This is a genomic window from Paenibacillus sp. 481 (assembly GCF_021223605.1).
In the GTDB taxonomy this organism is placed as follows: Bacteria; Bacillota; Bacilli; order Paenibacillales; family Paenibacillaceae; genus Paenibacillus_B.
The window spans coordinates 2,290,001-2,347,671 of sequence record NZ_CP075175.1 but is presented as its reverse complement, the minus strand read 5'-3'; the positions used below and the strand labels follow the sequence as shown (position 1 = coordinate 2,347,671).

Annotated in this window: 58 protein-coding genes, 1 pseudogene and 2 riboswitches (2 of these 61 running past the window's edge); of the genes and pseudogenes, 57 read left to right on the top strand and 2 right to left on the bottom strand. The window is 46.7% G+C overall.

From position 1 onward, the window contains the following. The 44 genes and pseudogenes from KIK04_RS10195 to KIK04_RS09980 form a co-directional block, all read left to right on the top strand. Nucleotides 1-553 carry the 3' portion of a TatD family hydrolase gene (locus tag KIK04_RS10195; RefSeq protein WP_232278129.1) on the top strand. 215 nt of this gene lie to the left of the window's left edge, so the window shows 553 of its 768 coding nt (coding positions 216-768); its start codon lies beyond the left edge, outside the window; it ends in the stop codon at nucleotides 551-553. Nucleotides 554-745: 192 nt separating this feature from the next. Beyond that, a riboswitch (cyclic di-AMP (ydaO/yuaA leader) is annotated at nucleotides 746-960 on the top strand. A 305-nt stretch (nucleotides 961-1,265) separates the two neighbouring features. After that, nucleotides 1,266-2,387, top strand: a complete 1,122-nt coding sequence (locus KIK04_RS10190; protein ID WP_232278128.1) for a resuscitation-promoting factor — start codon at nucleotides 1,266-1,268, stop codon at nucleotides 2,385-2,387. 142 nt (nucleotides 2,388-2,529) lie between these two features. After that, on the top strand, nucleotides 2,530-3,069 hold the full coding sequence (rnmV, locus tag KIK04_RS10185; RefSeq protein WP_232278127.1) for a ribonuclease M5: 540 nt from the start codon (nucleotides 2,530-2,532) through the stop codon (nucleotides 3,067-3,069). A gap of 123 nt (nucleotides 3,070-3,192) precedes the next feature. Beyond that, nucleotides 3,193-4,083 (top strand): 16S rRNA (adenine(1518)-N(6)/adenine(1519)-N(6))-dimethyltransferase RsmA, encoded by an 891-nt coding sequence (gene rsmA / locus KIK04_RS10180; RefSeq protein ID WP_232278126.1) that lies wholly within the window; start codon nucleotides 3,193-3,195, stop codon nucleotides 4,081-4,083. Nucleotides 4,084-4,142: 59 nt separating this feature from the next. Beyond that, a complete protein-coding gene (yabG, locus tag KIK04_RS10175; RefSeq protein ID WP_232278125.1) occupies nucleotides 4,143-5,039 on the top strand; it encodes a sporulation peptidase YabG in 897 nt (298 codons plus the stop codon). Nucleotides 5,040-5,187: 148 nt separating this feature from the next. Further along, nucleotides 5,188-5,463, top strand: a complete 276-nt coding sequence (veg, locus tag KIK04_RS10170) for a biofilm formation stimulator Veg (RefSeq protein ID WP_232278124.1) — start codon at nucleotides 5,188-5,190, stop codon at nucleotides 5,461-5,463. 147 nt (nucleotides 5,464-5,610) lie between these two features. Continuing rightward, nucleotides 5,611-5,790 carry a small, acid-soluble spore protein, alpha/beta type gene (locus tag KIK04_RS10165; RefSeq protein WP_232278123.1) on the top strand — a complete coding sequence of 60 codons (180 nt, stop codon included), beginning with the start codon at nucleotides 5,611-5,613 and terminating at the stop codon, nucleotides 5,788-5,790. A gap of 209 nt (nucleotides 5,791-5,999) precedes the next feature. Then, nucleotides 6,000-6,854: a 4-(cytidine 5'-diphospho)-2-C-methyl-D-erythritol kinase gene (gene ispE, locus KIK04_RS10160; RefSeq protein ID WP_232278122.1), complete on the top strand. Its 855-nt coding sequence runs from the start codon at nucleotides 6,000-6,002 to the stop codon at nucleotides 6,852-6,854. An 85-nt stretch (nucleotides 6,855-6,939) separates the two neighbouring features. Next, entirely contained in the window at nucleotides 6,940-7,782 is an 843-nt protein-coding gene (purR, locus tag KIK04_RS10155) for a pur operon repressor (protein ID WP_232278121.1), read from the top strand. A gap of 54 nt (nucleotides 7,783-7,836) precedes the next feature. Next, entirely contained in the window at nucleotides 7,837-8,220 is a 384-nt protein-coding gene (locus KIK04_RS10150; RefSeq protein WP_232278120.1) for a RidA family protein, read from the top strand. A 137-nt stretch (nucleotides 8,221-8,357) separates the two neighbouring features. Then, nucleotides 8,358-8,642 (top strand): septation regulator SpoVG, encoded by a 285-nt coding sequence (gene spoVG / locus KIK04_RS10145; protein ID WP_005545528.1) that lies wholly within the window; start codon nucleotides 8,358-8,360, stop codon nucleotides 8,640-8,642. A 118-nt stretch (nucleotides 8,643-8,760) separates the two neighbouring features. Then, a complete protein-coding gene (glmU, locus tag KIK04_RS10140) occupies nucleotides 8,761-10,155 on the top strand; it encodes a bifunctional UDP-N-acetylglucosamine diphosphorylase/glucosamine-1-phosphate N-acetyltransferase GlmU (RefSeq protein WP_269671016.1) in 1,395 nt (464 codons plus the stop codon). A 148-nt stretch (nucleotides 10,156-10,303) separates the two neighbouring features. After that, nucleotides 10,304-11,257, top strand: a complete 954-nt coding sequence (locus KIK04_RS10135; RefSeq protein ID WP_232278118.1) for a ribose-phosphate diphosphokinase — start codon at nucleotides 10,304-10,306, stop codon at nucleotides 11,255-11,257. A 172-nt stretch (nucleotides 11,258-11,429) separates the two neighbouring features. Beyond that, on the top strand, nucleotides 11,430-11,990 hold the full coding sequence (gene pth, locus KIK04_RS10130; RefSeq protein ID WP_232278117.1) for an aminoacyl-tRNA hydrolase: 561 nt from the start codon (nucleotides 11,430-11,432) through the stop codon (nucleotides 11,988-11,990). A 94-nt stretch (nucleotides 11,991-12,084) separates the two neighbouring features. Then, nucleotides 12,085-12,315: an anti-sigma-F factor Fin family protein gene (locus KIK04_RS10125; protein ID WP_232278116.1), complete on the top strand. Its 231-nt coding sequence runs from the start codon at nucleotides 12,085-12,087 to the stop codon at nucleotides 12,313-12,315. Between the two features lie 32 nt (nucleotides 12,316-12,347). Continuing rightward, a complete protein-coding gene (locus tag KIK04_RS10120; RefSeq protein WP_232278115.1) occupies nucleotides 12,348-12,530 on the top strand; it encodes a hypothetical protein in 183 nt (60 codons plus the stop codon). Beyond that, the gene (gene mfd, locus KIK04_RS10115; protein WP_232278114.1) at nucleotides 12,524-16,051 is read left to right on the top strand and encodes a transcription-repair coupling factor; all 3,528 of its coding nucleotides are present in this window, start codon (nucleotides 12,524-12,526) and stop codon (nucleotides 16,049-16,051) included. Before KIK04_RS10120 ends, mfd begins: the two co-directional genes overlap by 7 nt. After that, the gene (locus KIK04_RS10110; protein WP_232278113.1) at nucleotides 16,038-17,153 is read left to right on the top strand and encodes a peptidylprolyl isomerase; all 1,116 of its coding nucleotides are present in this window, start codon (nucleotides 16,038-16,040) and stop codon (nucleotides 17,151-17,153) included. The genes mfd and KIK04_RS10110 overlap by 14 nt, the downstream gene beginning before the upstream one ends. 506 nt (nucleotides 17,154-17,659) lie before the next feature. Then, nucleotides 17,660-18,202: a stage V sporulation protein T gene (gene spoVT, locus KIK04_RS10105; RefSeq protein WP_232278112.1), complete on the top strand. Its 543-nt coding sequence runs from the start codon at nucleotides 17,660-17,662 to the stop codon at nucleotides 18,200-18,202. A 237-nt stretch (nucleotides 18,203-18,439) separates the two neighbouring features. Further along, the gene (locus tag KIK04_RS10100; RefSeq protein ID WP_232278111.1) at nucleotides 18,440-20,227 is read left to right on the top strand and encodes a putative polysaccharide biosynthesis protein; all 1,788 of its coding nucleotides are present in this window, start codon (nucleotides 18,440-18,442) and stop codon (nucleotides 20,225-20,227) included. Between the two features lie 81 nt (nucleotides 20,228-20,308). Continuing rightward, a complete protein-coding gene (gene mazG / locus KIK04_RS10095) occupies nucleotides 20,309-21,817 on the top strand; it encodes a bifunctional methyltransferase/pyrophosphohydrolase YabN (protein WP_232278110.1) in 1,509 nt (502 codons plus the stop codon). Nucleotides 21,818-22,014: 197 nt separating this feature from the next. Further along, entirely contained in the window at nucleotides 22,015-22,287 is a 273-nt protein-coding gene (locus KIK04_RS10090; RefSeq protein ID WP_232278109.1) for an HU family DNA-binding protein, read from the top strand. Further along, on the top strand, nucleotides 22,287-22,565 hold the full coding sequence (locus KIK04_RS10085; protein WP_232278108.1) for an RNA-binding S4 domain-containing protein: 279 nt from the start codon (nucleotides 22,287-22,289) through the stop codon (nucleotides 22,563-22,565). Before KIK04_RS10090 ends, KIK04_RS10085 begins: the two co-directional genes overlap by 1 nt. A gap of 250 nt (nucleotides 22,566-22,815) precedes the next feature. After that, a complete protein-coding gene (locus KIK04_RS10080) occupies nucleotides 22,816-23,532 on the top strand; it encodes a hypothetical protein (protein ID WP_232278107.1) in 717 nt (238 codons plus the stop codon). 14 nt (nucleotides 23,533-23,546) lie between these two features. Further along, a riboswitch (PreQ1 riboswitch) is annotated at nucleotides 23,547-23,590 on the top strand. 98 nt (nucleotides 23,591-23,688) lie between these two features. Further along, a pseudogene (queC, locus tag KIK04_RS10075) lies at nucleotides 23,689-24,387 on the top strand (7-cyano-7-deazaguanine synthase QueC); the annotation flags it as partial. A gap of 122 nt (nucleotides 24,388-24,509) precedes the next feature. Beyond that, nucleotides 24,510-24,998, top strand: a complete 489-nt coding sequence (queD, locus tag KIK04_RS10070; protein ID WP_232278106.1) for a 6-carboxytetrahydropterin synthase QueD — start codon at nucleotides 24,510-24,512, stop codon at nucleotides 24,996-24,998. Between the two features lie 131 nt (nucleotides 24,999-25,129). Continuing rightward, nucleotides 25,130-25,858, top strand: a complete 729-nt coding sequence (gene queE / locus KIK04_RS10065) for a 7-carboxy-7-deazaguanine synthase QueE (protein ID WP_232278675.1) — start codon at nucleotides 25,130-25,132, stop codon at nucleotides 25,856-25,858. A gap of 41 nt (nucleotides 25,859-25,899) precedes the next feature. Further along, entirely contained in the window at nucleotides 25,900-26,403 is a 504-nt protein-coding gene (gene queF / locus KIK04_RS10060) for a preQ(1) synthase (RefSeq protein WP_232278105.1), read from the top strand. 72 nt (nucleotides 26,404-26,475) lie between these two features. After that, nucleotides 26,476-26,763, top strand: a complete 288-nt coding sequence (gene yabP / locus KIK04_RS10055; protein ID WP_232278104.1) for a sporulation protein YabP — start codon at nucleotides 26,476-26,478, stop codon at nucleotides 26,761-26,763. Next, nucleotides 26,760-27,422, top strand: coding sequence for a spore cortex biosynthesis protein YabQ (yabQ, locus tag KIK04_RS10050; RefSeq protein WP_232278103.1), 663 nt, complete (start codon nucleotides 26,760-26,762; stop codon nucleotides 27,420-27,422). The genes yabP and yabQ overlap by 4 nt, the downstream gene beginning before the upstream one ends. Nucleotides 27,423-27,475: 53 nt before the next feature. After that, nucleotides 27,476-27,805, top strand: coding sequence for an FtsB family cell division protein (locus KIK04_RS10045; protein ID WP_232278102.1), 330 nt, complete (start codon nucleotides 27,476-27,478; stop codon nucleotides 27,803-27,805). 124 nt (nucleotides 27,806-27,929) lie between these two features. After that, nucleotides 27,930-28,409 (top strand): S1 domain-containing RNA-binding protein, encoded by a 480-nt coding sequence (locus KIK04_RS10040; RefSeq protein WP_232278101.1) that lies wholly within the window; start codon nucleotides 27,930-27,932, stop codon nucleotides 28,407-28,409. Nucleotides 28,410-28,950: 541 nt separating this feature from the next. Further along, nucleotides 28,951-31,578, top strand: coding sequence for a SpoIIE family protein phosphatase (locus tag KIK04_RS10035; RefSeq protein ID WP_232278100.1), 2,628 nt, complete (start codon nucleotides 28,951-28,953; stop codon nucleotides 31,576-31,578). 185 nt (nucleotides 31,579-31,763) lie between these two features. Continuing rightward, nucleotides 31,764-32,597 (top strand): vWA domain-containing protein, encoded by an 834-nt coding sequence (locus KIK04_RS10030; protein WP_232278099.1) that lies wholly within the window; start codon nucleotides 31,764-31,766, stop codon nucleotides 32,595-32,597. A 52-nt stretch (nucleotides 32,598-32,649) separates the two neighbouring features. Beyond that, nucleotides 32,650-33,759 carry a protein kinase domain-containing protein gene (locus KIK04_RS10025; RefSeq protein ID WP_232278098.1) on the top strand — a complete coding sequence of 370 codons (1,110 nt, stop codon included), beginning with the start codon at nucleotides 32,650-32,652 and terminating at the stop codon, nucleotides 33,757-33,759. Nucleotides 33,760-33,943: 184 nt separating this feature from the next. Further along, entirely contained in the window at nucleotides 33,944-35,740 is a 1,797-nt protein-coding gene (gene tilS, locus KIK04_RS10020; RefSeq protein ID WP_232278097.1) for a tRNA lysidine(34) synthetase TilS, read from the top strand. Nucleotides 35,741-35,835: 95 nt separating this feature from the next. Beyond that, the gene (hpt, locus tag KIK04_RS10015; RefSeq protein WP_232278096.1) at nucleotides 35,836-36,384 is read left to right on the top strand and encodes a hypoxanthine phosphoribosyltransferase; all 549 of its coding nucleotides are present in this window, start codon (nucleotides 35,836-35,838) and stop codon (nucleotides 36,382-36,384) included. Nucleotides 36,385-36,474: 90 nt separating this feature from the next. Continuing rightward, nucleotides 36,475-38,622 carry an ATP-dependent zinc metalloprotease FtsH gene (gene ftsH / locus KIK04_RS10010; RefSeq protein ID WP_232278095.1) on the top strand — a complete coding sequence of 716 codons (2,148 nt, stop codon included), beginning with the start codon at nucleotides 36,475-36,477 and terminating at the stop codon, nucleotides 38,620-38,622. 268 nt (nucleotides 38,623-38,890) lie between these two features. Next, complete coding sequence (gene nadA, locus KIK04_RS10005) at nucleotides 38,891-39,835, top strand: quinolinate synthase NadA (RefSeq protein ID WP_269671015.1); 945 nt, start codon at nucleotides 38,891-38,893, stop codon at nucleotides 39,833-39,835. Nucleotides 39,836-39,916: 81 nt separating this feature from the next. Further along, complete coding sequence (nadB, locus tag KIK04_RS10000) at nucleotides 39,917-41,554, top strand: L-aspartate oxidase (RefSeq protein ID WP_232278094.1); 1,638 nt, start codon at nucleotides 39,917-39,919, stop codon at nucleotides 41,552-41,554. Beyond that, nucleotides 41,547-42,410: a carboxylating nicotinate-nucleotide diphosphorylase gene (gene nadC / locus KIK04_RS09995; RefSeq protein ID WP_232278093.1), complete on the top strand. Its 864-nt coding sequence runs from the start codon at nucleotides 41,547-41,549 to the stop codon at nucleotides 42,408-42,410. Before nadB ends, nadC begins: the two co-directional genes overlap by 8 nt. A 4-nt stretch (nucleotides 42,411-42,414) precedes the next feature. Further along, nucleotides 42,415-43,188 carry a type III pantothenate kinase gene (locus KIK04_RS09990; RefSeq protein ID WP_232278092.1) on the top strand — a complete coding sequence of 258 codons (774 nt, stop codon included), beginning with the start codon at nucleotides 42,415-42,417 and terminating at the stop codon, nucleotides 43,186-43,188. Nucleotides 43,189-43,241: 53 nt separating this feature from the next. Continuing rightward, nucleotides 43,242-44,165 carry an Hsp33 family molecular chaperone HslO gene (hslO, locus tag KIK04_RS09985; RefSeq protein WP_232278091.1) on the top strand — a complete coding sequence of 308 codons (924 nt, stop codon included), beginning with the start codon at nucleotides 43,242-43,244 and terminating at the stop codon, nucleotides 44,163-44,165. 60 nt (nucleotides 44,166-44,225) lie between these two features. Further along, nucleotides 44,226-45,176 (top strand): peptidylprolyl isomerase, encoded by a 951-nt coding sequence (locus KIK04_RS09980; RefSeq protein WP_232278090.1) that lies wholly within the window; start codon nucleotides 44,226-44,228, stop codon nucleotides 45,174-45,176. A 114-nt stretch (nucleotides 45,177-45,290) separates the two neighbouring features. Here the strand turns inward: KIK04_RS09980 and KIK04_RS09975 are convergent, their stop codons facing one another. Further along, entirely contained in the window at nucleotides 45,291-46,535 is a 1,245-nt protein-coding gene (locus KIK04_RS09975) for an MFS transporter (RefSeq protein WP_232278089.1), read from the bottom strand. Nucleotides 46,536-46,537: 2 nt separating this feature from the next. Then, complete coding sequence (locus tag KIK04_RS09970) at nucleotides 46,538-47,092, bottom strand: PadR family transcriptional regulator (RefSeq protein WP_232278088.1); 555 nt, start codon at nucleotides 47,090-47,092, stop codon at nucleotides 46,538-46,540. A 247-nt stretch (nucleotides 47,093-47,339) separates the two neighbouring features. On the opposite strand from KIK04_RS09970, the gene KIK04_RS09965 reads away from it, so the two are divergent. From KIK04_RS09965 to lysS, 13 genes are all read left to right on the top strand, one after another. Then, nucleotides 47,340-48,428: an ABC transporter substrate-binding protein gene (locus tag KIK04_RS09965; RefSeq protein WP_232278087.1), complete on the top strand. Its 1,089-nt coding sequence runs from the start codon at nucleotides 47,340-47,342 to the stop codon at nucleotides 48,426-48,428. Further along, nucleotides 48,425-49,429 (top strand): FecCD family ABC transporter permease, encoded by a 1,005-nt coding sequence (locus KIK04_RS09960; RefSeq protein ID WP_232278086.1) that lies wholly within the window; start codon nucleotides 48,425-48,427, stop codon nucleotides 49,427-49,429. Before KIK04_RS09965 ends, KIK04_RS09960 begins: the two co-directional genes overlap by 4 nt. Beyond that, the gene (locus tag KIK04_RS09955) at nucleotides 49,422-50,279 is read left to right on the top strand and encodes an ABC transporter ATP-binding protein (protein ID WP_232278085.1); all 858 of its coding nucleotides are present in this window, start codon (nucleotides 49,422-49,424) and stop codon (nucleotides 50,277-50,279) included. The genes KIK04_RS09960 and KIK04_RS09955 overlap by 8 nt, the downstream gene beginning before the upstream one ends. A gap of 120 nt (nucleotides 50,280-50,399) precedes the next feature. Beyond that, complete coding sequence (cysK, locus tag KIK04_RS09950) at nucleotides 50,400-51,338, top strand: cysteine synthase A (protein WP_232278084.1); 939 nt, start codon at nucleotides 50,400-50,402, stop codon at nucleotides 51,336-51,338. A gap of 329 nt (nucleotides 51,339-51,667) precedes the next feature. Beyond that, on the top strand, nucleotides 51,668-52,243 hold the full coding sequence (pabA, locus tag KIK04_RS09945; RefSeq protein WP_232278083.1) for an aminodeoxychorismate/anthranilate synthase component II: 576 nt from the start codon (nucleotides 51,668-51,670) through the stop codon (nucleotides 52,241-52,243). Nucleotide 52,244: 1 nt separating this feature from the next. After that, entirely contained in the window at nucleotides 52,245-53,135 is an 891-nt protein-coding gene (locus tag KIK04_RS09940; RefSeq protein WP_232278082.1) for an aminotransferase class IV, read from the top strand. A 69-nt stretch (nucleotides 53,136-53,204) separates the two neighbouring features. Next, entirely contained in the window at nucleotides 53,205-54,059 is an 855-nt protein-coding gene (folP, locus tag KIK04_RS09935; RefSeq protein ID WP_232278081.1) for a dihydropteroate synthase, read from the top strand. Between the two features lie 12 nt (nucleotides 54,060-54,071). Continuing rightward, a complete protein-coding gene (gene folB / locus KIK04_RS09930; RefSeq protein ID WP_232278080.1) occupies nucleotides 54,072-54,482 on the top strand; it encodes a dihydroneopterin aldolase in 411 nt (136 codons plus the stop codon). Nucleotides 54,483-54,485: 3 nt separating this feature from the next. After that, nucleotides 54,486-55,049 carry a 2-amino-4-hydroxy-6-hydroxymethyldihydropteridine diphosphokinase gene (folK, locus tag KIK04_RS09925; protein WP_232278079.1) on the top strand — a complete coding sequence of 188 codons (564 nt, stop codon included), beginning with the start codon at nucleotides 54,486-54,488 and terminating at the stop codon, nucleotides 55,047-55,049. After that, nucleotides 55,016-55,216 carry a helix-turn-helix domain-containing protein gene (locus KIK04_RS09920; RefSeq protein ID WP_232278078.1) on the top strand — a complete coding sequence of 67 codons (201 nt, stop codon included), beginning with the start codon at nucleotides 55,016-55,018 and terminating at the stop codon, nucleotides 55,214-55,216. Before folK ends, KIK04_RS09920 begins: the two co-directional genes overlap by 34 nt. A 51-nt stretch (nucleotides 55,217-55,267) precedes the next feature. After that, the gene (gene dusB, locus KIK04_RS09915) at nucleotides 55,268-56,266 is read left to right on the top strand and encodes a tRNA dihydrouridine synthase DusB (RefSeq protein WP_232278077.1); all 999 of its coding nucleotides are present in this window, start codon (nucleotides 55,268-55,270) and stop codon (nucleotides 56,264-56,266) included. Between the two features lie 373 nt (nucleotides 56,267-56,639). After that, nucleotides 56,640-57,116: a transcription elongation factor GreA gene (greA, locus tag KIK04_RS09910; RefSeq protein ID WP_232278076.1), complete on the top strand. Its 477-nt coding sequence runs from the start codon at nucleotides 56,640-56,642 to the stop codon at nucleotides 57,114-57,116. Nucleotides 57,117-57,354: 238 nt separating this feature from the next. Further along, nucleotides 57,355-57,671 carry the start of a lysine--tRNA ligase gene (lysS, locus tag KIK04_RS09905; protein WP_232278075.1) on the top strand. It continues 1,201 nt past the right edge of the window, so the window shows 317 of its 1,518 coding nt (coding positions 1-317); its start codon is at nucleotides 57,355-57,357; its stop codon lies beyond the right edge, outside the window.

Genomic DNA, 57,671 nt, shown 5'->3' with positions numbered 1-57,671 from the left:
AGCCGATTTGGATTGGATTGCAGATTTAACAAAGCATGAGAAAGTCGTTGCCATCGGTGAGATTGGACTTGATTATTACTGGGATACGTCGCCTAAAGATGTACAGCAGCAAGTATTCCGTCAGCAAATTGGGATGGCACGTGAATTAGGGATGCCGATCATCATTCATAACCGTGATGCACATGAAGATGTGGTGCGTATTTTACGCGAAGAGAAGGCAAATGAAGTGGGCGGCATTATGCATTCGTTCTCTGGAAGTTGGGAAACCGCCAAAATGTGTCTTGATATGGGATTTTATATTTCTTTTGGCGGACCTGTTACTTTTAAAAATGCAAAACAACCGAAAGAAGTGCTCGTTCAAATTCCGAATGATCGGTTACTTATCGAGACAGATGCTCCGTATTTGACGCCGCATCCATATCGAGGTAAACGAAATGAGAGTGCTTATGTACGTCTGGTTGCAGAAACAGCAGCGGAATTAAAAGGGATGGATTTTGAAGAATTTTGCAGAATGACGACCGCAAATGCTCTTACATGTTTTGACATTCGTTGAAAATGAATGAAAAACCAATGAAAAAAAGTTCTACACCACGAAATAAGTGGATTTTATCAAGAAATCCGCGATTTATTACATTATTTTAACCCTTTTTAACGAAAAACGTGATTGATACCGTCTTTACAATGATGTTGTAAACACGATATGATTTCTCACAGATGTTCAAAAACATTTGAATATTGTTCCAATTAACCAGTATCGCTGAATCTCCAATTTTGGAGGGCGGGGGAACCAAGACATCGGTAGGCGAAAGGATCGATTACTTTCTCATTAACCTACGATGCGGATTATTAATCCTTGGGGTGAATTTTGGGCAGCCGAGCCATGAGCCGGTGTGTGCAAATAGGGTGACTCTCAGACCCGAACCCGACAGCTAACCTCGTAAGCGTGCGGAGAGAGGTCGTCGTGCGTCCTAAAGCTGTTGACGTTTGGGTATTCATACCTGAAGCCACGAAAGAGTCTCCTCTTACGCCAGGCTTCTTTTCTTTTTTCTCTTAAAATTTAGAATAAAGAAGAAAAAAGCGTCATAGGTTGTAAGAAACGGAGGCAATACAAGGCCTTTGCTGGAATTGGTGCGAAGAGTATGAATGATTGCTAGTTTATTCATACATGCGAGATATTCAATCTCTTCGTAAAAAATTTGCAAATAGTCACGTCAGATGTATCATGCATTACACTCGACGGCGGGACTATGAAGGAGGACCGAGAAATGGGACAGTTCGTTAAACGAGATTCCCATGATCCCCGATCATCCAGCATGTCGCTCGCATTGCGTTGGAAGCATGAAAATGTACGTGTTGTTTCTGTCATTGCTGTTGTTGCGGTAGCGGTTACGTTAGTTAGTGTGTTAATTATGTTTGGCCTCTCGAAAAAAGAGCTATCTGTCTACGTTGATGGACGAGAGCGTTTAATCGAGACTCGCCAAGAAACGCTTCGCGCTGTTTTGGATGAGCACGCGATAGCGGTAAGTAAACACGACGACGTGTCGATACCCGTAAATGCCGAGATTAAAGACGGTCAGCAAGTACACATTCAACGTGCAGTTCCTGTAAAAGTTACATTCGAAGGTCAGACGAGGACACAATATACAACGAAAAAGAATGTGGCGGAAGCATTAAGCTCCTTTAATATCCCTTTGAGTAAGAGCGACAAAGTATTCCCGGGGAAAAACACTAAAGTTTCGAGCGATATGAATATTCGAATTGTTAGGGTTAAGAAAGATGTGGTTGAGCGGAAAGTGAAAGTTCCGTACCAGACGGTAAAGAAAGAAGACCCTACATTGCTTAAAGGGAAGACGAAAACGGTTCAACAAGGAAAAGCGGGCGAAGTTGTTCACAAAGTTGAGAGAACGTTTGAAGATGGCAAACTTGTATATGCCCAACTCGTGAACAAGGAAGTTAAAGCGAAGCAAGTCAATCAGGTTGTAGCGTATGGTACGAAAAAGGAACCGGAAGTAATGACGTTGTCGGCGAGTTCGCCGGACATTTCAAACGCCGAAAAAGGCGATATTGATTTCAAATACAAGAAGATGCTTACGAATGTGCAGCTTACGGCTTATACGGAGAAAAAAGGCTCCCCAGGAGCGAAAACAGCTTCCGGCACAAAAGTAACTGAAGGGCGAACAATTGCGGTTGACCCGAAAGTTATTCCACTCGGCTGGTGGGTATATATTGAAGGTATCGGCTTCCGTCGCGCAGAAGATACAGGTGGCGCAGTAAAAGGGAAGATCGTCGATGTATACTTTGACAGCTCTAAGACAGTTAAACGCTTCGGCCGTAAGAGAGGGTTCACGATTTACGTGATTGGACCTGTGAAGCCAGAGGCAAACTAGGATAGACAATACCGTTAATGCGGCAGGCATGCTTTGTTGAGCACCACCGTGTATTTATGATATAGTAATTGGTAACTATTTATGTCACGCTAAGAAGAGGGAAACCCCTCTTCTTTTGTGTTTTTAGGAAAGGAGCAGGGCGTTGATACGAGAAATTATTGTCGTCGAAGGTCGAGACGACACGGTAGCCATTCAACGGGCTGTAGAGGCCGATACAATAGAAACTGGCGGCTCCGCCATTAATGATATGACCATCCGCCGAATTGCGCTCGCTCAAGAGCGGCGGGGGGTCATTATTTTTACTGATCCCGATCATGCGGGGGAACGTATTCGTAAAATTATTGCGCAGCATGTACCTGGCTGCAAGCATGCTTTTTTGCCACGTCATGAGGCCATCAAAAAAGGTGACTTAGGCGTAGAAAATGCATCGCCCGAAGCGATTCGCAAAGCGCTTCAGCAAGTGCGTACAGAGATGCCTTCTACAGAGGGGGAACTCACGTGGACGCATTTGGTGGAAGCGGGATTGACGACGCACGCAGGATCTGCGGAGCGCCGGATGAAGCTTGGTGAAATATTAGGCATCGGATATTGCAACGGAAAGCAATTTTTAAAGCGCTGCATGGCGTTTCAAATTGGGTACGAGGAATTTTCCGCTGCGCTAAAGCAGTTGGATGAACAATAATAAACCACTAGTAATGGGATATTAGCAATGCCTTTGCAGGATACACTACAAATAGATGAGTTTAACGGCAACTAATTTATAACTAACTAATACGGAATGAATGAAGGAAGGGAACATATACAAATGACCCATTCAGCTATAGATATTGCAACACCCTCGCGCACAAAGGACATTATCCGCAAACATGGATTCGCTTTTAAAAAGAGCCTAGGACAAAACTTTCTTATTGATATGAATGTAATGCGCAACATTGTTGATGCAGCCGAGTTGGATACCGAAACAGGAGCTTTAGAAATTGGACCTGGTATCGGTGCATTGACGGAGCAATTGGCGCGTCAGGCTGGTCGTGTTACAGCAGTAGAAATTGATCGGAGACTCATTCCGATACTAGGTGAAGTGCTGGAACCGTACCCTAACGTGCAAGTTGTACATGGTGACGTACTGAAAGTCGACCTGCAAGCTTTATTCCAAGAGCAATTCACAGGCGTAGAACGCGTGAGTGTTGTTGCCAATTTGCCGTACTACGTAACGACTCCAATTATGATGAAATTGTTGGAGGAGAAATTGCCGCTTAAGAACATCGTCGTCATGATTCAGAAAGAAGTTGCTGAACGAATGGCTGCACGTCCAGGCGGAAAAGAGTATGGCAGCTTAAGTGTAGCTGTACAATATTACGGCGAACCAGAACTCGTATGTACGGTTCCGAACACTGTATTTATTCCACAACCGAACGTAGAGTCAGCTGTTATTCGACTTAGAGTACGCGAGACGCCACCGGTGCAAGTTGAAGATGAGCAGCGCTTCTTTGAAGTGGTACAAGCCTCCTTTGCGCAGCGTCGCAAAACGCTCTGGAACAACTTAAAGGCACGCTATGCCTCTTTATGTGGCACAGAAGCGTTAGAGCAAGCCATAAGCGAGGCTGATATTGAGCCGTCGCGTCGTGGCGAGACGCTTTCGTTAGAAGAGTTTGCTCGTTTAAGCGATGCAATTGGAAGAGCCCTTAACAAATCATAATTGGAACGGCACCAATCCATGCATTTGCCCATAGGATAGTCAAAGAGGTGATTGATCCTATGGAGCAAGGAGAATTGGTCGTTCGAAAGTCCTATGGCGGCGATATTACATTTCGCGTCGAGCAAGTGCATAAGGATTTCGCGGTCATCAAGGGAACGGATTTTCGGCTGGTCGCTGATTCCCCTATTGAGGACTTAACGAATGTAACAGAGACGACATTAAAGCGTCGCTCCCAGCAAGCGCAAATAAAGATGCTCAAATCGGTAGAAGCAGTTGAAGAGCTTCGACGTCGACAAAAAGAGCGTCATTGGTCGGAATTTGAACATGCAACCATTTCATCACACCAAACTTCGTATTTTGAAGTTCCCGGTAAAGTACTTCATTTAGACGGTGATCCTAACTATTTGCAAAAAAGTATGGCATTGTACCAGCAGCTTCGAGTGCCAGCGGAAGGTCATTTTGTACTAGAAGGCAATATGGCTGATTTCCTGCATCGGGTGCTTCCGGTATCCCGTCCTGATGTTGTGGTTATTACAGGGCATGATGGCGTATTAAAGGGCCTGAGACGTCGGGATCTATACAATTTGCAAACGTATAAGAACTCGCAGAACTTTGTGAACGCGATTCTTGTCGCTCGTCAGTACGAAAGAAACCGCGATCTGCTCACTATTGTGGCAGGAGCGTGTCAGTCTCACTTCGAGGCGTTGCTTCAAGCGGGTGCGAACTTCGCTAGTTCGCCAGGGCGCGTCATGATCCATGCTCTCGATCCCGTTAATGTGGCTGCCAAATCGGCATATACATCTATTCGTGACACGGTGAAAATTGGTGATATTTCACCGCATACGGTAACGGGGATTGATGGGATCGGCGGCATTGAAACACGAGGCAGTTACCGTATAGGTATGCCTAATTGGAAGGACTTATCTAAAATTCACGTTACGCCGTCCGTTATTTGAATAAAATAAGTACCCATTTGGCATCCTAAAAATTTGGAAATAAAAATTCGTTGACATAATCGAATACATGTTGATATAATTATTTGTTTAATTTGACACCACCTCCATAATTGTTTATAATGGACAAGGAAAGAGGTGGTAGTTGGATATGGCGAAAAACGCGCTACTCGAAATTCGACGCTGTCTAGAGGCTCATGTTGGCCAGAAGATTCTGCTGCGCGCCAATGGTGGTCGCCGTAAGATGATCGAACGCACAGGCGTATTAGAAGAGACCTACCCTTCTGTGTTTATTGTTAAGTTGGATCAGGAGCAGCACGCTTTTAAGCGTGTGTCCTACAGCTATGCAGATATATTAACTGATTCGGTTCAAGTCACAGTATGTGCAGAGAACGGCGAATTAAAGATTGAATATGTTCGCGGATAAGCGAAATAAGGCAGCCTGTGTTGGGGCTGCTTTTTTGTGTGTTTGTTTTGTAATGGCTTGCATAAGCTTGGACGCAGTATGGCACATTAAAGGTAAGCGCATCGTGTTGCTTAAATCGTAATTTACGTTGCTTGAGGAGGTAAAGCGATGAGCCGAAGAAGGCGCAGTGTCATGTCTGAGGATTTAAAGTATGAGTTAGCCAAAGACCTTGGCTTCTACGAAACAGTAGAGCGTGAAGGCTGGGGGGCCATTCGAGCTAAAGATGCTGGTAACATGGTAAAACGAGCTATCGAATTAGCGGAACAAGCAGCTGCAAGGAAATCATAAGATCGTATCTTGGCGAACCACTGGGCGTTAACAAACGTTGATGTCAGTGGTTCGCTTTCCTATATATCGAATATGGCCGAGACAAGGGGACTTAACACACAGATAAGGAGGGGAGTACGAAAGAAGCTGTTATATCGGGAAATGACTTGTATGGTAGAGTCTGTTATAATAGCGTAAGCGATTCGTAGGGTAAAGAAGGGTGAACGCGTGTGAAAGTATACGAGAAGGCACCGGCCAAAATTAATTTGCTGCTTGACGTGTTACGCAAGCGGGAAGACGGATTCCATGAGGTAGAGATGGTCATGACGATGGTTGACTTGGCTGACCGTCTAGAGATGGAGGAATTATCCCGCGACACGATCATTATATCGAGCCAAGCCGGTTACATACCGCTAGATGAGAAGAATTTGGCGTTTCAGGCTGCTAAGTTGATTAAGGAAAGATATGAAGTAAAGCAAGGCGTATATATTCATCTAGATAAAAAGATACCGGTAGCGGCTGGTCTTGCTGGTGGCAGCAGTGATGCAGCGGCAACGCTACGCGGTTTAAATCGACTGTGGCAGCTTAATATTGCAGAAGAGGAATTGCAGCTGCTTGGAGCCGAACTTGGCTCTGACGTGCCTTTCTGTATTACTGGAGGCACAGCTATCGCTCGAGGTCGAGGTGAGAAGCTGGAGCATATAAGCAACCCACCTCAGTGCTGGGTAGTGTTGGCTAAGCCGCCGATCAATGTGTCAACGGCGGACGTGTATGGACGTTTGCGTGCAAATGCCATTCGTCAGCATCCTTCCTTGGATGCGATGTTGCGTTCCATTCAAACACAGCAATTTCCGGACATGTGCCAAGCACTTGGCAATGTGCTGGAGGAGGTTACGTTACCTATGCATCCTGAAGTACAGCAGCTTAAAGAAGCGATGCTTAAGTTAGGGGCAGAAGGTGTTCTGATGTCGGGCAGCGGCCCTACTGTGTTTGGGCTTGTATCTAAAGAGTCGAAAGTGGCGCGTATGTATAACGGTTTGCGTGGTTTCTGTAAAGAAGTGTACGCTGTTCGATTGCTGACTTAATTGTTGCTGGCGATTATTGATAACAAACGACCATTCATGTAATATCACAATATAATATTCGGATCTAATGAGTGAGGAATTTTAAATGAAAAAATTCAAGCGCAGTGCTCGTCTCGTCGAGATGACGCAGTACTTAATGTCCAAGCCTCATACACTCATTCCGCTCACAACATTCGCAGATCGTTATGGTGCAGCCAAATCTTCTATTAGTGAGGATTTGGCTATTATTAAAGAAGTGTGCGAGAGTGAAGGGACAGGAGAGCTGCTCACCTTAGCAGGTGCAGCAGGTGGCGTTAAATATATACCTAAATATGCCCTAGAACAGGCTAAGCCTGTAATCGAGGCGCTCTGTGCACAAATGGGGCATCCTGATCGTATGCTTCCAGGGGGCTATTTTTACATTACAGATATGCTGGGACAACCTTCTTTGATGAATGACATCGGAAGGATGTTTGCGTCTGTATTTTCTAATCATGATATTGATGTTGTCATGACCGTCGAAACAAAAGGAATTCCGATTGCTTACGCAACCGCGGCTTATTTGAATTTGCCGGTCGTACTTGTACGTCGTGACCATGTCGTCACCGAGGGGTCAGCTGTAAGCATTAACTACGTTTCAGGCTCGCAGAAGAGCCTGCATACGATGACGTTGGCGCGACGTGCCTTAAAAGAACGCTCACGTGTACTCATCGTGGATGACTTTATGCGTGCTGGTGGCACGATTAACGGAATGATTGAGTTGTTGCGTGAATTTGACGCGACCGTTGCTGGAGTGGGCGTGCTTGTCGAATCCGAGGACGTATCGCAGGATGAAAGATTGCTACACGAGTACGTATCCTTAATGCGTGTGAAGACAGAAGCTGTAGATCCACGTACGAAGCAGTTAAACGTTGCTTTGGGTAATTTTTTCGACAAGTCTGGGAAATAACTTGAGCAAACAAGATTGAAGTAGGCAGAACACGATATCAAGGAGGCTACTACAATGTCACAACCGATTGAAAGCATTGCGACTAATGAGGCACCAGCGGCAATAGGTCCATATTCCCAAGCCGTTAAGCTTGGAAACCTCGTATTTACTTCGGGGCAAATTCCACTAACTGCTGAAGGAGAACTTGTACAAGGTGGAATTGAAGAACAAACACATCAAGTGTTTCGCAATTTGCAGGCGGTATTAAAGGCAGCAGGAGTATCCTTACAACATGTCGTTAAAGCTACTGTTTTTATAAAAGATATGAATCAGTTTGCGCAAGTAAACGCGATTTATGAATCATATTTCGGTTCGCACAAGCCAGCAAGATCGACTGTTGAGGTCGCTCGTTTGCCTAAAGATGTACTTGTCGAAATCGAATTAATTGCTGCGATCTGAATCGAACACTGTCGAAAAAGATAAAAACGGTTTAATTTTTCAAAAAAAAGTCGTTTCAACAGGAAAACAAAGAAGGATTTTAGTTGCACGTGTGGAATTATACACCAAGTCCTGATGGAAAAAGGTGGTGAACACACGTGCAAATTACTGATGTAAGACTCCGCCGCGTCAACACAGAGGGGAGAATGAAGGCAATCGCATCTATTACGATCGATAACGAATTTGTTGTCCATGACATTCGCGTCATTGACGGCAATAACGGTATGTTCGTTGCGATGCCTAGCAAACGGACGCCAGATGGCGAATTCCGTGACATCGCTCATCCAATTTCCTCCGCGACACGCGAAAAAATTCAAGCTGCTGTATTGGCTGAATACGAGCGCGCAGCGACTGAAGAGGAAGTTATTGAAGAGGGCGCTTAAGAACTAATAATCTACGGGGTTGCAAAGAAAGAGAGCCAAACATGGGGGCTCTCTTTTCTTTTTGTCCATAATGAGATATATTCAACTATGGAGAAAAGGGATCAGGAGGTCGAACACGTTGAGAAGAATGGCCATTGTGCTAGCCGCAGGACAAGGCAAACGCATGAAGTCAAAACTGTACAAAGTGCTCCATCCAGTTTGTGGAACACCGATGGTTGGTCATGTGCTTAATGCTGTAGAACGCGTTCAATGTGAGCGCAACGTTGTCGTCGTTGGGCACGGAGCTGAAATCGTAAAGGGTCACCTTGGAGATCGCGCCGAGTTCGTCCTTCAAGCGGAACAGCTTGGCACTGGTCATGCGGTGAAACAGGCAAAGGCACTTTTAGACGGTGAGCAAGGTACAACTATCGTGATTTGTGGCGATACACCTCTGGTGACGCCTGAGACGTTGGCACAGTTGATGGAGCTTCATGAGCGTGCACAGGCGTCAGCGACGATTTTGACGGCTGAACTGGACAATCCGCAAGGCTATGGACGGATTATCCGCGCAGAAGATGGTTCGGTCATGAAAATTGTTGAACAAAAAGACTGTACGACGCAGGAGCAGCTCGTTAAAGAAATCAATACAGGCACGTACTGTTTTGACAATGTGAAGCTGTTTGCGGCGCTGGAGCAAGTTACAAATAACAATGCCCAGCAAGAATACTATTTAACTGACGTTATTGGCATTTTAAAAGCGCAAGGCGAATTGGTTCAGGCGTTTTGTTCGCCAGACCCAGCAGAGTCGATCGGTATTAACGATCGTGTGGCACTGTCTGAAGCTGAACGCTTAATGCGGGAGCGCATCAACAAACGCCATATGTTAAACGGCGTAACAATTATCGATCCTGCACAAACGTATATCGAAGCGGATGTGGAGATCGGCCCTGACACCGTTATCCTTCCAGGAACTAGCCTTAAAGGACGTACCGTTATCGGTGCAGATTGTGTAATCGGACCGAACAGCGAGTTGACAGATACGTTTGTCGCTGAACGCGTACATATTATGCAGTCCGTTCTTCAAGAAGCATCTGTAGGCAATGACAGCAGTGTTGGTCCGTTCGCGTACTTGCGTCCTGGTGCTCGCCTTGGTGAGCATGTAAAGGTCGGCGATTTCGTCGAAATTAAAAATGCATCACTCGACAACCATTCCAAGGTGTCACATTTAAGCTACATTGGCGATGCGAAGGTCGGTAAAAACGTAAATATTGGATGTGGCGCTATAACTGTCAACTACGACGGTTATAATAAGTCTATTACGGAGATTGAAGACGATGCGTTCATTGGCAGCAATGTGAATATGATCGCACCGATTCGTGTCGGTAAAGGGGCTTATGTAGTTGCTGGTTCAACCATTACGCAGTCTGTGGGAGATAACGATCTTGCTATTGCACGCGAGCGCCAAGTGAACAAACCTGGCTACGCGGATCGAATACGCGCTCAGGCTAAAGCAAAAAAAGATCGAAATTCCTAGTACAATTAGCAATTAGATACTAGGAACTAGGTATTATGGTTTATATAGTAGCTGTACATGCACCATGATCAACGTTACAATTAAGATGTACCATTAATGGATATATTACAACGATGAACAAGAACCGGCACGGAGGGTTTTCAATACCATGACTTATTGTGATTCGAAGCTGAAAATATTTACTTGCAACTCTAATCCAAAGTTAGCTAACCAGATTGCTGAATATATTGGCATTCCGGTTGGAGACGCTGTAACGAAAAGCTTTAGTGACGGCGAGATTTCAATCAACTTATCGGAGAGTGTTCGCGGTTGCGACGTTTACGTTGTCCAATCTACTTGTGCTCCTGTCAATGACAACTTGATGGAGCTGCTCGTAATGGTAGACGCGTTGAAGCGTGCTTCTGCGAAGAGCATTAACGTCGTAATTCCTTATTACGGCTATGCGCGTCAAGATCGTAAGGCGCGTTCCCGTGATCCAATTACGGCGAAGCTTGTTGCGAATTTGATCGAAACAGCAGGTGCTCACCGTGTCATTACAATGGATTTGCATGCGACGCAAATTCAAGGTTTCTTCGATATTCCAGTTGACCATCTACTCGGTGTGCCGATTTTGGCTCAATATTTCCGCTCCAAGCAATTGGAGAATGTCGTAGTCGTATCTCCAGACCATGGCGGCGTTGTACGCGCGCGCAAACTGGCTGATTTCTTGAATGCGCCACTTGCCATTATCGACAAGCGTCGTCCGGAACCGAACGTAAGTGAAGTCATGAACATTATCGGCGATATTAAGGGCAAGACAGCAATCATTATCGATGATATTATCGATACTGCGGGTACAATCGTTCTTGGTGCCAATGCTTTAGTTGAAGCAGGCGTGAAAGAAGTGTATGCATGCTGTACGCACCCAGTATTGTCCGGACCGGCGATGGAACGTTTGGAGAATTCTCCGTTCAAAGAAGTCGTCGTGACCGACACAATTCCAATTACGCATCCGAATCCATCGAGCAAATTGCACGTATTATCGGTTGCGCCGTTAATGGGTGAAGCGATTATTCGCGTTCACGAAGAGCTATCCATTAGTAAATTGTTTGAAATTGAGTAATGATAACGTTGACGTGTTGTAGCGTTAGATAATAGATAGGGTTACGTCTACTTGGATGAGGTTTAAATAGCGTCCAAGAAGATGTAACCCTTATCGGCATTTAAGATCTTATCTTTTTGAGAAAAAAAGGTATAAGGAATGTGTCGATGATTATAAGGAGGCCAGCACACTAATGAAGTGGATCGTCGGTCTTGGTAATCCAGGATCAAAATACACTCAAACGCGCCACAACATCGGATTTATGGCTATTGATGCTTTAGCCGATAAATATAACATAAAGGTACAGGACAGCAAGTGCAAAGCGCTCATAGGTGAAGGGCGCATCGGAACAGAGAAGGTTGTTCTCATCAAGCCTATGACTTTCATGAACTTGTCAGGTGAATCTGCACGAGCGTATATGGATTATTATAAGGCAGACATATCAGACTTTATCGTCCTTTACGATGATATGGATACCGCACTCGGCAAAATAAGATTGCGCTACCAAGGGAGTGCAGGCGGCCATAATGGGATTAAGTCACTTATTCAGCATTTTGGCACACAATCATTCAACCGTATTCGCATGGGCATAAACAGACCTGAGCCAGGACGAGATATTGCTGACTATGTGCTGTCTACATTTGCGAAATCAGAGCAAGAGTTACTGAATCAGACCGTTGAGCGTACTTGTGATGCAGTGGAGCACGCTTTAACCCATACATTTGAGCAAACGATGGCTAAGCACAACGGTTAGACATCATTAGACATCATGCAGAGGATAATTTAGGTTAAACCTCCTTTAATCGGGTAATACTAATCGGTATATTCCTGAGATTGGAGGCATATACATGTCTGTGAATTATGTCTGCAAACATTGTCATACGTTAATAGGGCGCATCGAAAGCGGACACGTACAAGAGGACCGTCTCGGATTTGACCGTTTGACGCCGGAAGATCGCCAACACTTTTTGCTGTATCATTCCAATGGAGACGTAACGGTGCGATTAACTTGTGAATATTGCTCAGAAGCGCTGCAAAGACATCCCGAGCTGTCCTCTTTTACTTCGCCTCTACAGTGACATATTACGATGTGGAGAAAAGGAGAAGGTGCATGGCTATGGAGATGAACAGCACATGCTGGAGTACTATGTTCCGCATCGTTTATAAGATATACGTCAGCCTTGGCTTGTGTGCCGAGGCTTATTTTAGTGCAAATCCGCGGTGGGAATCGTTCCTATTTGTTGTGAAAGAGTGGGTAATAGTCGGTAAGAAAGAGGTGCCAATCCTTTGTTAAATGCACTTATGCAAGCCTTATCCGAAGAACGCGATGTCAATTCGATTATCGCAGGTATTCGCGCAGGCATGAAAGAGCAGCTCGTGTCAGGGCTGTCTGGATCGGCCCGCCAAGTTATGATGGCGGCGGTGGCGAAGCAAATGGAGCGTCCGGTACTGGTGGTGACGCACAATATGTTCTCCGCACAAAAGGTAGCGGAGGATTTACAAGAATGCCTCACACCAGAGCAAGTGCTCCTATATCCAGCGAATGAACTGGTCGCGGCTGAGGCAGCCATATCAAGCCCAGAAGTGAACGCCCAACGTATTGACGCACTGATGCGCTGTGCGCAAGGGTTCCGTGGCGTTGTCGTCGTGCCGTATGCAGGTCTACGCCGTTATTTACCGGCGCGTGACGTCATGGCAAACGCAGGGCTTGCCATTGCAGTTGATCAAACATTACCGCTCGAATCGTTTTTGGAGCGTATGATAGAGCTTGGTTACGAGCGCGTGGAGCGGGTGGAAGCTAAAGGTGAACTGAGTGTGCGAGGCGGCATCGTCGATATTTACCCACTCACATCGCCTACCCCGTATCGAATCGAATGGTTTGATGATGAAATTGAATCCATTCGGTCATTCGACCCACAGGATCAGCGTTCGATTAATAAACTAGAACAATTAACGATAACCCCAAGTAAAGACCTAATAGCTAACAAGCAACGCTTCGCCGCTGCGGCAGAAGCGGCATCGGCACGCCTTGAACAACAACTCGATAAAATGAACGATCGTCAGACGAAAGAAAAGTTAAGACAAGAAATTAGTTATGAAATCGAACAGTTGCGTGAAGCGATGTACTTCTCAGAAATGTACAAATACGCAGCGCTGCTTCATCCAGAGAAGCATACACTGTATGACTATATGCCGGAAGATACGCTGCTCATTATTGATGAACCAGCACGTGTCTTGGAAACAGCTAAGCAGTTAGAACGGGATGAGCTGGAATGGAGTACACACCTGCTACAGAACGGAAAGACGCTGCCAGCGCTCCAATTCGGACGAACATCCGATGAAGTGTTAAATAATCGCCCGTTTCAAACGATTTATATGGCTTTATTTTTACGCCAAGTGCCACACACTCACCCGCAAAACATCGTGAATGTAATGTGCCGTTCCATGCAAAACTTTCACGGTCAGATGAATGTGTTAAAGGCAGAAATGGAAAGGTGGAAGAAGCAAGGGGCCAAAGTAATCATGCTGGGCAACGGTGAAGAACGCATTGAGCGTATTCGTCGTGTACTGCAAGATTATGAAATTGCTGAACCGACTATCGTGAACGGCAACTTGCAGACAGGCTTTGAAATGCCATCCATCCATCTTGTAGTCATTACTGAAGGTGAGATGTTCTCACAGAAACAACGCAAAGCCCGTCGTTCTGAAGGGGCTAAAATAGATAATGCAGAGCGCATCCGCAGCTACACGGAGCTGAAAATCGGAGAGTATGTCGTACACCAAAACCACGGGATTGGGAAGTACATAGGCATTGGTACGCTGGAGATTAACGGAATCCACAAAGACTATTTGCACATTTTGTATGCAGGTGGTGACAAGCTTTCCGTTCCGGTTGATCAACTACATTTGATTCAGAAATATGTTAGTTCGGAAGATAAAGAACCGAAAGTATACAAGCTGGGCGGCAACGAGTGGACGAAAGTAAAAAGTAAGGTGCGTTCATCGGTTAAAGACATTGCCGACGATTTAATCAAGTTATATGCGGCAAGACAAGATTCACGTGGCTACGCATTTGAAAAAGATTCACCGGAGCAGCAGCAATTTGAAGATATGTTCCCCTATGACGAGACACGAGATCAATTGCGCACCATTGAAGAAATTAAAGGTGACATGGAAATGGGCCGACCGATGGATCGACTACTATGTGGTGATGTCGGTTATGGAAAAACAGAAGTTGCTGTACGCGCAGCCTTTAAGGCGGCTATTGAGGGCAAGCAGGTCGCTATCCTTGTGCCGACGACAATTCTAGCCCAGCAGCATTATGAGACGTTCCGTGAGCGTTTTTCGGGCTATCCATTCAACATCCAAGTTATGAGTCGTTTCCGCTCCCGTAAAGAGCAAAATGAGACGATGAAAGGATTGAAGACAGGTGTCGTCGATATCGTTATCGGTACGCATCGCCTGTTGTCACAAGACGTTATCTTTAAAGACCTGGGGCTGCTTATCGTCGATGAGGAGCAGCGCTTTGGGGTAACCCATAAGGAAAAGCTAAAGAAGCTCAAAACGAACGTAGACGTGCTTACACTGACAGCTACGCCTATTCCGCGTACGTTGCATATGTCGATGTTGGGTGTTCGTGATCTATCGGTTATTGAAACACCACCGGAGAATCGTTTCCCTGTACAGACGTATGTACTGGAGTACAGCGATACGCTCGTACGGGAAGCTGTCGAGAGAGAGCTCGCGCGAGGCGGCCAAGTTTACTTCCTGTTTAATCGTGTTCAAGGCATTCATCAAATGGCTGACCACATTAAAATGCTCGTTCCAGAAGCGCGAGTGACGGTTGGGCACGGCCAAATGTCCGAGCAGGAACTGGAGAAGACGATCCTCGACTTCTTGGATGGGGAGTTCGACGTGCTTGTGAGCACAAGTATTATCGAGACGGGCGTAGACATTCCTAACGTCAATACGCTTATCGTCCACGATGCTGACAAGATGGGCTTGTCCCAGCTGTATCAGTTGCGTGGTCGTGTAGGCCGTTCTAATCGAATCGCATATGCATACTTTACGTATCAACGCGATAAGGTACTGAACGAAGTGGCCGAGAAGCGATTGCAAGCAATCAAGGAATTCACAGAATTAGGCTCCGGATTCAAAATTGCGATGCGTGATTTGTCTATCCGTGGAGCGGGTAATTTACTTGGAGCAGAACAGCATGGCTTTATCGCGTCGGTAGGTTTTGACTTGTATTCGCAGATGCTGGCTGACGAGATTAATAAGCGCAAAGCGGAGCTGGATGGCTTAACGATTGACGAGCAGCAGGAATGGACAACATTGATCGACTTGAACGTCGATGCCTATTTGCCGCCGGATTATATTTATGATAGTATTCAGAAGATTGAGATATACAAAAAAGTGGCTGGATTAGCGTCGTTGGACGAGGTGGAAGAGCTGCGCGACGAGCTGGATGACCGTTTCGGAAAGCCACCGTTAGCAGTGCTGCAATTGCTTACAGTTGCTCGCTTGAAAATGTATGCAAAGCAGTACGGTTTTGAATCCATCGTGCAGCGAGGGGACGACGTTATCCTTAAAGTGTTTCCACTGGCAGAGTCCCAAATCGACCGCAATAAGTTAGCTACAATCGCAACCGAAATCGACAGAAGATTTGTTGTTGACCGCAATGCGCACGGCACAATTAAAGTAAATGCGCGAAGCTGGGATGCTTTGCAGCTCATGATGAAGCTAGAGCAGTTTATGCAGCAGGCCAAGGAAGCGATTAAATTGAAGGGAGAATTGCAGAATGTTACAAAATAACAAGAAGCGTTCCAAAAAATTTCTATTAATTCTAATGTCCGCCGTTATGGCTTTGTCCGTATTGGCAGGTTGTGGGGACAAGAGCAACGCTGGAGCTGCAGATAAGAGCAGCGCAGGTGCAGTAAAAGATACGAGCCCGGTTGTCGCGAAATATGAGGGCGGCGAAATTACAAAGAACGAGTTCGATAAAGAAATCGCATTGACTTTGTTCTTCTATCCAGAATACGCACAACTTATTAATATGGAGCAATTCCGTGAATACTTTGTGAAGCAGCAAATCGCCTATATTTATATAGTTGATAAAGCTTCCGACAAAGAAAAAGCAGATGGCAAGAAGAAAGCTGAAGAGCAGCTTGCTGTCATTAAGAAAAACAACGACAAGCAGCTTCAAGAAGGTTTGAAGACGCAGAAGTTGACTGAAGCTGAGGTTAAAGACTTCATGGCACGTAACTTCATCGTTGTAGAGCATTTCAACAATCAAGTAAAAGATGAGAACATCAAGGCTCAATACGAAAAAATGAAGCCTGAGTTCACGACAGCATCGGTTCGCCATGTGTTAGTCGCACTTAAAGATAGTGCTGGCAAAGAGCGCAAGAAGGAAGACGCGCTTAAGAAAGCTAAAGAAATTCAAGCACGTTTGAATAAAGGTGAAGACTTCGCGAAGTTGGCTACCCAGTTGACGGATGATGAAGGTTCGAAGAAGACAGGCGGCTTGTACAAAGACGCGAAAATTACGGATTGGGTACCTGAATTTAAAGCAGCAGCAGCAACATTGCCACTGAATAAAGTGAGTGACCCTGTTGAGACACAATTCGGTTATCATGTAATGCGTGTTGAGTCGAGAAACGTTCCGACTTTGGACAAGTTGTCCAAGGAACAAAAAGATCAAGTTAAAGTTGCAGCAGCTGGCGAGATTATGGCTAAGTTTATGGAGAACGATTTGAAAAAGATTATTAAAGAAGTCAAATTACCTAAACCAGAGCCTCAAAAAGAAGCAGTACCACAGCCAATAGCACCTGAAACAAAGCCTGAGTCCGGCAAAGCGCCTGCGCAACAACCGGCTCAACAACCGAAGCAAGAAGGAACAACGACGACTCCTTAATACGAGGGATTAAATATCGAATAAGAGTATCGCCGAAGGTACAAGGTACGTCATTTCGACAAAATTCGAGCTGTGCGTGCAGTATGTTCGGGGAGCAGTCCACCACCGCGATAAGCGCTGGTGGACTTTTTTTGCTTAAGTGTTCGCTATCAGTGGAATACACAATGAAATGTTCACAAAATGAAGGTATGGATAAAAATCCACCAAATTGTAGTATACTAATGTTGCCAAAAAGCGAGATGAAACGAGGTATTTTCATAAAATTATCAGAAAATTGTGAAAATTTTGAGAAAATGATGAAAAAAGACTGTCGTTTAGTGTCGAAAAATGTTATATTTTTTGCAACTTGGTTCGGTCTTCCGACGTATAAGTTATGTATAAGAACTTGGGAGCAGATGAATACTATGGTCAGCGATAAATATCCTGTGTCCATATTTGCGCCTCTCCTGATTAATAATACAGTAGACCTTTAAAAATTTAACTCAATCGAAAGCGGGGCAACAATTATGAAAGCTACCGGTATTGTTCGTCGTATTGATGACCTCGGCCGCGTCGTCATCCCTAAAGAAATTCGTCGTACTTTGCGTATTCGCGAAGGAGATCCATTGGAGATTTTCGTTGATCGTGACGGAGAAGTTATTTTGAAGAAATATTCCCCAATCGGCGAGCTTGGCGACTTTGCGAAGGAATATGCGGAATCATTGTATGAAGGTACAGGACACATTACGCTTATCACGGATCGTGACAACGTTATTGCTGTCGCTGGTGGTTCTAAAAAGGATTACTTGGACAAGCAAATCGGTATGATTCTTGAGAACTGCATGGAGAACCGCAAGACTGTTGTGGAAACAAACTCCGGTACTTATGAAGTAGCGAAAGATAACCAAGAAGCGTTGTCTACATTCGTTTCAGCGCCTATCGTGACGGGTGGAGACCCAATCGGTACAGTCGTATTGTTGAACAAAGACGACAGCGTTAAAATGGGACAACTTGAAATTAAAATGGCGGAAACAGCTGCTGGGTTCCTCGGCAAGCAAATGGAGCAGTAATATTATCTCCTTCCGTAAATGAAACACTCCTGCTCGATGAGTATGCGCAGAACGCGCTGCTCAAGCTGGCAGGAGTTTTTTGCGTTTTTTTAACATTTTTAGCGATCAGGACAGATGTGCTTCGCCCTTTGTAAGGGAGGCTGCACACTGCTGATCTACACCGCTGACGCTTCGCTGTTATGGCTTCGCTAATGTATAATATAATTAGGGTGATACGCTAAAAATAGGATGGATAGCATGAAAATAAGACGCAACTCTGACCGTGGAGCTGGACAGGTTCTATCCGGAGCACTGACGCTCGGTCTAGCGACAGTCATTTCCAAAATTATTGGTACGCTGCAAAAAATACCGCTGCAAAATATTGCAGGGGATGGCGTATTTGGCATATATAACGCAGTATATCCGTTCTATGTACTGCTAGTTGTAATCGCGTCAGCGGGTATTCCAGTAGCTGTTGCGAAGTTAGTAGCTGAATGTGAGGCGACTGGCAATACGGAGGACTCCACGCGCATTTTGCAGGCTGCGTGCTTGTTAACGATCGCCACGGGGTTGCTTGGCTTTATTGGGCTGCTGTTTGGTGCAGGACAGATTGCTGGCTGGATAGGCAATGAGTATACTGAGGCTGCAATACGAAGCTCGGCGTATGCTTTGCTCGTTATGCCAGTAGCCGCTGCTTTACGGGGATTTGAACAAGGCAAAGGTAGGATGATGTCTACAGCCGTTTCACAAGTCGTTGAGCAGACGGGCCGCGTCACCGTAATGATTGTGCTGCTGCTCTATTTAACAGGCCAGCAAGCATCGGATGATGTCGTAGCTGCGGGGGCGACTTTTGGCTCGTTTGCAGGAGGCTTGTGCGGTTTGTTGGCAATAGGGATATACTGGTGGATAGGGATTAGGAACGAGAGGCTTGAAGGAGTCGAAAAGGCTGACAGGACTGAAAGGGCTGAAGGAGCTGAAAAAGCTGGAAGAGCTGAAGAGGCTTTAAGGGTTGTAGGTTCTGACGCAACTGACATAACTGGATTAGTCGACAGAACTGGCGAAACGAGCAAAACTGACGGCTCAGGTGGCTTAGTACTCAAACCCCTACCAGTAGGAAGCTGGATGCGGCGTTTAGTATGGACGGCCATTCCCATATGTCTAGGTGCTATCGTTATGCCTGCGATAAATCTCATTGATGTATTTACGTTGCCACGCCTGCTTACAGCGCAGGGCATGTCTGAAGCTGAAAGCATGGTACAGTTCGGCATATATAGCCGAGCTCTACCACTTGTGCAGCTGGTGACGATGGTTGCTGCTTCATTGGCAGTAGGAATTGTACCAGCAATTGCTGAAGCGTGGCGGAGCGGCAATATAGCGACGCTGTCCCATATGACAATAACAGCCGCGCGCTGGTCTTGGCTGCTTGGTTTGGCTTCAGCAGTCGGGTTGGCAGCTCTGGCTGAGCCGCTCAACACCGCATTCTATATGAACGATGCGGGTTCAACCGCATTTAAGCTCTTATCGTTAACAGCCGCAGGTGGAGCATTCCACGCAGTCACCGCAGCCTTACTACAAGGCATGGGATCGCTGCGCGCACCTATGATCCATTTTGTTATAGCCGCAATCGTAAAGGCTATCCTTAATGTAGGGCTAGTTCCGGCATACGGTATTAACGGAGCAGCCGCAGCCGCAGCGGTGTCGCTTACGCTGGCCGCTGTGTTGAATGCAGTCGCAATTGCACGCTGCAGCGGGGTGCGCTTTGTAGTATGGGGAGCGGGAAGCGGTCGCTTGGCAGGAGCACTTACTGGCATGGCCGCTGTCGTTCACTTTGTGACGGCGTACGTGCAGAGGCTAGGCGGAGATAGCCAGCGCTTTGCCGCCGTAGGGGCTGTTGCAATCGGCGTGCCTCTAGGGGCGCTGACTTTTGCTGCACTTGCTGTTATATTAGGCGCGGTTCATCCGAAAGAGCTAGCTGATTTACCGCGTGTGGGCCCGCGCTTAGCGACGCTGGCCGCACGTCTGCCACGCTTAAGGATAAGGCGTTAAAGAAGACGTTAATTTCGGATCAGTCCCGTCCCATACCGACTATGCAACATCCAACATAGAACTTTAAAGGAGAACCTTCATATGAGCGGAAAAATTACGGTCGTCGGCCTTGGCTCCGGAGATCCTGGCCAACTGACGCTTGCTACATGGAACTTACTACGTGAATCAACTCGTCTTTATGTACGCACAGAACATCATCCTGTTATGGATCTCTTGCGTGAACATCACGTCACATTCGAGTCGTTCGACAGCATTTACGAGTCGCATGACACGTTTCCAGCCGTCTATAACGAGATTAGCTTGCGATTGATTGAAGCAGCTGTCAATAAGCCAGAAGAGCCAGTTGTGTACGCTGTTCCCGGCCATCCGATGGTCGCGGAGGCATCTGTCCGCTTGCTCAAAGAACGGTGCCCACAGCACGATATTGAGCTGCGCATTCTAGGGGGCGAAAGCTTCCTTGACCAAGCGTTTGTCCGACTGGGCTTCGATCCGATTGAAGGTTTCCAACTGCTAGATGCCACGGAATTGTCGTTATCAACCATCAATCCGCAGTTGCATACGGTCATCGGACAAGTGTATGATACGTTTACGGCTTCTGACGTTAAGCTCAGCTTAATGGACGTCTACCCTGACGACTACGAAGTCGTAGTTGGTCATGCCCTTGGCGTAGAGGGACAAGAGCAAATTGTGCGTGTACCCTTGCATGAGCTTGACCATGTGGAAGGCTTCGCGAACTTATCGCTTATATTCGTTCCGCGGACTAGTAACGATGCAGTGCGCAACCGCACATTTGCACGGTTGCACGAAATTGTAGCGATATTGCGCAGTCCTGACGGTTGCCCGTGGGATCGCGAGCAGACCCATCAGTCGATTCGTAAAAACTTAATCGAAGAAACGTATGAAGTGCTTGAAGCTATCGACAATGACGACCCTGTCGGTATGCAGGAAGAATTTGGAGATGTATTACTTCAAATTATGCTTCATTCCCAGATGGAAGAAGAGCTAGGCTCCTTTAACGTTTATGATGTGGTTCAGGGCTTGAACGAGAAGCTTATTTTCCGTCATCCGCATGTGTTTGGCGACAAACATGCATCTGACGCAGATTCTGCACTCAATAATTGGGAACAGATGAAAGCGGAAGAGAAGCGCAATAAAGGGATTACCACTGAGCATTCTTCCGTACTAGACGGTGTTCCACGAGATTTGCCAGCGCTGATGAAAGCGTTAAAAATACAGAAAAAAGCGGCAAAAGTAGGCTTTGACTGGGATAAAATCGAAGATGTACTTGACAAAGTAGTGGAAGAATTGCAAGAATTGCGAGAGGCAATTGTTTCAGCAGAATTAAATTCTGGTGAAGCAGAGCAAGCGCATGTACAGGAAGAACTTGGTGATTTGATATTCGCGGTTGTTAACGCAGCACGCTTCACATCGGTTGATCCGGAAGAAGCGCTGATGATGACAAACCGTAAATTTATATGCCGTTTTCAATATATTGAAGAACAACTTCGTATAAACGGCAAATCTTTTGACCAAACTGATTTACTAGAAATGGAGCGTTTGTGGCAAGAAGCGAAGCGACTCGAACCGTAATTCTGGCAAAGGTCATTTGAACGTGCTCTATTATCGTCAAATTTTCAAAAAATGCCGCGTCAGAGAAGGAATTCACTCATTAAGCAAGAATACATACATGCGCAGTATTCCGCAGCTTACGGTTGAGACGAGCGGAAGCTCACGAGCCATGACAGCTCTATAAATATTATTGATGAAAACTTGGGAGGCCAATACACATGAACAAGACTGATTTGATCAACAACATTTCTACAAAGAGCGGATTGACTAAGAAAGACGTTGAATCCGTATTGAACGGATTCTTCGGCGAAGTACAAGATGCTTTGGCAAGCGGAGACAAAGTACAATTGATCGGCTTCGGTACATTCGAAACTCGCAAACGCGCTGGCCGCACAGGTCGCAACCCACAAACGGGTAAAACAATCGAGATTCCTGAATCCGTTGTTCCAGCGTTCAAAGCGGGTAACAAGCTTAAAGAAGCTGTAAAATAATGCGACTCGACAAATTCCTGAAAGTCTCGCGACTCATCAAGCGACGTACTGTTGCTAAAGATGTGTCTGAGCAAGGACGCGTCGTCGTGAATGGTCGGGAAGCGAAGCCGAGCAGCACGGTCAAAGTTGGTGACGAAATTACGGTCCAATTTGGACAGAAGCTCGTTACCGTTCGTGTAGAACGTCTGCAAGAGACGACCAAGAAAGACGAAGCAGCAGGAATGTATACGCTAGTAAAAGAAGAACCGCTTCCGAAGTCTGATGACTTTGGTTGGTAATTCATAGCGCATAAAATCAACGACTCCTCATTATCGAGGAGTCGTTTTTTGTTTCGTAATACAGACAATTCTGATCTGCTGATCGCACATAATATAAGTTGACACCCACAAAAATGTCATATATTCTAATTGATAATAATTATCAGTTATAATTGGTAGAATAAATGATATAGCGATTATAGCAACCATAGTACATATTGTTGAGATCAAATAGGATGGATAAGCCGTTCGATTATATAGGGGTGCGGACATGAATAATGGTTTCAAAATGAGTCATTTTAATCATTCCTCAAATGGATCAGACTATGCGGTATCTTGTGATAAACTGTCGCAATTTGAAGCGGCTGAACAAGAGCTACGTGTCGAATATGGGATTACCGTTTATGGCTCAGACGCTGAGAAATCAGCGTATACACTCGGAGACTTATTAACGAATGAAGGATTTGAAATGTATATTCATGCTCGGACTCAGAAATGGAGCGGAATGCCAGCCCTTGATCTCCACGCTTTCGGTATTCCTTTTGCCCATAAGTATGCCCGATTTATTACAGGAATTGTTGCCGTCGCGATTAAATATAATGTACAAATCGATTGGAGACCGAGTCAGATCGGTATTTCCCATAATGCAGATGCAGCATGTCCATTCTCTGTTCATTTCATTGATTTATTGCCCATTGCGCGCGATGATCGTGACAAGTGGATAGGAGTATACTGGCACCGCTGGCACATCAATCAGATTCATCCATTGCTTGCTGCTGTTAGCAGCTATACCAAAACTCCTTTTTCAGAAATGTGGCTTATCGTTTCACGGGCGATGTCGGAATGGCGGGTAGGAGCATCGGCAAGTTATACAGCATCGCCAGTAATGTCTGTCGGATCACATACAGACGCTCAGCGCTCAACTATTATTCAGGTTGCCTCCTTGGAACAAAACTCCTATAATGGGGCAAGAACAACTCTATCATAAGCCCAAGATTGTACTTGGCAGAGGTTCGCGAACTCCCTCTATAAAAAACTAAGGCTGACAGCATCCACGGACCTGTGTTCCTTAGTGCTGTCTTTTTTGTGTCTTCTGACACAATGCCTTTCACCTTGAGGGAAACAGAAAGGTGGAAAAAAGGTAATGACAACAAAGATTACACGTGTTGCAGCAAACGATCATGAGAGCAAGGTATTTAGCCGTGAAAAGGCGGTTGTCGTGTTCAGTGGTGGCCAAGACAGCACCACTTGCCTATTCTGGGCAATGAAGCAGTTCGATGAGGTAGAGGCGATTACGTTTGACTACGGTCAGCGTCATAGCAGCGAGCTGGAGCATGCCGCGTCGATCGCAAAGACGTTAAACGTGAAGCACCGGGTGCTTGATTTGTCGCTACTTAATCAGTTGGCGCCAAATGCGCTTACACGATCAGACATCGACATTTCGCATGAGGAGGGCCAACTGCCGAGTACGTTTGTAGATGGCCGTAATTTAATCTTTTTCTCCTTTGCGGCTATTTATGCCAAGCAAATCGGGGCACGCCATATCGTAGTTGGTGTATGTGAAACTGATTTTAGCGGCTATCCAGACTGCCGCGACGTATTTGTAAAATCGCTAAATGTGACACTGAATTTGTCGATGGATCATGATTTTGTGTTTCACACGCCGCTTATGTGGCTGGACAAAGCGGAAACATGGCGCCTAGCGGATCGACTTGGCGCGTTTGATTTTGTGCGCACGGAGACAGTGACGTGCTATAACGGTCAACCCGGAGACGGATGCGGTGAGTGTCCGGCATGTCATTTGCGTCGTGCAGGATTGGAGATGTACTTGCAGGAGCGGGATAATGAAGCGCAACGAGAGTACGAAGTGAAGAGTCAAGCTGCTGCTTATGCGCAGCAGGGGACAAAGCATCAAGGGCAGCAGGAATTGCTGGCTCAAGTGTCCGCGCAAGGAGGGGGTCGCTCATGATGCAGCCAGGTCCTTATCGCATCGTAGAACAATTGCAGCAGCTGGGCAAAGATATTGAGCAGCCCGCACTTCGCTATCATACGAAGCGTGTCCTCGTAAGCAAGGAGTTTACATTCGATGCAGCCCATCATTTGCACGCCTACGAAGGAAAGTGCAAAAACTTACACGGGCATACGTATAAAGCTGTGTTTGGCTTGAGCGGATACGTAGATGAAATAGGAATCGCGCTAGACTTTGGCGATATCAAGACGATTTGGAAAGAGCGGATCGAGCCGTATCTCGATCATCGCTATTTAAATGAAACATTGCCGCCGATGAATACGACGGCTGAAAATATGGTTGTGTGGTTGTATGAGCAGATGGAAGCAGCTCTGCGTCAAGAGCCTTATACCACGCGCTGCGCTGGTGGGCGGGTCGAATTTGTCCGGTTGTACGAGACACCTACAAGCTATGCCGAAGCAAGAAGGGAGTGGATGGTCGAGTGACAACGACACATCCTACCGCGGCGGAGCGAATGAGCCAGCCGTATACTGGCACAACCGCAGATGTAGGCAGCGGCGCAAGTGTGAGTTGTAACGATACGCAAACATTGCAGGAGCGTAACGACACTCAGGCTATGAAGCCAATTCCCGTGCTCGAAATTTTTGGGCCGACTGTACAAGGTGAAGGCTTGCTTGTCGGGCAAAAGACGATGTTTGTGCGCACAGCCGGATGCGATTATCGCTGTTCATGGTGTGACTCGGCTTTTACTTGGGACGGTTCTGCCAAAGATGATATCCGGTACATGACAGCTGAGCAAATATGGAGCGAACTGCACACACTTGGTGGCAATCGCTTCAAGCACGTCACGCTATCCGGTGGCAATCCAGCGCTAATCCCACAGATGTCGGCGCTAGTAAGCTTACTGCGCGACAACGGAATTCGCACAGCGGTGGAGACGCAAGGCTCGCGCTGGCAGCCGTGGCTGCTAGACGTTGATGACGTGACCATTTCACCGAAGCCGCCCAGCTCTGGTATGAGTACAAACTTCGTTCGACTCGACGAGGTGATGACGCGTTTGCAATGGCAGCAGCCGCAGCGCGGATATTGTCTGAAGATCGTCGTGTTCGACGAGCAGGATTTAGCGTATGCTGTCGACGTGCACGAACGTTACTCGACTGTGCCATTTGTGCTGCAAACGGGAAATGATGACGTGCACGGACCGGATGACGATGCGCTTATTGCCAAGCTGCTACGCAAGTATGAGTGGCTCATCGAACAGGTGGCGGCGGAGCCGCGTCTGAGCGATGTAAGAGTGTTACCGCAGCTTCATACGCTCGTCTGGGGCAATAAACGCGGAGTGTAGCAGGCATTGTTTTTTACAACCAAAATAAAGGGGTTCTTAAAATGACTAATCATGAAGCTGGCCGCAATGAGGCTGATTTGAAGCTAACGCACCTGGGGGTAAAGACGGAATATCCGACGACGTATGCGCCGGATGTGCTGGAGTCGTTCGACAACAAGCATCCAGGAAGAGATTATTTTGTTAAGTTTAACTGTCCAGAGTTTACGAGCTTGTGCCCGATGACAGGGCAGCCTGATTTTGCGACGATGTACATTAGTTATATTCCTGACCAAAAGTGCGTTGAAAGCAAGGCGCTCAAATTGTATTTGTTCAGCTTCCGTAATCATGGTGATTTTCATGAGGATTGTGTCAATATTATTATGAATGATTTGATTCATTTGCTTGAACCGAAATATATTGAGGTATGGGGCAAATTCACGCCGCGCGGTGGCATTTCTATTGATCCATATTGTAACTGGGGCCGTCCGGCGACCAAGTATGAGGACATGGCGGCTCACCGCTTGATGAATCACGATATGTACCCAGAAAAGGTAGACAACCGCTAGTTGTCGATCTATTTCTAGTTCTATTTTGGCAGCCCCTTCATAAGCTAGTGTTGAAGAGGAGGGGTACATGCTATGCTCGATCATACGATGAAGTCGGCGAAGCGTCAGGAAGTTAAAATGTTGAACCGCAAGGTGCTCGAATTGAGCGGTGTTAGCAATGTTGAAAGTTTCGACAGTGAAGAATTTCTGTTGGAGACCGATAGCGGCTTCCTGGCTGTACGCGGACACAATTTGCATATTAAAAATTTAAATCTAGAACAAGGTCTTGTAGCGATTGAAGGCACGGTCAACTCCCTGACCTATTTGGATACGAATACGCAAGACAAGACGAGAGGTTTTTTTGGGAAGCTTTTTAGGTGAGTCTGCAGACACAATGGATGACCGTCCTGCTTATGATAGTAAGTGGGCTGACATTAGGAATGGTGTTTGACGGTTACCGAGTCGTGGCAGGTCAATTTAAGTTTCCGCGATGGACGATCCCGTTGTTGGATATTTTGTATTGGCTTGGGGCGACGCTATTCGTATTTGAAATGCTTATTAAGGGCAATCAGGGAGAGCTAAGGTTCTATGTATTTGTCGGCCTTGTAATGGGAGCATGGCTGTACGTTATCCTGTTTAGCCGTTTAACGGTCGGGATCGTCACTTTGCTCGTACGTATCGTATTAGGTGTATATCGTGTAGTTAAGCGATGCCTGTATGTGCTTATCGTGATGCCGTTAAAAGGGCTGTGGTTGCTCATAAAGGCTGCATCCCGCTTTTTGCTAACCGTTGCTATTTTCATTTGCAAAATTGTGCTACAATGTTTACGTCCGCTATGGTTACTCCTTGTATGGTTGTTCCGCCCGCTAGTGATGCCGTTATGGAATCGCTTCGGAATGACCAAACGGATGGTGCGAATCAAGGAGTTCGCGTATGTTACCGCAAGAAAGTTGTTCATGCGAGCAAGGCAAGTAAAGACTGCTCTCGCAAGGGCGATCAAGCGGCTTCGCATCTCGAGCCTGTTTCGCCGGAAATCGTAAGGGGTATATAACCTAGCACGATATTTCCACAGGTTAGCCAAGGAGGTGTACGTATGGCCGTGTCCAGACACTCGTCAAAACGTAGCGCCAACGACAATACGCAAATGAATGTAACGAAGCGGAGGCTGCGCATATGGCTGATGTTTATGACGCTGTTTCTTTGCTGGGGTGTATATACTTTTTTTAGCCAAATGTTTCAAATGCAAGATTTAGAGAAAGAATCCGCAGATCGTCAAGCAATAAAGACCCAAGCGGAAAAGGCCCGCAACGAGCTGAAGCAGGAAGTAGATCGGTTGAACACAACGGAGTATATTCTGCAGTTAGCCCGCAGCCGCGGATGGGTACTTCCGAACGAAGTCATTATTCGAAAACAGGACGAATAGGCGTAAATCAGGACAGCCGTTGGTTGACCAACATCACGCCGTTACAGTATAATCACGTCATAAGCATTGCTTTATTAAAGGGCAATGTGCCGTTTAACATTTTAAGGGAGGAACATTTTATTCTATGACAATTGAAGTGGGCACCAAGTTACAAGGCAAGGTGACAGGCATTACGCATTTTGGAGCGTTCGTTGATCTGTCAGGGGGTGTCACGGGACTGGTTCACATCTCTGAAATTGCCGATAACTATGTCAAAGACGTGAATGACCATTTGAAGATTGAAGATGTCGTTACGGTCAAAGTAATTAACGTCGACAAGGACGGTAAGATTGGCTTGTCTATCAAGCAAGCAGTTGATAAGCCAGCGTCCGAACAGAGACCACCAAGAGGTCCAAGACCTGATCGCCCAGCAAGAGAAGGCGGCGGTGGTGGTGGCGGTGGCAGACCAGGGTTTGGGAACCGAGACCGCGGAGGGCGTAAGCCTAATTTCGCTTCTTTTGAGGATAAAATGTCACGTTTCCTTAAAGATAGTGAAGAAAGAATGTCATCATTGAAGAAAAATACGGAATCTAAGCGTGGAGGCCGTGGGGCTCGCCGCGATTAATTTCTATATTGCCGATTTATCCAACCGCAATCCGGTTTTTACTGGATTGCGGTTTATTTGTTTTGTTAACCGTTCAAATTCAAATATGTAATTGTAACTCCTCGTTTGTCACTCGTCTCATAAGGGTTGTGAATTCGCTATCGAGCCTGTTTTACTGTGGATCTTACATCATGCCAGATACCTTTCAGCAATAAACATAACTCGGGATTTGATTATTCCCAAAATTGTAGGGCAAATACGCCTCTTTTTTTTGTCGTCTAAAAAAAATTACCGACATATTGTTACGCAATAGTGTATAAGCAGCCGCAAATCTTTGATGCAATGAGCAAACCGCACCGACAAAATGCCCCTTTTCCGCAGCTGCGAAGAAGCTTTAAACGTCCACTTTTTGTTGATACATATTGTATCGCAGGCATTTCGCACTTACCGCTTACCTTGTCGGAAAGTTTTTTTGTCCTCCCCTCTTTTTCTGACAAACTATTTCCAAAATGCCCTCTATAATCAGAGGCACACTATTTAAGAGAATAGGCGGTGCTTAGGGATGAGCAAATCGAAAGTGATTCCTTTTCCAAATCAAATGTGGCATGAGGCAATGCAAACGGGAGGAGCTCATTGGTCTCGTGGGGGAGAAGCGGGGAAATGGCGCTGGGAACGGTTTAAACGTGTGTTGGGCACACGTAAATGGGCAATTATTTTTACAGGGATCGGATTTTTACTAGGCAAAGCATTCATATTGGACGGGCTCTTTCCATTTGCAGCGGCATTCTTTGCGGTTATCTACTTTACTAGACGTGAGTTTGCTCCATGGGTAGGAACAGCTATTTTGGCGGGAAGCTTGTTCACCCCCCAACCGACGACGCTCATGATAGGAATGGAATTACTGCTCATCGTACTTATGCAGCGGGGAATGAAAGCGTATGAACGAACTGAAATGAATTATGCACCGTTTATGGTGTTTACGGCTAATCTACTCGTACAGTCTTTCGTTACGATAGTCGTCTCTCACTTAACTTGGTATACGTTCCTTATGGATATAACGGACGCCATACTCGGATTTGTACTGACACTCGTCTTTATACAAGCATTGCCTGTATTGACGATGAATAAACGCAATTACACGCTTCGCACGGAAGAACTTATCTGTTTAATCATATTACTAGCTTCTGTGATGACAGGAGCGGTTGGATGGTCGATTCAAGACATGCAGCTTGATCATATGCTGTCACGGTATTTTGTCTTGTTGTTTGCCTTTGTGGGCGGGGCAACGCTAGGGGCCTCGGTAGGCGTCATTTTGGGGCTCATCCTAAGCCTGGCAGAGCCAGGCTCTCTCATGCAAATGAGCGTGCTCGCCTTTGCGGGGCTATTGGGCGGCATGATGCGTGAAGGCAAGCGCTGGGCAGTAGCTTTTGGCGTGCTGCTAGGCACGGCCATCTTCTCTGTCTACTTAGGCCCACCTTCACTAGTGATGGCATCGACCTGGGAGACGATCATTGCCGTTGTGTTCTTTCTACTTACGCCAAAGGGTATTCTGGGCACGTTGGCTAAGTACGTGCCTGGGACGGCGGAACATAACCAGTCCCAACATGAATATGCGAAGCGGGTGCGAGATATGACTGCCGAGCGGGTGCATCAATTTTCAGATGTATTCCGGCAGTTATCGCATAGCTTTGACCAAGCGACGGGGCCTAACAAGAACGGTGAGATTGACGTGGGCTTGAGGCACGTGAGGCCTGAGAGATCCGATAGGTCAGGGCGGTCAGAGGTGCAAGGAAGGGCAGAGCATGCGGATGATGAAGCAGATGCATTCATTCAAGCAGTCGCCGGAAGGGCGTGTAGCCCCTGTCCACGAGTGAAGACGTGCTGGAGCGGGAAGATGATCCAGACGATGAGTTACATGAACAGTATGAGGTCGGTCATAAAGGATGACCCCTCCTTTAATGAACGGCAAATTCCACGAAAATGGAAGGATGCGTGCGGTCGTACTACGCATATGCTGGCCATTATGCGGGAGGAGCATGAGCGAATCCGGCAAGAGCAGTATTGGCGACAGCAGCTGCAAGATAATCGACGATTTGTATCTGAACAACTGGCAGGCATGTCGCAAGTAATGGAAGATTTAGCGCAAGAAATACAGCGCGAAAATCGTGAAATATTCGTACAGCAGGAGCAAATTCAAGGGGCAATTGATGAATTGGGCTTATCGGTGTATCGGGTAGACGTTTTTTCGCTAGACCCTGGACGGGTGGAAATAGAGATGATGCACGCCTTCACGGATGGTTATGACGAGTGCCGCAAGCTGATCGCGCCGTTGCTGTCTGATATTTTAGGGGAGCATATTGCCGTTAAGGAAGACAAAATGAGTGGAAAGGATGGGCAAGGCACGGTCACTTTTGTTTCGGCAAAAGCGTTCGATGTGGAAACGGGGATTGCTAGTGCAGCCAAAGGAGGAGACTTGCTGTCAGGCGACAGCCATCAAGCGTTGGAGTTGGGAGGGGGCAAATATGCAGTAGCACTTAGCGACGGGATGGGGAACGGAGAGCGTGCTCGCGATGAAAGCAGCACCGCTCTGACGGTGCTCTCGATGCTGCTGCAATCAGGCATGAATGAGCAGGTTGCGATTAAGTCTGCGAACTCAGTTTTGAACATTCGATCACCGGATGAGATGTACGCCACTGTGGATATGGCGATTGTTGATTTATATACGGCAAACACAACCTTTATTAAAGGAGGATCAACGCCAAGCTTTATTAAAAGTGGAAAAGAGGTGAGGCTTATTAGGGGCAACAGTTTGCCGATTGGTATTTTGCAAGACGTGGATATAGATCTAATAAGTACGCCGCTTAAATCAGGGGATATCGTCATTATGATGACAGACGGGGTGTTCGATGCTCCTGGATTGGCTGCTAATAAGGAGATGTGGTTGAAACGAATTATTGGGGATTTGCAGACGGATGATCCGCAGCAAATTGCCGATACATTGCTTGATACGGTTATTCGCCATACAGGGGGACAAATAGAAGATGATATGTCGGTCGTTGTTACACGAATATTGAGGCATCAGCCACAGTGGACAACCCTTCATTGGAATGGTCGGGGAAAAAGTGTTGGCAAGGCTCGTGATCAGCTAGATCGCCCTTTGACTGTCAGTTGGACATTAATTGACCGTTAGTTGATGGTATTTTGTGAAAAATAGAGGAAGTGAGGCGGTAGGATGTAAGTAAGTGGTGAGTGGAGCAAGGTTTATTTGCGATTAAACTCTCTTAACTTAGGCAACACTTGAATCTAGTACGGAATGTACAAGAGATTTAGATGGTTGCAAGAGTTGTTAACCTAAGCTGGGGAGGGTTCATCGCAATGCTAAGACAAATTATGCTCATTACAGATGGTTGTTCAAATGTAGGTGTGCAGCCTGCCGTAGCTGCCGCACATGCGAGGGAGGAGGGCATTACGGTAAATGTGGTTGGTATTGTTGATTATGGCATGATCGGTGAGTTGGGAGCGGCTGAGATTGCGGATATCGCCCAAGCGGGGGGCGGATTAAGTCGTATCGTTCAGTCTAACCAGTTATCACAAACGATTCAAATGATGACGCGAAAAACAGTTGTTCAGACGATTCATCAAGCTGTGAATCAAGAACTAAGACATATTCTCGGAGCGACGGGATCGCATGTACACGGGCATGAAGCACAAGAAACGAAAGGCACGTATGCCGATGAATCGTATCGTCTTGAAATGCTTCCCCCTGCACAACGTTCAGAGGTCGTCCGAGTTATGGATGAATGGAGTGAAACATCACCGCTGCGCATCGCGTTGCTAATCGATGCGAGCGCCAGTATGAAGCCTAAACTACCGGCGGTGGAAGATGCGATACGCGATTTAATGCTGAGCCTGCAAGCGCGCACAGGCCACAGCGAATTAGCTGTATTTCATTTTCCGGGTGCCCATAGTGATGAGGAAGCGGTGCTTGATTTAGATTGGACGGCTGATTTAAGCCGTGTAAAACGGCTATTTCAACGATTAAATATGCGAGGAACTACACCAACAGGCCCTGCCCTCTTGAAAGTTATCGATTATTACCAATATGATAGAAAGGACGATAATCTTATCGACAGGAACAGGAACCATTCTGATTCCTGCCGAAACGAACGAACAGGAACGGACGGGATGTGGAGTGACTTCATCGTTTAAAAAATCTCATAGGCGAGGAGGGCACTCGCGCACGAGTAGTAAACGAATTCGTATGCAGGCTGGCAAGCCCTTTAACGGTCGGGTCAGCGGGAGAGCCGTGGGGGGAAGAGCCGCACAGCCTCTTCATCATAATAAAGAAGAGGAAACCTCGGCTGAAGGGGTTCGTTTACCTTCACTATCTCCTGGCGTGGTCGTAACAGGTGTGTGGAACAGACAGGCCTATCGCATAGAAAGGCCACTTGGTCGAGGAGCTAATGGCGTCGTGTATTTAGTGACGCGATTATCCAGTGGTAGCGGCTATTCTAAGGAGCAGCTGGCCTTAAAGTTTGGTAGTGACGCGATTGATTTTCAATCTGAAATCAACGCGCTAACTTCATTGGAGCAAGAGAGGGAGAAGCGAGAAGAGCAGCGTCACCTTGATGCAGGTGGAGCTGGAGGGGCTGGAGTAGCTGAGAACAGTACCCGTTCTTTTCTGATCGATGTCGACGACATGGACACTGACGTGGGACGCCTGCCATTTTATATTATGCGTTATGTTCCGGGCATAACGCTAAAATCTTATGTGCGAAAAAGAGGCGTGGACTGGTTCGGATTTATTGGTGGTAAGCTGCTTGTGCAGCTGAAAGAGCTACATCATAATGGCTGGGTATTTGGTGATATCAAGGCGGAAAATGTATTGGTGAGCGAGCATGGCGAGGTAGAATTGGTTGATTACGGAGGAGTAACGCCGATCGGGCGCAGTGTCAAACAATTTACGGTGTGGTACGACCGTGCTTTTTGGCATGCCGGATCTCGGATAGCAGAACCAAGCTATGACTTGTTCTCCTTCGCGGTGCTCGCCATATATTCTTTAAATGAAGCGGGATTAAAAAAACGTGCAAAAACACAGCTGCCGCAAATGCGCAGCCGCGAAGATTTGCTGGACATTGTGCGCAAACATCATGTGTTGAGGGGTTACGAAGTATGGCTGACAAAAGCGATACAAGGTACATTTTCATCAACAGATGAGGCGTATCGGCTATGGCAGCAAATTAGTCATCAATTGTATCGTACTCCGAGTAAAGCCTATCGTCCGACTCCTATTTGGGTCAAATGGACATTGGCTTTATCGATCATGTTGCTTGTGTTTTGCGCTATGTTCTGGTTGTGGGATCAAGGTTGACCGCAGTAATCGTAATAGTCGCAATAGTGGCAATAGCTGCAATAGTTGCATGAGTAGCGACAGATGCGTATTAGCAGCAACAGTTGCAATAAGATTAGGAAAAGAAAATAATAATTGTGGAACATGACATAGTCTATCGAGTAATATATAAAAATAAATAATATACATATAATGGAGGGTCCGCATGACGGGAACATATTCCCCATCGGAATACCGTTGGCGGAAATTTATTATTCAGTTAGCTGACACAGCTGCGCAGCATAAGCTATGGCTGCCAGGGGAAACCATCGTAGCGGCGGTCTCAGGCGGCCCTGATTCGATGTTGCTTCTGCACGCTTTAGTGAGTATGCAGAAGATGTATAGCGAAGATGTAGGCCCACATACAGGCAGGCACACAAACATAGATACAAGCTTGGATACAGACCTGCTGAATTCAAGCCTCGAGATAGGGAGCAGTAGAGGCAAAGGCAAGGGCAGCAGTAAAGATAGCGGTACAGTCGGCAGCGCAGGAAAAATGAACGAAGCGGGTAATACATGTGGGGCGGGTGAGATGCCACATGCCGCACAGCTACCTTTCCCGCGTATCGTTGTCGCTCATGTGCACCATGGCTTTCGTGGCGAGGAGTCTGATGACGAAGCAGAACTCGTCGCAGAAGAAGCAGTCCGCCTTGGTGTGCCATGTGAAATGATCCGTGTTGATGCGCCTGGCTATGCTCAGGAGCATGGCATGAATGCGCAGGCAGCTGCAAGAACACTGCGCTTTTCCTTTCTAAAGGAAGTGGCGGAGAAGCACAACGCCACCGTCATTGCGCTTGCACATCATGCGAATGATCAAGCAGAGACAATACTCATGCGCATGCTGCGTGGTGCTGGTAGCTCCGGGCTTAGTGGAATTGCGTGGAAGCGAAACGAGGAACATATCGCCTTCGTTCGACCGCTCCTCCACTTAACGAAGGCAGAACTGCTGCGTTGGTGCAAAGAGCGAAGCATTACGTATGCTTCGGACAGTAGCAATATGAAGCGTGACTACTTTCGCAATCGCCTTCGGCTAGACATTATTCCGGTGCTGGAGCAGGAAAATCCCCAGCTTACCACCTCACTATGCCGTATAGCAGAAACGATGCGTGCCGATCATGATTGGATGGAGCATGAAACGCAGAAGCTGTTTCAATCCATAGTTAAAGCGATTAGTAACGATAAAGGTACGGAATCGGTCCATAGCGATCATGGTAACGTTGGCTTTACGTTAGAGCGTAAGGCGCTTCTTGACGTACATGTCGCTTTACAACGCAGGTTGATTAAACTAATATTAAATTATCTCTTACGGGAAGCGGATCAGGTGGACTATGACCTCATCGAAACGCTGCGTAAAGCATCTCTTCGAGAAGCGCCAACAACATGGCGCATGCATGTAGCAGAAGGGATATTGTTTCAGCGTGAATATGACCGCTTGCTGTGGCTTCGTCAAGATGTGCAGCCAAGTACAGGGCAAGACCCAGATGTACGTGGTAGCACAAGCCTTACAATACATAGAACTGACATCCCGGGTGATTTGTCCATTCCTTGGAGTGGTGGTGTCTTGCATATGTCGTGGCTTCTATCGAAGTTCGAATCCGAGTCGGAATTGAAGTCCGAATCAGAATTGGTTTCGGGTTATTCAGTAGCCCCTACGAATAGAGGCAACTGGGCCATAAGCCTAGATGCAGATCACATTCGTTGGCCGCTGACCATTCGGACACGGCAGCCAGGAGACCGTATGCGAGTGAAAGGATTAAATGGCAGCAAAAAAGTGCAAGATATGTTCGTTGATGCCAAAATCGCACCCTCGATGCGAAATGTCGTTCCCATACTAACGGACACAGATGGACATATCGTATGGGTGCCTGGAGTGCGTCGTTCCGAGATCGCACTTGTTCAGCCATCTACTCGTCACATCTTACATATGTATATGGAAGGCGGGGCATTTGCTCCGACGTCGTAACAGCAGGAGATTGACATTACTCGCTCGTCAAACCTACCGCATGGAACGATAATCGTTCACATAAGTATTAGTAATTATTCTAGGAGGGCCCACCATTGCATAACGACATTGAGAAAGTTGTATTTAGCGAAGAGCAAATTCAAGCCAGAGTAAAGGATTTGGGCGAGCAGCTCAGCCGTGACTACGAGGGGAAATTTCCGCTCGTTGTTTGTGTGCTTAAAGGCGCATTTATTTTTATGGCTGATCTCGTGAAACACGTCTCGGTTCACCTCGAAACGGACTTTATGGCGGTTTCAAGCTACGGTGCATCGACGAAATCGTCCGGTGTTGTTCGCATTTTGAAAGACTTGGATGTATCGGTAGAAGGTCGCGATGTTCTAATTGTAGAGGACATTATCGACACTGGACTAACGCTGAGCTATCTCATTGAAGTTCTGCAAGGTCGCAAAGCTAATTCAATTCGTGTCGTAACATTGTTCGACAAGCCAGCGCGCCGTACAGCGAATATGGAGGCGGACTATAAAGGATTTGTTCTTCCAGATGAATTCATCGTTGGTTACGGTTTGGACTATGCTGAAAAGTATCGCAATCTCCCGTATATCGGTGTTTTGAAGCCTGAAATTTACACAGACGCGGAAAAATAGTTAGATGCTATCACGATCTGTATGGTCAAGTTGTGATGGTAAGACGTGCTATGATACAATAATTTCGTGTCGTTGAGAGGAGGTTGGGGGATGAATAGGTTAATTAAGAATTCAGGGTTTTATCTGATTCTTTTTTTGGTCGTAGTCGGCATTGTCCAGTTCCTTGGGAGCGGAAATGAACCTACAGATACACCGAGTTATGACCAGTTCCGAAAGCAGCTTACGGCTAAGAACGTAGAGCATCTGACGATGCAATATGAAGGCCGAGCTTACTTAGTTGTTGGTAAATACAAAACGCTTCCCAAAGATGCAAAGTCAAAGCAGTTTGTAACCTACATCCCAGACAGCACACCGGCAGTAGAAGAAATTATGAATGCGGGTGTGAGTCAGGAGAATTTAAAGATCAACGTGAAGAAGATGGAGGAGCAGAGCCTGTGGCTTACGTTTCTAACGTCAATTATTCCGTTTATCATTATGTTCATCCTGTTCTTCTTCTTCTTTAATCAAGCCCAAGGTGGCGGCGGTAAAGTAATGAACTTCGGCAAGAGCCGAGCTAGACTTTATAATGAAGAGAAGAAGAAAGTTACGTTTGAAGATGTTGCGGGTGCAGATGAAGAGAAGCAAGAGCTTGTTGAGGTCGTTGAGTTCCTTAAAGATCCTCGCAAGTTTGCAGCACTCGGTGCGCGCATTCCGAAGGGCGTTCTCTTGAACGGTCCTCCAGGTACAGGTAAGACGTTGCTTGCACGTGCTGTAGCAGGTGAGGCAGGCGTGCCGTTCTTCAGCATTTCCGGTTCCGACTTCGTAGAGATGTTTGTCGGTGTCGGGGCATCACGTGTACGTGATTTGTTTGAAAATGCGAAAAAGAACGCACCATGTATCATTTTCATCGATGAAATTGATGCAGTAGGTCGTCAACGTGGCGCAGGACTTGGTGGCGGCCATGATGAACGTGAACAAACCTTGAACCAATTGCTCGTCGAAATGGATGGCTTTGGTGCAAATGAAGGCATCATTATTGTTGCAGCGACGAACCGTCCTGATATTTTGGACCCGGCATTGCTGCGTCCTGGTCGTTTTGATCGTCAAATTACGGTTGACCGTCCAGACCTTAAAGGCCGTGAAGCAGTACTGCATGTACATGCTCGCAATAAGCCTTTGAACAAAGATGTCAAATTAAATACGATTGCGAAACGTACAACAGGCTTTACAGGCGCAGACTTGGAGAACTTGTTGAACGAAGCTGCATTGCTTGCAGCTCGCAAAAACCATAAAGACATTAACATGCAAGACGTGGATGAAGCGATTGATCGTGTCATCGTAGGTACGGAGAAGCGCAGCCGCATGATTAGCGACCGTGAGAAGCGTATTGTCGCTTACCACGAAGCAGGTCATACGATTCTCGGCTACTTCTTGGAGCATGCAGACGCAGTTCATAAAGTAACGATCATCCCACGCGGTAAAGCTGGTGGCTATGTCATCATGATGCCGAAGGAAGATCGCATGCTCGTTACGAAGCAAGAATTGCTGGATAAAGTAACAGGCTTGCTCGGCGGCCGTGTTGCCGAGGAAATCTTTATCGGTGAAATCGGCACAGGCGCGTACAGTGACTTCCAGCAAGCGACGCGTATCGTGCGCTCGATGATTATGGAGTACGGTATGAGCGACAAGCTTGGACCGTTGCAGTTCGGTAATCGCCAAGGGGAAGTATTCTTGGGTCGTGACCTTGGTCACGAGCAGAACTACTCTGACGCGATTGCGTACGAAATCGATCAAGAGATGCAGAACATTATTAACGCTTGCTACGATCGTGCTCGTAATATGCTCAACAAGCATATGAAGGAAGTTCATTTGATCGCCAACACACTCTTGGAAAAAGAGACGTTGGAGCTTGAGCAAATTAAACAGCTTATCGAGAACGGTGAGCTGAAAGAGAACGACAAAGAAGAAGCGACGACGCAAACATTGGAGCAAACAGGCGATGTGAAGGTGAATCTGGTTAGCAAGCCAGAATCAGATGAAGCTACTGCCCACGATTCCAAGGATGCAGACTCAGCTAACACTTCTTCTGACGCACAAGTGGAGGGTGATTCTTCGGCTAAGACGGATCATCACGAAGCAAACGCGAGCGAACAGAAGCAAGACGGCGCTGTTGATGCTAAACCGTCTACTTTAGATAAACCGGACGATACTAAATCGAACGGTGACAACGAAGACAACAAAAAGGGCGATCGTACGTAATATTATGATCATGCACCGATTGGTGTCTGCGCTTTAAACACAGGTTTTGAAAGAGCTGTCCAGCTAATGGGCAGCTCTTTTTTTGATAAGTGTGTGGAGGCAGTTCGGGGTAGTTAGATGTGGTCGTCATTTCAATTACAGAACCAATGCCAAAATGATGTGAATATGATGCCGAAATGCGATTAAAACGACCTGTTTTCTCAATTGACACTTTGCAGAGCGTTGTGTACATTTAGTGTTAATGATAACGGTCAAGGGGGAAGACAGCGTGCAGTTAGAAGCACTTGCATTGGCTCGTAAAGAAGAGCAGAGTCGTGAACTTCGCGAGCGATTAATGCAGCTCAAAAAAGAACGGAATGCTATCATTTTGGCCCATTACTATCAAAGAGATGAAATACAAGAGGTAGCGGATTTCCGCGGTGATTCATTCTTGCTTGCTCAGAAAGCAGCAGAGACTGATGCAGAAGTCATCGTGTTCTGCGGCGTACATTTCATGGGTGAGAGCGCTAAAATACTTGCCCCTAATAAAACTGTTCTTATACCTGACGAACGAGCCGGCTGCCCGATGGCAGATATGGTTAGCGTAGAAGGGTTGCGTAAACTCAAAGCACAGCATCCTAACGCTAAAGTTGTAACGTATATTAACTCTTCTGCTGATGTTAAGGCAGAGACTGATATTTGCTGTACATCAGCGAATGCAGTTAAAGTGATAGAGTCGTTGGATGCTGATGAAATTATATGGGTACCAGATAAAAATCTAGGTCACTACGTACAGCAGAAGACTGGAAAACCGTTAATCATTTGGGAAGGGTACTGCAATACGCATGATATGCTAACGGTCAAGGATGTTCATGAGATGAAGGCCAAGTATCCGGATGCACAATTTGTGGTTCACCCAGAATGTCGACCAGAAGTAGTCGCAATCGGTGATTTTGTAGGTAGTACAACCGCCATTTTAGAATATTGTAAAAAGTCAGATTGTAAACAATTTATAGTTGGTACAGAGGACGGAACAGGGTACCAACTGCGTTTAGATAGCCCAGATAAAGAGTTTCACTTCGCAACAAGATTTCTAGTTTGTCCGAACATGAAAGTGAACAACTTGAAAAAACTCGTGAAATGTCTCGAAACGATGCAGCCGCAAATTTATGTGCCGTCGCAAGTTGCTGAGCGTGCACGTCTATCTTTGGAGCGCATGTTACAAGTAAAGTAGCATGCGCTACTCTTCTGTCTGCGTTCTGAATATAAGTTATGCCTAGATATGCTCACAAGCCAAGGTAGGAGCTGAACGGATATGATCGCGCCGTATTTGATCGATTTTTCACTTGATGAACTGCCTCATATTGAAACAGATGTTATCATAGTGGGTGCGGGTATCGCAGGTTTGTTTGCCGCTATTAAAGCGAGCAGCAGGCAGCAGCGAGTTCTCATGATTACGAAGAAGTCGCTTTTTGACAGTAACACCCGTTATGCTCAAGGTGGAATCGCAGCGGTCATCGCAGAGGAAGACTCTCCTGCCTATCACCGAACAGATACGTTAGTGGCTGGTGCCGGTTTATGTTCACCGGAAGCCGTAAACGTGCTCGTTCATGAAGGGCCTGATGGAGTGCGCGAGCTGATGGACATGGGGACGACATTTGATCTCGAAAATGGGGAGCTTGCTCTGACTAAAGAAGGGGCGCACAGTCATCGTCGTATTTTGCATGCCAATGGTGATGCCACAGGCTTTGAAATCGTACGAGCACTAGCTGAAAAGGTAAGCAGTCTGCCCGAAGTAACCGTGTGGGACGATCATTTTGCAATCGATTTAGTATCTGCTCAAGGAGAATGCTACGGTGTTATTGTGCAGCGACCTGATGGTGAGCGGGTATTTGTATCGGGTCAAGCGACTATTTTGTGCACAGGTGGCACGGGTCAGTTGTTTCGATATACAACTAATCCAGAAGTCGCTACAGGTGATGGCATCGCTATGGCTTACCGTGCAGGGGCATACATTCAAGATATGGAATTTGTTCAATTTCATCCGACAGCACTTTGTTATCCTGGCGCTCCGCGGTTTCTTGTGTCCGAAGCCGTGCGTGGTGAAGGTGCTGTCTTGCGTAATATTAAGGGCGAACGTTTTATGGAAAAATATCATCACCAGCTCGAGCTTGCGCCGCGCGACGTTGTCGCGCGGGCTATCGTAAGCGAGATGGAAGCTACGAAATCGACCTTTGTTTATTTGGATATTACCCATGAGTCCGAGGAATTGATTAAACATCGCTTCCCAACCATTTATGATACGTGCATGCTCTATGGGTTAGATATGACGACAGACTGGATTCCAGTCGCCCCGGCCGCCCACTACATGATGGGCGGAATCAAGACAGACTTGAACGGCGAGACCAACATTCGTCGCCTATTCGCCTGTGGTGAAGTATCGTCTACAGGCGTCCACGGTGCCAATCGACTTGCCAGCAACTCTTTGTCCGAAGCAATTGTATTCGGTCGCCGTATCGTAGATCGTATTTCACAGCTTTCACCACAACCGAAAATATGTACCCTGCTTAGCTTTGATCCGAAGCTAAGTTACGATGGCAAGCGTCACGACTGTCCAACACAGCCTGTCGTAGAAAGACGTTTGAAGCTGCAGAAGGTGATGGTACGGCAGGTTGGATTGCGCCGTACAGCAGAGGGCTTAATGAAAAGTTTGGACGAGCTGATGCGTCAGGTGTCATTTTTCCAGGCAAAGTTGACGAAGCGCGAAGAGTTTGAATTCGCTAACTTACTAACTTGCGCGATGCTCGTAACCGAATCGGCTTATTGGCGGGAAGAAAGTAGAGGAGCACACTATCGTGAGGATTTCCCTGAACGCGATGACGAGTATTGGCGTAAGCATACGCTCGTCCATCGAGAGCGGGGAATAACGGAGGAGAGAATCAACGATGTTTAGCGTGGAACGATTAGCTTTGCGAACTCAACTGCAAGCTTGGCTGCATGAAGATTTAGGCACTGGTGATGTCACGACAGCGTTCACGATTCCGGAGGGACATCAATCCAAAGGCATTATTCATGCCAAAGAAGACGGTATCATTGCTGGTATTCCAGTCGCAGAAATGGTCTTTGACGTTGTGGACGCTTCACTAGTATTCAATAGCTTCGTACAAGACGGTGACGTGGTCACTAAAGGTACCGTTATCGCTGAAGTAGAAGGCAGCACGCATAGCATTCTTACCGGAGAGCGACTTGCATTGAACTTGCTGCAACGTATGTCTGGTATCGCGACAAAGACACAGGCCTATGTGAATGCACTCGACGGCTTGGACGTCAAGTTGGTTGACACACGCAAGACGACACCTGGGCACCGTGCCTTAGAAAAATATGCAGTGCGGGTTGGTGGCGGAGCCAACCATCGCTTTGGACTCTATGATAGTGTTATGATTAAAGATAATCATATTAAAGGCGCAGGCGGCATTACCGAAGCTGTTGCTCGTGCCCGCAAGCATATTCCGTACACGATGAACATCGAGGTGGAGGCGGAGACACTGGAACAGGTTCAAGAAGCATTGTCCGCAGGAGCCAACATCATTATGTTGGACAACATGAGTAATGATAAAATGAAGGAAGCAGTCACTGTAATTCGGGCTGCATCACCTCATGTACGTATAGAAGCATCGGGCGGAGTGACGCTTGATACGATTCGTGAAAAGGCGCTTGCGGGTGTGGACATCATTTCTGTTGGTGCCTTGACCTATTCGTTCGCTGCGCTAGATATTAGTCTGGATTTGAACGCCAAGAAAGAGGGTTAAATACGTGATACTCGTTGTTGATGTAGGAAATACGAATATCGTACTCGGAGTATACCAGAACGAGACGCTGCTTCATCACTGGCGGCTATCGACTAATCGTCAAGCAACATCTGACGAATACGGAGTTATGATTCATAATTTATTTGCTATGGCACGTTTGTCTGTAAGTGACATCCAAGGTGTTATTTTGTCCTCTGTCGTGCCGCCGATTATGCGGACGATGGAGCTTCTGTGCGAGGTCTATTTGCACAAGACACCAATCATCGTTGGACCTGGCGTGAAGACAGGCTTAAACATTCGTTATGAAAATCCGCGTGAAGTAGGCGCTGACCGAATCGTTAACGCGGTAGCAGCTGTGGACTTATATGGTGGCCAGCAACCACTCGTCGTTGTTGATTTTGGTACAGCAACAACGTTTGATGTGATTGATATTAAGGGAGACTATATGGGGGGAGCTATCATGCCGGGTATCGGCATTTCGACAGAGGCCCTGTATCAGCGTGCATCCAAGCTGCCGCGGATCGAACTGACGAAACCGAAATCCGTGATTGGACGCAACACGGTTCACTCCATGCAAGCGGGCATTATTTTTGGATATGCGGGTCAGGTTGATGGCATCATTGACCGGATTGCAGATGAACTGGGCGCCAAGCCGAAAGTAATTGCAACAGGTGGTTTGGCTGAACTTATTGCTAGCGAATCGCGGACCATCGAGCATATTGATTCTCTACTTACGCTGGAAGGTTTGCGCTTAATATATAATCGCAATCAAGTGTAACTATTTTTTGAATGGGTACGTCATTAATGAAGTAAGGCAACAGGAGGTTTCCAATGGAAGCGAATATACAACTAGATCACAACACAGAGCATGAGCAAGAACAAGAGGATATATTAGTACGCGGTACCGCATTGAATGGTAAAGTACGCATCTTTGCAGTGCGCACAACGAAACTGGTGCAAGAATTGCAGCGTCGTCATCAGACTTTGCCAACGGCAACAGCAGCACTTGGCCGTACGGTAACAGCAGCAGCGATGATGGGAGCAATGCTTAAAGGCAAAGAAAAGCTCACGATTCAAGTTAAAGGCGATGGACCGATTGGTAAAATCGTAGTTGACGCTAACGCACAAGGCGAAGTTCGTGGATACGTTACAAATCCGGATGTGCATTTGCCAAGCAATGAAGCAGGCAAGATCGACGTAGCAGGTGCGGTCGGAACGAGTGGTTTTATCCACGTCATTAAAGATCTCGGAATGAAAGAGCCTTATAGCGGTAGCTCCGAGATTATTTCGGGTGAGCTTGGGGAAGACTTTACGTATTATTTTGCTTCTTCCGAACAGACGCCGTCTTCCGTTGGATTGAGCATTCTCGTGGATACGGATGGCTCGGTAATGAATGCAGGCGGGTTCATTTTGCAACTTCTGCCTGGCTTGACTGACGATGAGATTACGCAGCTGGACGGTGCACTTCGCAGCTTGCCGCCACTGTCTGCGTTGTTTAGCCAAGGCACAGAACCGGACGAGTTATTGTCTTGGATCGCGAAAGACGTTCAAATTATGGAGACGATGAACATTTCGTTCCGTTGCCAGTGTTCCCGTGAACGCGTCGAGAAGACGTTAATCAGCTTAGGTGTAGAAGAGTTGCAAGGAATTATAACTGAAGAGAAGAAAGCGGAAGTCGTCTGCCACTTCTGCAACGAAGCTTATCATTTTGATCAAGATCAATTGCAGGAATTGGTAGAACAAATAAAGAAGTAAATATACAAGTCAATATACAAGTCAGTTTCACTAAATAATGGGGTAAGGGAAGCAAGCAATATGACGAAAGAAGTCAAAAGCTTATGGGGCTGCATCATCGTTTTATTTACTTGCGTAATTGTACTTGCAAGTATTCTCATTTCTCGGCTCGATGTACCCTCAGCGAAGCCGGATGCACGTCCTCATCCCGATACCTCAACGGTTGTTGCAACCTTGGGGGATGAGAAAGTTACAAAGGCTGAATGGGATGCCGAACTGGAGCGTCAATACGGTTATTTAGTGCTGGAAGAGATGTTAACATCTCGGGCAGCAGTTAAAGAAGCAGCGACGCTTGGTATCGACATCACACCAGACGAAGTAGAGCTGGAACTAAAGCGACGCATGGCAGGATATGAGAGTGAGCAAGCATACTTTGAGGCGATGAAGCAGCAGCTGGGCATGACGCCCACTCAAATTCGGACAGATCTGTCCGACAAATTGTTATTAGAGAAAATTGCTACCTTTGATGTAGCCGTTACAGAAGATGAAATTGATCGCCATTTACGAGATCATGCGGACATTTATGTTCCTGTGAATCAGTTGGAATTGTCACATATCGTTGTGTCTACACAGCGTGAGGCTAGGGGCGTATTAGAGCGGATTAGTAAAGGCGAATTGTTCCAGTCGTTAGCAGAGCAAGTTTCTAACGATGCATTTTCTGCCTTGCAGGGTGGTAAATTGGGTTGGATCGACGAGGATGACCCATTTGTTAGTGCAGCCGAACTAGAAGCAGCCAAACAGTTGGACATTGGCGGAGTATCTGAACCTATCCGCGTAGATGATGGATATGCAATCGTTCAGTTGACGGGGAAAAAGGAAGCAGAACCTTTAGAGAGCGCTATCGTTCGTCAACAAGTGAGACGGGATATCGCTTTATCTAAAGCGCGTCCACTTCCTGAAGTGGAAGATGCGCTCCGAGAAAAACATAAGGCGGCTATTTATTTGTCATCAGATTCGAACAACGGGATATAATTACGTTTTAATGTGGCAAGATAATGTGTCAAGCTAGTGTAGTAAGGTAACGTGGAAGGGATAACCGCAAGAGCAAGTCATCAGCTTGCCCTTGCGATTGTCCCTTTTTTGTATTTATTTTGCCGTATATGAACTCTTTTTAGATTTAAGGATCAGTAGTAGAGCGTAAAAAGCAGATAGGAAACCTAGTACAATTAATGCCCACAAAAAAGTGTACTGTTCAGTTAACCAGCCGCTTGCGGTCGGTCCAATAAACATTCCGGCGGAATACGCAATATTATAGACGGCAAATGTAAGTCCATAAGCATGTGATCCGTGATCGTCCGCCAAACTGGCGAGCGCAGGCAAAGTGGGTGTAAGAATTAAGCTAAAGCTAATACCGAGCAGTGCTAACAGTAAGCAGACGACAGCTAGCGCATTGGTGATCGTGAGGCAGGGTAATACGACTGCTGCAATAAGCATCCCGATTATGCTCGTTCTTGTACCCCCAATTCGAAGTGACAATCCGCCTATAATAGGTGTGCATACACCGTACGCGATAGTAGGAATAGCGAACAACATGCCGATAGTTGCAGCTGTTGATGAAAATTGCTGATGTAAATAGAGCGGCAGGGTGGGCTCTAATGAAGCAGATATCCCTGCTCCAATCACAATCGTTCCTGTAAGCAGTAGCATTTGTGGCTTGCGCAATAAAGATCCCATTTTAGGCTTGGTCGAGGCATCGAATGGAACAGAGGCCCCATCGGCTAAAGATGCCGTAGATAATGAAGGTTCGCGTTCGCGTAGCAAAAATATGCGCAGCCCACCATCGATAAACGCCAATAAGGCGGCGACAATAAACGGTAGTGTATATCCTCCCCACTCATACAGCCAGCCGCCGATAGTAGGCCCGAGCAGCATACCTGCGGCCTGACCGGAAAGGGCAATACCCATAGCCCGCCCTCTTTGCTCCGCAGGATATAGATCAGCGAGCAGAGCAAGCCCCGCTGTCCACGTTGCTGCCGCGGCGATTCCTTGCAAGACGCGTGCAACGATAAGCCATTCAAATTGCTCGCTAAATCCGAACAACAGCGTGGCTGCACCTAGGCCGAATAAACCTACAATCATCGGTATCCTTCGCCCAACGCGGTCAGACCACACGCCCATAATCGGCGTCGCCAGCAATAGCGCCGCGGCATAGCTTCCGAACAAGAGGCCGATCGCACTTTGCGATGCTCCGAGCATAGACGAGTAGTGTGGAAGTATCGGTACAATTAGTCCGTAAATCAGCATATCCGTAAACACGGCGATCCCAACGACCCAGAGAGCAGCTGTCCGCATTCGCCGCAAGCGCATATCCACTTTTTCCTGTTCGCTCATCGTTATTTCTCCTTATTGGATTTAGTAGATAAGAAGTCTCTTACCTGTTGGATCATTTGCAACTGCAACTCATATTGCGCATAAATGTTTTCAAAAATAAGCAAGACATGCTGCGGGATGACCATATGCTCGGCTTTCGCTTCTTGCCCATTTTTCATTTTTTGCCGCATCTTCACAATGACTTGCTCCTGCTCATCCAACGCACGTTCTAAAGCAATCATCGATACATCATCGGCTGCATGAAAAGTCAAAGCGGTATAGAGCTCAGTAGGTAACTCAACCGAACATTTTGCAACGGAAGCGAGCAGCAGCTTTTGAAACTCCTCCTTACCTGCCTCCGTTATGCGATAAATCGCCTTAGAACGATTCCCTGTTTTCTCGACATGTTCCAGTTCGACATATCCTTCCTCATTCAGCTTACGTAAAGCATGATAAATAGAAGCAGGAAATACGCCTGCCCACGTATCGGTTTCCCCCGATTGCATCATGGATTGCATCTCATAGCCTGACATCGGTCCTTGTTGGAGCAACAGTCCGAGCACCATCAATCTAGTCACCTAACCACCTCAACAAATAGAAAATGTTTTATACTAAACGTTTAGTATTTACTGCTGCCATTATTTTATTTTCTGAAAAATAGTTCTGTCAATACAACCCTTAGCAAAAAATATACAAGTCTACTACAATTTAATTGACATTGATAATCATTATCAATATAATTCGTGTATGCGTATCGTTGATAACTATTATCATTTACTTAAATGCTATTTACTTTACCTTGAACAGAAAGAGGGATTATAACTCATGTCCAATCTACATACAAAAGAAGCTCCCACCCGAAAGAAGCTTCTATCTGCTCACTTAAAGCGTTCCATCTTCATGTTGGCTGCCGTCATCTCATTATCATGGTTGGTCGGTTGTTCTACCGGAACAGCCGGAACATCTTCCTCGAACGACACATCTCAAGGACAGGCTGCAACAACTACTACACAGAATCAACCACAAGCACAAACGAAACCAGCGTCAAACACGTCAGCAGCTAAGGGCAAATTGCAAATTACCGACATGGCTGGCCGCATAGTTGAGTTTGAAAAAGTGCCTGAACGGATCGTGGTGCTTACAAAGGGTGATCTCGATGTACTTTACGCACTTGGTGGCCAAGCAGTAGGCCGTCCATCATTCCGTGGAAAAGTATCTCCCGAAGCAGCTAAAGATGCGATCGAAGTTGTGTCGGGGCATCAGGCCAGCATTGAAAAAATTGCACTTGCTAAGCCGGATGTTGTAATTGCGAGCAAAGATGTACATGAAGGACAAGTCGCGGCTATTGAAGCGATTCAAACGAAAGTTATTTTGACGCAAGCGAACTCGGTGCAAGATATTTTGAAATCCATTGCCCTTATTGGAGAACTTACGAATCGTAAAGATGAAGCAGTCAAAGTTACAGCTCAAATTCAAAGCGTCATCGATACGGCTAAAGGAACAGCGCAAGCCAAAGCTCCAAAAGCATTGCTTGTGTACGGAGCGCCAGGCAGTTTTGCCGCGGCTTTGCCGACCTCTTTGCCTGGTAACTTGCTTGAACTAGCTGGTGGGACAAATGTAGCATCTGACTATCCGCAGCTAAAACAGTACACCCAATACGCTGAACTAAGCGTTGAGAACGTAGTTGCCTCCAATCCAGACATTATTTTCTTATTAACACATGGCAATCCAGAAGAAGTGAAAAAATCGTTTACGAAGGAAATGGAGCAGAATGCAGCGTGGAAAAATCTCGCGGCTGTGCGTGCTGGGAAAATTGTTGTGTTGCCAGCGACCTTATTCGGTACGAATCCGGGAACCAAAGTGGGAGAAGCTTTAACGACATTGCAGCAAGCATTAAAGGTTAAGCAACAATGAAACAAGCTTGGGCTAAGCGACGCGCGGCAGTCTTCACTGTGTTAACAGTGGGGCTGACCGCAATTTTCTTTGTATCCCTGATGGTGGGTGCTGTTCGACTTCCACTACAAGAAGTTTACGCTGCACTTTTCGGACCCGAACAAGCCTCTCATTTGGCTACACAAATTGTATGGAACATTCGCTTGCCACGCATTTTGCTCGGACTATGTATCGGTTGCGCCCTCGGTATTGCGGGCGCATTGCTACAGGGCGTAATGCGCAATCCGCTCGCAGACCCGGGATTGATTGGTGTAAGTTCTGGAGCAGGCTTTGCCGCAGTGCTTATTACACTGGCTTTTCCTGAATGGATGCACCTTGTACCACTAGGTGCTTTTATTGGGGCAATGATATCCATGCTCGTTATATACGTACTAGCTTGGAGAGAAGGGGCTTCTGTCCTACGCATTATTTTGGCTGGGGTTGCTGTGAATGCCGTATTAGGTGCAGCTACCTCTGCCGTTATGACGTTATACAGTGAACGTGTGCAATCGGCATTGCCATGGCTAATGGGCGGACTTGCATCCCGTAGTTGGGTGCATGTCGAAATGATTATGCCGTATTTTGTGGTGGGGCTCGTGCTATCGTTTTGGGCGGGGCATAAAGCCAATTTGCTCATGCTTGGCGATGACACGGCAAAGCTACTAGGGCAAAATGCTGAAGCCAGCCGCTTATTCGTCATTGCTGTCAGCGCGTTGTTGGCAGCAGCTGCTGTTAGCGCCGCGGGCCTTATCGGCTTTGTCGGCCTCGTTGTGCCGCATATCGTGCGCATGATTATGGGGAGCAACCTCAAATATTTGCTCCCTGCCTCAGCGTTAGGCGGGGCATTGCTCACCGTGGCTGCTGATACGGTCGCGCGCACAGCATTTGAACCGACAGAAATGCCTGTCGGCATATTGCTCGCGCTGCTAGGCGGGCCATTCTTCCTTTATCTATTACGGAAAGGAGAGACGATACGTGGGTAAATCAGATAAGCTTCCTTATCCCGAAGGAAGCGTTGCCTTGTTAGAAGCCGAAAATATTGAATATGCTCGTGAGTCGGGCGCGGGTGGCTTCCGATTAGACCGTATTCGATTGTCCGTTGAGCGTGGCGAGGCCATTAGCATCATTGGGCCAAACGGTTCGGGCAAGTCTACCTTGTTAAGGGTGCTGGCCCGTTTGCTTCAACCTAATGGCGGTGCTGTCTACTTAAGCGGTAAGCCGTTAAGCCAACTGCCCAGCAACCATATCGCAGAGCAGTTGGCGATGGTACAGCAAGCACCACCAATGGATGTGCAGCTGACCGTTGAGGAACTCGTCCACTTTGGGCGGCGGCCGTATCGACGTTTTGCGATGCGTCAAGCTGAGCAAGACGCGGACATTGTGCGCTGGGCGATGGAAGCGATGCGCGTCGAGCGAATGGCGCAACGCCAACTGCATACGCTATCTGGCGGGGAACGGCAGCGCGCATGGCTAGCAATGGCGCTTGCTCAACAACCACGTCTGCTGCTGTTAGACGAGCCAACGACATATTTGGACATCGCTCATCAACTAGAGCTGATGGAGCATGTGCGGATGCTGCACCGTAAGCACGGTATCGCAATCATCATGGTGCTGCACGATATTAATCAAGCAGCCCAATATACCGATCGGCTCGTCGTCATGAAGGCAGGGCGTGTCGTGGCCGACGGTCCACCTAGACAGTTGTTCAGTCCTGAACTATTTCGCGACGTTTTTCAAATCGAAGCGATCGTTCATGAACAAGGAGGATACCCTTGTATTACACCGCTTCGTTGTGTGCGTGCTGATGAAAGCCCTGTGGAACAACGCCCATAATCCACATTTTTCAAATTCAGTTGTTGACATTCCGTTCTGCGATTGCTAAGATCGAATAAAACCTAGTTACTTAGTCGGAAATAATACACAAACAGGTATAATTATGGGAGGGGCTTCGCAATGGCAAGAATCGTGAACAATGTAACCGAATTGATTGGGGATACGCCGCTTGTACGTCTTAACCGCATCGTACCAGAGGGTAGTGCAGAGATTTATGTGAAGCTGGAGTATCAGAACCCAGGTTCAAGCGTAAAAGACCGTATTGCAATTAGCATGGTCGAAGTAGCAGAGCAAGAAGGTGTGTTGAAACCTGGAGATACTATTGTCGAGCCAACGAGCGGCAATACAGGAATCGGTCTCGCTCTCGTTGCAGCGGCTAAAGGATACAAAGCGATTCTTGTGATGCCAGAGACAATGAGCGTTGAGCGTCGCAACTTGCTGCGCGCTTACGGAGCTGAGTTGGTCTTAACTCCGGGTGCTGAAGGCATGAACGGTGCTGTACGCAAAGCGGAGGAGTTGGCGGCTGAGAACCCTAACTACTTTATGCCACAACAATTTAAAAATGCAGCAAACCCTAAGGTCCACATTGAAACGACAGGTCCAGAAATCGTCGAAGCGATTCAATCCCTCGATGGCAAGCTGGATGCGTTTGTAGCAGGTATCGGTACAGGCGGTACGATTTCTGGTGCTGGTGAAGTGTTGAAGAGCAACTTCCCAGGCCTGCGCGTTGTAGCCGTTGAGCCAGCCGCTTCGCCTATCCTGTCCGGCGGCCAGCCAGGACCGCACAAGATTCAAGGTATTGGTGCTAACTTCGTACCTGAAATTTTGAACCGTGAAATTTATGATCAAATTATTCCGGTTGAAAATGAGGTTGCTTTCGAGGTTGCACGCGCAGTGGCGAAGGTAGAAGGTTTGCTCGTTGGTATTTCTTCCGGCGCAGCTATCCACGCTGCCCTGCAAGTCGCGAAAGAGCTTGGCGCAGGCAAGCGCGTCGTCGCTATCGTGCCGAGCAATGGCGAACGTTACTTGAGTACGCCGCTGTTCAATTTCGACAACTAATTGAAACGCTACGTGTAGCGTATAATAGAACGTATTGCAATATCCTCGCAACGAAAGAGTGCCGACGAACTGTATCGTCTGCCTCGCGCAGCGAGGATTTTTGTTATATCCGACAAACAGCGACAAAGCTCTCTCTTTTCATTGTTCCCGCCTTTGATTATACTAGCTGTAACCAATCAGATCCTTGAACGGGAACGCCGTTTAGTTTGTAACGCAATCCATATCTTTTTCAATTTTTTTTATAGCATTATTCGTAGCTTTATTATTAATGAACCTATACATTTAATATAATACGATGGCGTGAATGCGCACAGGAGAGGTGACCCCCAATGATACTCGTCATTGATAACTATGACTCGTTTACGTATAACTTGGTGCAATACTTAGGAGAGCTTGGCGAAGAAGTAAAAGTATTTCGCAATGACGAAATTGATATTGCAGGCATCGAGCAATTGCAGCCCGATCACCTGCTGCTCTCACCAGGGCCATGTACACCTAATGAGGCAGGTATATCGCTAGAAGTTATTAATCATTTTAAAGGCATCATCCCGATCTTCGGTGTATGCCTTGGCCATCAATCGATTGGACAAGCGTTTGGCGGCAATGTCGTCCGTGCTGAACGACTCATGCATGGCAAGACGTCTCCCATTCAACATCAAGGTACGTCCGTATTTGCAGGCTTGCCAAGTCCATTTATAGCAACTCGCTACCATTCCCTAATCGTGGATCGCGAGACGTTGCCGGACTGCTTGGAGATTACAGCAGAAACGGCCGAAGGTGAAATTATGGGCCTGCGTCATAAGCAATATCCTATAGAAGGTGTCCAATTCCACCCTGAATCGATTATTACTGATCACGGGCATCAAATATTGCGCAACTTTTTGCAAACAAAGGTAGGCAAATAACATGAACGTTGTCGGGTGGAACGGGGTGCTGCAGCCAGCAAAGGAGGCCGTGATTCCCGTAATGGATCACGGCTTTTTGTACGGAATGACCTTGTTTGAAACGATGCGGACATACAATGGACGACCGTTTCTTTTGAGAAGACATTTGGAACGATTGTCTTCGGCTTGTGAATCGCTCGGAATTAGTTATGAGCTTCAATTAGAGACAACGCGCAAGCATATCCAAGATGTTATGGCTGCGAATGGACTTGCCGAAGCTTATGTTCGTTATACAATAAGCGCAGGGGAGAATGAATTCGGTCTGCCTGTCGGCGACTATTCAAGACCGATGACGATCGTTTTTGCGAAACCGCTCCCTGTCGTGCTCGATCAACTCTACGATACAGGCAAGCCGCTACAGCTACTCCGCACCCGTCGCAACAGCCCAGAATCAACGATACGTTTCAAATCGGGTCACTATATGAACAATATTATCGCGAAGCGTGAACTTGCTTCACTTCCCTCTGCTCTACAGGGAGCAGAAGGTCTAATGCTTAATGAACATGGCTTCCTCACGGAAGGGATTGTGAGCAACGTGTTGTTCATCAAGCGAGGAGAGTTGTATACACCAAGTGTAGACACGGGCATTTTGCCAGGTATTACTCGCGGACTCGTCTTAGAACTTGCATGGCGCTTAGGTATAAAGACGCATGAGGGCATGTATACATGGGCAGACCTATTAGAAGCTGATGAAGTGTTTATGACGACATCTGTTCAAGAGTTAGTGCCTATAACGAAGCTTATTGATACAGAGCAGGTGATCACGGAAATAGGTAGCGGTCAGATTGGGCCGATTACATCGAGCTTATTAACCGCATATCGTAGTGCCGCTTTGCGAGACGAAGATGAATAAGAAGCAAGCTCAGTCACATGTTGACGATAAGGCAGTCCGTGGTGAGTGAGCTAAAGAGGAGTTAGTCATATGGTACTGCAACCATCATTTTTAAATAGAACATATAACTATAGAGGCACTACGCTTGAACTAGGACAACAAACTTTGATTATGGGTATTTTAAACGTTACACCTGATTCATTCTCGGATGGAGGGCGTCATAATCGTTTAGAAGAAGCAGTTGCTCATGCACAAATCATGATTGAGCATGGCGCACATATTATTGACGTTGGCGGCGAATCCACACGTCCAGGTCACGCCCCGGTCGATGTCGAGGAAGAGTTGCGGCGCGTTATTCCGGTTATCGAGGCACTTCATGCACAATTTCCGCATATCCCGATATCCATAGATACGTATAAGGCAGAAGTTGCGAGACAAGCTCTAGAAGCCGGAGCGTATATTTTAAATGATGTGTGGGGATGTAAAAAGGACGAACAAATGGCACACGTAGCCGCTGCCTATGGATGCCCGATTATACTGATGCATAATCGACAGGAATGGAATTACTCGAATTATATCGAAGATGTGAAGCAGGATTTACTAGAAAGTGTGGCTATTGCCCATGCTGCTGGTGTAAGTGACGAGAACATTTGGTTAGATCCCGGAATTGGCTTTGCGAAAAATTATGATGATAACCTTGTACTGATGCACCATTTGGATGAATTGGTTGAGCTCGGTTACCCTGTATTGCTTGCCACTTCACGCAAGCGGTTCATCCGTGAAACGTTACAGCTTCCAGTAGATGACCTTGTCGCAGGGACCGCTGCAACAGTAGCCTTAGGTATTGCACAAGGCTGCCAAATCGTACGCGTGCACGATGTGCAGGAAATTGCTCGCCTCGCACGGATGTGCGATTCCATTTTGTATAAATCACTAAATAAATAAGGGGTGGAAGAGATGGCGAAGACGAAGGTAGTGCGACCGGACCGTATGCAGTTGCATCGAATGGAGTTTTTCGGACGGCATGGCGTATTTGCAGAAGAGAGAGCTTTGGGACAACGCTGGTACGTCGATCTCGATTTGCAGGTGGATACTCGGGAAGCGGGATTGACCGATGACCTAACCAAATCCGTTAATTATGCTGAGTTGTTCTACAGTGTGAAGTCGGTTATGGAAGGGGAGTCTGTTCAACTGCTTGAAACGTTGGCAGAGCGAGTAGCCGAACATTTGCTTGATACGTATTCGCTTATTCATGAAGCGACAGTTAGCGTCACTAAACCACATCCGCCATTCGACATTCACTATGCAGGTGTAACGATTCAAATTACGCGTGCACGTGAAGATTCACCCGATGAAAGCGGGGCGTAATCGATGACACAGCAATGGGGAAGTGGCCAAAGGTTGACGAGTGGTACCGTAGAGGCGTATATTGCATTAGGTGCTAACATTGGAGAACGTGAACAGACCCTTTATGCAGCGTTGAGTAAACTGAGCGAACATCAGGAGATACTCATTGAGCAAAGTTCCCCACTGTATGAAACGGATCCTGTCGGTTACGAGGAGCAGCCTGCCTTTTTAAATATGGCAGTCCGTGTACGTACCTCACTAGATCCTGAAGCTTTGCTTCGCTATATGTTAGATGTAGAGCTGCAACTTGGTCGTGTTCGCGAAGTTCGTTGGGGACCACGCAGCATAGATTTAGATTTGTTATGGGTGGAAGGTTGTACGATGGATACAACGATGTTAACTTTACCGCATCCTCGAATCGCTGAGCGGCTCTTTGTATTAGTGCCGCTTGCCGACGTGATTTCAGTTGAAGCGCAAGCATTAGACGCATTCGTGCAGCAAGCGCTGGGAACACTGGAAGGAAAGGAAGGGATTCGGCTGTGGAGTCCTTGCAAATGGCCAGACGGATCCGCGCTTTCCGCAAACTAAAGGGATTGACACAACAGCAATTGGCAGATCTTTTACAGCTGTCCGTTGCAGTGCTTGGCGAGATGGAGCGGGGAAATAGGAATGTCGATACAAAGACAGTTCTAAAGTTATCTCAAGTATTGAATGTTTCTGAAGAAGAGCTGACCTTTCGGCAAATTCGACCATAACCATACAATAACCATATATGAAGTGCAACAAGAGAAAGGAGTGTGAGCGAATTGCTGAAAATCGCTAACATTGAAATGAAAAACCAAGTCGTGCTTGCCCCGATGGCAGGCGTGTGTAATCCTGCTTTCCGTCTTATTGCGAAGGAGTTCGGTGCCGGACTCGTTTGCGCAGAAATGGTCAGTGACAAGGCACTAGTACACGGCAACGAGCGTACACGCGAAATGCTGTACGTAGATGATCGAGAAAAGCCACTAAGCTTGCAAATTTTTGGTGGGGATCGTCAATCGCTTGTAGAAGCAGCCAAAATCGTCGACAAGGACTCCAATGCGGACATTATTGATATTAATATGGGCTGCCCTGTTCCTAAAGTGACAAAGTGTGACGCTGGAGCACGTTGGTTGTTGAACCCAGAAAAAATATATGAGATGGTTTCCGCCGTTGTTGATGCCGTAGAGAAGCCTGTTACAGTCAAAATGCGTATTGGCTGGGATGACGAACATATTTTTGTCGTTGAAAATGCGCTTGCTGTTCAGCGCGCTGGTGGACAAGCGGTCAGCGTTCACGGTCGCACGCGCGAGCAACTCTACAGTGGAACAGCGGATTGGAGCTACATCCGTCAAGTAAAAGAAGCTGTGAACATCCCTGTTATCGGGAATGGCGACGTATTTTCTCCAGAAGATGCGCGACGCATGCTAGATGAAACGGGTTGCGATGGCGTTATGATTGGTCGCGGGGCGTTGGGCAATCCTTGGATGCTCTACCGGACAATTGAGTATTTATCGACAGGACAATTGCTGCCAGATCCAGACGCAGCTGAAAAAGTGCGTATTGCCATTGTGCATATGGATCGTCTGTGTGCTTTAAAAGGTGAGCATGTGGCAGTTAAAGAAATGCGTAAGCATTTAGCATGGTACTTGAAAGGTCTGCCTGGTGCAGCTCGCGTGAAAGATGCCATTATGGAAGAAACACGTCGTGATGAAGTGGTGCGAATGATGGAGCATTATGTCGACCAAGTTAATCAAGGCGAATTCGATCGTCATAAATCGTAAAGAAACAGCTAATTTCATATGAAAAATGAGTGCTGATTACAATTGGTGGAAAAACGATAAAAGAGCGTATACGCAAGGTTTAGCGTAAATGCGGTTCTGCACAACGCTGTGAAGCGTTTTCACCCATGTGTGTGATCTAATTGACTTTTGCAAATCCATCCCATATAATTCAGCATTAGATAATTCGCCTCGGACCTTGGTGTGTATTTCCCTTTGGATGTGAAGCACTCAACAAGCGTTCTAAGGAGTCATTATATGGAGTGGGCGCCATATGATGGAGTAAGGCATTCGCAACCGCTATCTGGATTACATGCTTGTAGATCTTAAAGCGCTAGTTTGCGAAAATAATGATCATGACAGGAGAATCGGTAAGATGAGCGATAAACAAGTCATTCTGACCCAAGACGGGCTGAAAAAGTTGGAGGAAGAGCTTGATCATCTCAAATCCGTAAAGCGCCGCGAAGTGGCAGAGCGAATTAAAGTCGCCATTGGATACGGGGATATTAGCGAGAACTCCGAGTACGAAGATGCAAAGAACGAGCAAGCGTTTATTGAAGGTCGTGTTCTTACACTTGAAAAAATGCTTCGTAATGCACGCATCATCAACAACGACGATATCGATACAGATGCAGTGAGCATTGGTTCGACGGTAGTTGTTGAGGACTTGGAATTCGGCGATAAAATGGAATATACAATTGTGGGCACAGCAGAGTCGGATCCGTTGAAAAACAAAATTTCGAACGAAAGCCCTGTAGGTAAGGCTATCTTAGGTAAGCAAATCGGCACGGTTGTGGACGTAAGTGTTCCAGCTGGTGTTATTCAATACAAAATTATAGACATTAAACGTTAATCTAAGCGTCATTAAGCTGGATATCAGGCACGGGTCAAAAAAAGCTTCCGTAGGGAAGCTTTTTTTCCGTATATGGCCTATAATAATAAGCGAACGCTAACGATATCTTCTGGATACTGACTAGATTAGCAAGTTCATCAGCGTAATTCGATCTATATTAACATGCTTTCTGCACCGTATATGAAATATGACGGTGCATTACGATATGCTGCATTAATGATGTGAAGGAGTGGAACTCATGACGGATGTAGTCAATCAAGACGAATCACAAGAAATTGAGTTGAGCGAACTATTACAAATTCGCCGTAACAAGCTGGACGAGCTTCGTAAGCTCGGCATTGACCCGTTCGGTGCTAAATACGAGCGCACGCATACAGCAAAAGCTATTTTGGACAAATATAATGAACTCACTAAAGAAGATCTTGAGCAGCAAGCTATAGAAGTTAGTATCGCTGGTCGCATTATGGCGAAGCGCGGCATGGGTAAAGCAAGCTTTGCACATCTTCAAGACCTCACAGGTCGCATTCAAATTTATACGCGTCAGGACACAGTGCC

Bases quoted from the DNA above. Each gene is read 5' to 3' on its own strand.
- KIK04_RS10190 (WP_232278128.1), top strand. From the start codon at position 1,266: ATGGGACAGTTCGTTAAACGAGATTCCCATGATCCCCGATCATCCAGC.
- rsmA (WP_232278126.1), top strand. From the start codon at position 3,193: ATGACCCATTCAGCTATAGATATTGCAACACCCTCGCGCACAAAGGAC.
- yabG (WP_232278125.1), top strand. From the start codon at position 4,143: ATGGAGCAAGGAGAATTGGTCGTTCGAAAGTCCTATGGCGGCGATATT.
- veg (WP_232278124.1), top strand. From the start codon at position 5,188: ATGGCGAAAAACGCGCTACTCGAAATTCGACGCTGTCTAGAGGCTCAT.
- KIK04_RS10165 (WP_232278123.1), top strand. From the start codon at position 5,611: ATGAGCCGAAGAAGGCGCAGTGTCATGTCTGAGGATTTAAAGTATGAG.
- purR (WP_232278121.1), top strand. From the start codon at position 6,940: ATGAAAAAATTCAAGCGCAGTGCTCGTCTCGTCGAGATGACGCAGTAC.
- KIK04_RS10150 (WP_232278120.1), top strand. From the start codon at position 7,837: ATGTCACAACCGATTGAAAGCATTGCGACTAATGAGGCACCAGCGGCA.
- KIK04_RS10135 (WP_232278118.1), top strand. From the start codon at position 10,304: ATGACTTATTGTGATTCGAAGCTGAAAATATTTACTTGCAACTCTAAT.
- pth (WP_232278117.1), top strand. From the start codon at position 11,430: ATGAAGTGGATCGTCGGTCTTGGTAATCCAGGATCAAAATACACTCAA.
- KIK04_RS10125 (WP_232278116.1), top strand. From the start codon at position 12,085: ATGTCTGTGAATTATGTCTGCAAACATTGTCATACGTTAATAGGGCGC.
- KIK04_RS10120 (WP_232278115.1), top strand. From the start codon at position 12,348: ATGGCTATGGAGATGAACAGCACATGCTGGAGTACTATGTTCCGCATC.
- KIK04_RS10110 (WP_232278113.1), top strand. From the start codon at position 16,038: ATGTTACAAAATAACAAGAAGCGTTCCAAAAAATTTCTATTAATTCTA.
- spoVT (WP_232278112.1), top strand. From the start codon at position 17,660: ATGAAAGCTACCGGTATTGTTCGTCGTATTGATGACCTCGGCCGCGTC.
- KIK04_RS10100 (WP_232278111.1), top strand. From the start codon at position 18,440: ATGAAAATAAGACGCAACTCTGACCGTGGAGCTGGACAGGTTCTATCC.
- mazG (WP_232278110.1), top strand. From the start codon at position 20,309: ATGAGCGGAAAAATTACGGTCGTCGGCCTTGGCTCCGGAGATCCTGGC.
- KIK04_RS10090 (WP_232278109.1), top strand. From the start codon at position 22,015: ATGAACAAGACTGATTTGATCAACAACATTTCTACAAAGAGCGGATTG.
- KIK04_RS10085 (WP_232278108.1), top strand. From the start codon at position 22,287: ATGCGACTCGACAAATTCCTGAAAGTCTCGCGACTCATCAAGCGACGT.
- KIK04_RS10080 (WP_232278107.1), top strand. From the start codon at position 22,816: ATGAATAATGGTTTCAAAATGAGTCATTTTAATCATTCCTCAAATGGA.
- queD (WP_232278106.1), top strand. From the start codon at position 24,510: ATGATGCAGCCAGGTCCTTATCGCATCGTAGAACAATTGCAGCAGCTG.
- queE (WP_232278675.1), top strand. From the start codon at position 25,130: ATGAAGCCAATTCCCGTGCTCGAAATTTTTGGGCCGACTGTACAAGGT.
- queF (WP_232278105.1), top strand. From the start codon at position 25,900: ATGACTAATCATGAAGCTGGCCGCAATGAGGCTGATTTGAAGCTAACG.
- yabP (WP_232278104.1), top strand. From the start codon at position 26,476: ATGCTCGATCATACGATGAAGTCGGCGAAGCGTCAGGAAGTTAAAATG.
- KIK04_RS10045 (WP_232278102.1), top strand. From the start codon at position 27,476: ATGGCCGTGTCCAGACACTCGTCAAAACGTAGCGCCAACGACAATACG.
- KIK04_RS10040 (WP_232278101.1), top strand. From the start codon at position 27,930: ATGACAATTGAAGTGGGCACCAAGTTACAAGGCAAGGTGACAGGCATT.
- KIK04_RS10035 (WP_232278100.1), top strand. From the start codon at position 28,951: ATGAGCAAATCGAAAGTGATTCCTTTTCCAAATCAAATGTGGCATGAG.
- KIK04_RS10030 (WP_232278099.1), top strand. From the start codon at position 31,764: ATGCTAAGACAAATTATGCTCATTACAGATGGTTGTTCAAATGTAGGT.
- KIK04_RS10025 (WP_232278098.1), top strand. From the start codon at position 32,650: ATGCAGGCTGGCAAGCCCTTTAACGGTCGGGTCAGCGGGAGAGCCGTG.
- tilS (WP_232278097.1), top strand. From the start codon at position 33,944: ATGACGGGAACATATTCCCCATCGGAATACCGTTGGCGGAAATTTATT.
- ftsH (WP_232278095.1), top strand. From the start codon at position 36,475: ATGAATAGGTTAATTAAGAATTCAGGGTTTTATCTGATTCTTTTTTTG.
- nadB (WP_232278094.1), top strand. From the start codon at position 39,917: ATGATCGCGCCGTATTTGATCGATTTTTCACTTGATGAACTGCCTCAT.
- nadC (WP_232278093.1), top strand. From the start codon at position 41,547: ATGTTTAGCGTGGAACGATTAGCTTTGCGAACTCAACTGCAAGCTTGG.
- hslO (WP_232278091.1), top strand. From the start codon at position 43,242: ATGGAAGCGAATATACAACTAGATCACAACACAGAGCATGAGCAAGAA.
- KIK04_RS09980 (WP_232278090.1), top strand. From the start codon at position 44,226: ATGACGAAAGAAGTCAAAAGCTTATGGGGCTGCATCATCGTTTTATTT.
- KIK04_RS09975 (WP_232278089.1), bottom strand. From the start codon at position 46,535: ATGAGCGAACAGGAAAAAGTGGATATGCGCTTGCGGCGAATGCGGACA.
- KIK04_RS09965 (WP_232278087.1), top strand. From the start codon at position 47,340: ATGTCCAATCTACATACAAAAGAAGCTCCCACCCGAAAGAAGCTTCTA.
- KIK04_RS09960 (WP_232278086.1), top strand. From the start codon at position 48,425: ATGAAACAAGCTTGGGCTAAGCGACGCGCGGCAGTCTTCACTGTGTTA.
- cysK (WP_232278084.1), top strand. From the start codon at position 50,400: ATGGCAAGAATCGTGAACAATGTAACCGAATTGATTGGGGATACGCCG.
- pabA (WP_232278083.1), top strand. From the start codon at position 51,668: ATGATACTCGTCATTGATAACTATGACTCGTTTACGTATAACTTGGTG.
- KIK04_RS09940 (WP_232278082.1), top strand. From the start codon at position 52,245: ATGAACGTTGTCGGGTGGAACGGGGTGCTGCAGCCAGCAAAGGAGGCC.
- folP (WP_232278081.1), top strand. From the start codon at position 53,205: ATGGTACTGCAACCATCATTTTTAAATAGAACATATAACTATAGAGGC.
- folB (WP_232278080.1), top strand. From the start codon at position 54,072: ATGGCGAAGACGAAGGTAGTGCGACCGGACCGTATGCAGTTGCATCGA.
- folK (WP_232278079.1), top strand. From the start codon at position 54,486: ATGACACAGCAATGGGGAAGTGGCCAAAGGTTGACGAGTGGTACCGTA.
- KIK04_RS09920 (WP_232278078.1), top strand. From the start codon at position 55,016: ATGGCCAGACGGATCCGCGCTTTCCGCAAACTAAAGGGATTGACACAA.
- greA (WP_232278076.1), top strand. From the start codon at position 56,640: ATGAGCGATAAACAAGTCATTCTGACCCAAGACGGGCTGAAAAAGTTG.